The 56285-nt window shown below is 64.5% G+C and carries 54 protein-coding genes and 1 pseudogene (2 of these 55 running past the window's edge); 21 read left to right on the top strand and 34 right to left on the bottom strand.

The features are described from left to right. Nucleotides 1-165, bottom strand: the 5' portion of a protein-coding gene (locus tag V9L17_RS02025; protein ID WP_337350265.1) for a MarR family winged helix-turn-helix transcriptional regulator. 294 nt of this gene lie to the left of the window's left edge; only the first 165 of its 459 coding nucleotides appear in the window; it begins with the start codon at nt 163-165; the stop codon falls past the left edge of the window. A gap of 170 nt (nt 166-335) precedes the next feature. Further along, nucleotides 336-731: a DUF1801 domain-containing protein gene (locus V9L17_RS02020; protein ID WP_337350264.1), complete on the bottom strand. Its 396-nt coding sequence runs from the start codon at nt 729-731 to the stop codon at nt 336-338. A gap of 103 nt (nt 732-834) precedes the next feature. Here V9L17_RS02020 and V9L17_RS02015 point away from each other — a divergent pair, with 103 nt between their 5' ends. Further along, nucleotides 835-1179 carry an iron chaperone gene (locus V9L17_RS02015; RefSeq protein ID WP_337350263.1) on the top strand — a complete coding sequence of 115 codons (345 nt, stop codon included), beginning with the start codon at nt 835-837 and terminating at the stop codon, nt 1177-1179. 13 nt (nt 1180-1192) lie between these two features. Here V9L17_RS02015 and V9L17_RS02010 read toward each other — a convergent pair whose 3' ends face one another. Then, nucleotides 1193-1771 (bottom strand): dihydrofolate reductase family protein, encoded by a 579-nt coding sequence (locus V9L17_RS02010; protein WP_337350262.1) that lies wholly within the window; start codon nt 1769-1771, stop codon nt 1193-1195. A 127-nt stretch (nt 1772-1898) separates the two neighbouring features. Here V9L17_RS02010 and V9L17_RS02005 point away from each other — a divergent pair, with 127 nt between their 5' ends. The 4 genes from V9L17_RS02005 (at nt 1899) to V9L17_RS01990 (ending at nt 5289) form a co-directional block, all read left to right on the top strand. Then, nucleotides 1899-2411 carry a mycothiol transferase gene (locus V9L17_RS02005; protein WP_337350426.1) on the top strand — a complete coding sequence of 171 codons (513 nt, stop codon included), beginning with the start codon at nt 1899-1901 and terminating at the stop codon, nt 2409-2411. Between the two features lie 223 nt (nt 2412-2634). Next, nucleotides 2635-3015, top strand: a complete 381-nt coding sequence (locus tag V9L17_RS02000; RefSeq protein WP_337350261.1) for a VOC family protein — start codon at nt 2635-2637, stop codon at nt 3013-3015. Nucleotides 3016-3377: 362 nt separating this feature from the next. Then, the gene (locus V9L17_RS01995; protein WP_337350260.1) at nt 3378-4547 is read left to right on the top strand and encodes a GmrSD restriction endonuclease domain-containing protein; all 1170 of its coding nucleotides are present in this window, start codon (nt 3378-3380) and stop codon (nt 4545-4547) included. 46 nt (nt 4548-4593) lie between these two features. Then, nucleotides 4594-5289 (top strand): excalibur calcium-binding domain-containing protein, encoded by a 696-nt coding sequence (locus V9L17_RS01990; RefSeq protein WP_337350259.1) that lies wholly within the window; start codon nt 4594-4596, stop codon nt 5287-5289. Between the two features lie 82 nt (nt 5290-5371). Here V9L17_RS01990 and V9L17_RS01985 read toward each other — a convergent pair whose 3' ends face one another. Further along, nucleotides 5372-5770, bottom strand: a complete 399-nt coding sequence (locus V9L17_RS01985) for a DUF1304 domain-containing protein (protein ID WP_337350258.1) — start codon at nt 5768-5770, stop codon at nt 5372-5374. A 120-nt stretch (nt 5771-5890) separates the two neighbouring features. Here V9L17_RS01985 and V9L17_RS01980 point away from each other — a divergent pair, with 120 nt between their 5' ends. Then, a complete protein-coding gene (locus tag V9L17_RS01980) occupies nt 5891-6928 on the top strand; it encodes a helix-turn-helix transcriptional regulator (protein ID WP_337350257.1) in 1038 nt (345 codons plus the stop codon). Between the two features lie 10 nt (nt 6929-6938). On the opposite strand, the gene V9L17_RS01975 is transcribed toward V9L17_RS01980, so the two are convergent. Beyond that, entirely contained in the window at nt 6939-7634 is a 696-nt protein-coding gene (locus V9L17_RS01975) for a hypothetical protein (protein ID WP_337350256.1), read from the bottom strand. A 116-nt stretch (nt 7635-7750) separates the two neighbouring features. On the opposite strand from V9L17_RS01975, the gene V9L17_RS01970 reads away from it, so the two are divergent. Next, complete coding sequence (locus tag V9L17_RS01970) at nt 7751-8509, top strand: DinB family protein (RefSeq protein ID WP_337350255.1); 759 nt, start codon at nt 7751-7753, stop codon at nt 8507-8509. 139 nt (nt 8510-8648) lie between these two features. On the opposite strand, the gene V9L17_RS01965 is transcribed toward V9L17_RS01970, so the two are convergent. The 10 genes from V9L17_RS01965 to V9L17_RS01920 form a co-directional block, all read right to left on the bottom strand. Next, nucleotides 8649-9053, bottom strand: coding sequence for a hypothetical protein (locus V9L17_RS01965; RefSeq protein WP_337350254.1), 405 nt, complete (start codon nt 9051-9053; stop codon nt 8649-8651). A gap of 252 nt (nt 9054-9305) precedes the next feature. Further along, nucleotides 9306-9608, bottom strand: coding sequence for a putative quinol monooxygenase (locus V9L17_RS01960; protein ID WP_337350253.1), 303 nt, complete (start codon nt 9606-9608; stop codon nt 9306-9308). 85 nt (nt 9609-9693) lie between these two features. Continuing rightward, nucleotides 9694-9984 carry a hypothetical protein gene (locus V9L17_RS01955; RefSeq protein WP_337350252.1) on the bottom strand — a complete coding sequence of 97 codons (291 nt, stop codon included), beginning with the start codon at nt 9982-9984 and terminating at the stop codon, nt 9694-9696. Nucleotides 9985-10245: 261 nt separating this feature from the next. Further along, entirely contained in the window at nt 10246-10809 is a 564-nt protein-coding gene (locus V9L17_RS01950; RefSeq protein ID WP_337350251.1) for a dihydrofolate reductase family protein, read from the bottom strand. 247 nt (nt 10810-11056) lie between these two features. Further along, nucleotides 11057-11497 carry an ATP-binding protein gene (locus V9L17_RS01945; protein ID WP_337350250.1) on the bottom strand — a complete coding sequence of 147 codons (441 nt, stop codon included), beginning with the start codon at nt 11495-11497 and terminating at the stop codon, nt 11057-11059. Further along, complete coding sequence (locus tag V9L17_RS01940) at nt 11494-13365, bottom strand: glycosyltransferase family 2 protein (RefSeq protein WP_337350425.1); 1872 nt, start codon at nt 13363-13365, stop codon at nt 11494-11496. The genes V9L17_RS01945 and V9L17_RS01940 overlap by 4 nt, the downstream gene beginning before the upstream one ends. Nucleotides 13366-13525: 160 nt before the next feature. Beyond that, nucleotides 13526-14758, bottom strand: coding sequence for a glycoside hydrolase family 26 protein (locus V9L17_RS01935; protein WP_337350249.1), 1233 nt, complete (start codon nt 14756-14758; stop codon nt 13526-13528). Nucleotides 14759-16371: 1613 nt separating this feature from the next. Beyond that, a complete protein-coding gene (locus tag V9L17_RS01930; protein WP_337350248.1) occupies nt 16372-17958 on the bottom strand; it encodes a serine hydrolase domain-containing protein in 1587 nt (528 codons plus the stop codon). Between the two features lie 83 nt (nt 17959-18041). Beyond that, complete coding sequence (locus tag V9L17_RS01925) at nt 18042-18548, bottom strand: methyltransferase family protein (RefSeq protein ID WP_337350247.1); 507 nt, start codon at nt 18546-18548, stop codon at nt 18042-18044. After that, nucleotides 18545-19366 (bottom strand): alpha/beta fold hydrolase, encoded by an 822-nt coding sequence (locus tag V9L17_RS01920; protein ID WP_337350246.1) that lies wholly within the window; start codon nt 19364-19366, stop codon nt 18545-18547. The genes V9L17_RS01925 and V9L17_RS01920 overlap by 4 nt, the downstream gene beginning before the upstream one ends. 64 nt (nt 19367-19430) lie before the next feature. On the opposite strand from V9L17_RS01920, the gene V9L17_RS01915 reads away from it, so the two are divergent. Next, complete coding sequence (locus V9L17_RS01915; protein ID WP_337346504.1) at nt 19431-19583, top strand: LPXTG cell wall anchor domain-containing protein; 153 nt, start codon at nt 19431-19433, stop codon at nt 19581-19583. Nucleotides 19584-19632: 49 nt separating this feature from the next. On the opposite strand, the gene V9L17_RS01910 is transcribed toward V9L17_RS01915, so the two are convergent. After that, the gene (locus V9L17_RS01910; protein ID WP_337350245.1) at nt 19633-20175 is read right to left on the bottom strand and encodes a GNAT family N-acetyltransferase; all 543 of its coding nucleotides are present in this window, start codon (nt 20173-20175) and stop codon (nt 19633-19635) included. Nucleotides 20176-20290: 115 nt separating this feature from the next. Here V9L17_RS01910 and V9L17_RS01905 point away from each other — a divergent pair, with 115 nt between their 5' ends. Both V9L17_RS01905 and V9L17_RS01900 read left to right on the top strand, forming a co-directional pair. Then, on the top strand, nt 20291-21505 hold the full coding sequence (locus tag V9L17_RS01905; RefSeq protein WP_337350424.1) for a hypothetical protein: 1215 nt from the start codon (nt 20291-20293) through the stop codon (nt 21503-21505). A gap of 80 nt (nt 21506-21585) precedes the next feature. Next, complete coding sequence (locus V9L17_RS01900) at nt 21586-21921, top strand: cupin domain-containing protein (protein ID WP_337346506.1); 336 nt, start codon at nt 21586-21588, stop codon at nt 21919-21921. 47 nt (nt 21922-21968) lie between these two features. Here the strand turns inward: V9L17_RS01900 and V9L17_RS01895 are convergent, their stop codons facing one another. Next, a complete protein-coding gene (locus V9L17_RS01895; RefSeq protein WP_337350244.1) occupies nt 21969-24308 on the bottom strand; it encodes a helix-turn-helix domain-containing protein in 2340 nt (779 codons plus the stop codon). A gap of 233 nt (nt 24309-24541) precedes the next feature. On the opposite strand from V9L17_RS01895, the gene V9L17_RS01890 reads away from it, so the two are divergent. The 4 genes from V9L17_RS01890 to V9L17_RS01875 all read left to right on the top strand — a co-directional run bounded on the left by V9L17_RS01890 (nt 24542) and on the right by V9L17_RS01875 (nt 27312). Further along, entirely contained in the window at nt 24542-25258 is a 717-nt protein-coding gene (locus V9L17_RS01890; protein WP_337350243.1) for an alpha/beta fold hydrolase, read from the top strand. 37 nt (nt 25259-25295) lie between these two features. Continuing rightward, nucleotides 25296-26279 carry an alpha/beta hydrolase gene (locus tag V9L17_RS01885; protein WP_337350242.1) on the top strand — a complete coding sequence of 328 codons (984 nt, stop codon included), beginning with the start codon at nt 25296-25298 and terminating at the stop codon, nt 26277-26279. Between the two features lie 89 nt (nt 26280-26368). Next, nucleotides 26369-26749: a DUF7793 family protein gene (locus V9L17_RS01880; protein WP_337350241.1), complete on the top strand. Its 381-nt coding sequence runs from the start codon at nt 26369-26371 to the stop codon at nt 26747-26749. 179 nt (nt 26750-26928) lie between these two features. Next, entirely contained in the window at nt 26929-27312 is a 384-nt protein-coding gene (locus tag V9L17_RS01875) for a DUF1304 family protein (protein ID WP_337350240.1), read from the top strand. 99 nt (nt 27313-27411) lie between these two features. On the opposite strand, the gene V9L17_RS01870 is transcribed toward V9L17_RS01875, so the two are convergent. After that, a complete protein-coding gene (locus V9L17_RS01870; RefSeq protein ID WP_337350239.1) occupies nt 27412-28650 on the bottom strand; it encodes an MFS transporter in 1239 nt (412 codons plus the stop codon). A 190-nt stretch (nt 28651-28840) separates the two neighbouring features. Then, the gene (locus V9L17_RS01865) at nt 28841-29293 is read right to left on the bottom strand and encodes an SRPBCC family protein (RefSeq protein WP_337346510.1); all 453 of its coding nucleotides are present in this window, start codon (nt 29291-29293) and stop codon (nt 28841-28843) included. A gap of 229 nt (nt 29294-29522) precedes the next feature. On the opposite strand from V9L17_RS01865, the gene V9L17_RS01860 reads away from it, so the two are divergent. Then, nucleotides 29523-30416, top strand: coding sequence for a potassium channel family protein (locus V9L17_RS01860; RefSeq protein ID WP_337350238.1), 894 nt, complete (start codon nt 29523-29525; stop codon nt 30414-30416). Nucleotides 30417-30463: 47 nt separating this feature from the next. Here V9L17_RS01860 and nhaA read toward each other — a convergent pair whose 3' ends face one another. Genes nhaA through V9L17_RS01845 form a run of 3 tightly spaced genes read right to left on the bottom strand, consistent with a single transcriptional unit; the run spans nt 30464 to nt 34357 of the window. After that, a complete protein-coding gene (nhaA, locus tag V9L17_RS01855) occupies nt 30464-31807 on the bottom strand; it encodes a Na+/H+ antiporter NhaA (protein ID WP_337350237.1) in 1344 nt (447 codons plus the stop codon). A gap of 16 nt (nt 31808-31823) precedes the next feature. Next, entirely contained in the window at nt 31824-33446 is a 1623-nt protein-coding gene (locus V9L17_RS01850; RefSeq protein ID WP_337350236.1) for an ABC transporter permease, read from the bottom strand. Then, nucleotides 33446-34357: an ABC transporter ATP-binding protein gene (locus tag V9L17_RS01845; protein ID WP_337350235.1), complete on the bottom strand. Its 912-nt coding sequence runs from the start codon at nt 34355-34357 to the stop codon at nt 33446-33448. The genes V9L17_RS01850 and V9L17_RS01845 overlap by 1 nt, the downstream gene beginning before the upstream one ends. 617 nt (nt 34358-34974) lie before the next feature. On the opposite strand from V9L17_RS01845, the gene V9L17_RS01840 reads away from it, so the two are divergent. Beyond that, a complete protein-coding gene (locus tag V9L17_RS01840; RefSeq protein WP_337350234.1) occupies nt 34975-36252 on the top strand; it encodes a TrkH family potassium uptake protein in 1278 nt (425 codons plus the stop codon). 23 nt (nt 36253-36275) lie between these two features. Here the strand turns inward: V9L17_RS01840 and V9L17_RS01835 are convergent, their stop codons facing one another. Both V9L17_RS01835 and V9L17_RS01830 read right to left on the bottom strand, forming a co-directional pair. Continuing rightward, nucleotides 36276-37529, bottom strand: a complete 1254-nt coding sequence (locus tag V9L17_RS01835) for a glycosyltransferase (RefSeq protein WP_337350233.1) — start codon at nt 37527-37529, stop codon at nt 36276-36278. A 72-nt stretch (nt 37530-37601) separates the two neighbouring features. Further along, on the bottom strand, nt 37602-37892 hold the full coding sequence (locus V9L17_RS01830; RefSeq protein ID WP_337350232.1) for a DUF3040 domain-containing protein: 291 nt from the start codon (nt 37890-37892) through the stop codon (nt 37602-37604). A gap of 587 nt (nt 37893-38479) precedes the next feature. Here V9L17_RS01830 and V9L17_RS01825 point away from each other — a divergent pair. Further along, entirely contained in the window at nt 38480-38800 is a 321-nt protein-coding gene (locus V9L17_RS01825; protein WP_337350231.1) for a GYD domain-containing protein, read from the top strand. Nucleotides 38801-38875: 75 nt separating this feature from the next. Here V9L17_RS01825 and V9L17_RS01820 read toward each other — a convergent pair whose 3' ends face one another. Next, nucleotides 38876-39832 (bottom strand): lipid kinase, encoded by a 957-nt coding sequence (locus V9L17_RS01820; protein WP_337350230.1) that lies wholly within the window; start codon nt 39830-39832, stop codon nt 38876-38878. Nucleotides 39833-39939: 107 nt separating this feature from the next. Next, nucleotides 39940-40836 (bottom strand): ketopantoate reductase family protein, encoded by an 897-nt coding sequence (locus V9L17_RS01815; RefSeq protein ID WP_337350229.1) that lies wholly within the window; start codon nt 40834-40836, stop codon nt 39940-39942. A gap of 412 nt (nt 40837-41248) precedes the next feature. Here V9L17_RS01815 and V9L17_RS01810 point away from each other — a divergent pair, with 412 nt between their 5' ends. Further along, complete coding sequence (locus V9L17_RS01810; RefSeq protein ID WP_443197998.1) at nt 41249-42325, top strand: methyltransferase; 1077 nt, start codon at nt 41249-41251, stop codon at nt 42323-42325. 39 nt (nt 42326-42364) lie between these two features. Here the strand turns inward: V9L17_RS01810 and V9L17_RS01805 are convergent, their stop codons facing one another. Then, nucleotides 42365-44017, bottom strand: a complete 1653-nt coding sequence (locus V9L17_RS01805) for a response regulator transcription factor (protein WP_337350227.1) — start codon at nt 44015-44017, stop codon at nt 42365-42367. 158 nt (nt 44018-44175) lie between these two features. On the opposite strand from V9L17_RS01805, the gene V9L17_RS01800 reads away from it, so the two are divergent. After that, nucleotides 44176-44562, top strand: a complete 387-nt coding sequence (locus V9L17_RS01800) for a hypothetical protein (RefSeq protein WP_337350226.1) — start codon at nt 44176-44178, stop codon at nt 44560-44562. 52 nt (nt 44563-44614) lie between these two features. Here the strand turns inward: V9L17_RS01800 and V9L17_RS01795 are convergent, their stop codons facing one another. Both V9L17_RS01795 and V9L17_RS01790 read right to left on the bottom strand, forming a co-directional pair. Beyond that, complete coding sequence (locus tag V9L17_RS01795) at nt 44615-46288, bottom strand: thiamine pyrophosphate-binding protein (RefSeq protein WP_337350225.1); 1674 nt, start codon at nt 46286-46288, stop codon at nt 44615-44617. A gap of 119 nt (nt 46289-46407) precedes the next feature. Continuing rightward, the gene (locus tag V9L17_RS01790) at nt 46408-46911 is read right to left on the bottom strand and encodes an Lrp/AsnC family transcriptional regulator (RefSeq protein ID WP_337350224.1); all 504 of its coding nucleotides are present in this window, start codon (nt 46909-46911) and stop codon (nt 46408-46410) included. Between the two features lie 93 nt (nt 46912-47004). Between V9L17_RS01790 and hisC the strand changes: the two genes are divergently transcribed. Both hisC and V9L17_RS01780 read left to right on the top strand, forming a co-directional pair. Further along, nucleotides 47005-48102 carry a histidinol-phosphate transaminase gene (hisC, locus tag V9L17_RS01785; protein WP_337350223.1) on the top strand — a complete coding sequence of 366 codons (1098 nt, stop codon included), beginning with the start codon at nt 47005-47007 and terminating at the stop codon, nt 48100-48102. 55 nt (nt 48103-48157) lie between these two features. Further along, nucleotides 48158-49570: an amino acid permease gene (locus tag V9L17_RS01780; RefSeq protein ID WP_337350222.1), complete on the top strand. Its 1413-nt coding sequence runs from the start codon at nt 48158-48160 to the stop codon at nt 49568-49570. 183 nt (nt 49571-49753) lie between these two features. On the opposite strand, the gene V9L17_RS01775 is transcribed toward V9L17_RS01780, so the two are convergent. The 5 genes and pseudogenes from V9L17_RS01775 to V9L17_RS01755 all read right to left on the bottom strand — a co-directional run. Then, entirely contained in the window at nt 49754-50983 is a 1230-nt protein-coding gene (locus V9L17_RS01775) for a hypothetical protein (RefSeq protein WP_337350221.1), read from the bottom strand. A gap of 554 nt (nt 50984-51537) precedes the next feature. Beyond that, entirely contained in the window at nt 51538-53244 is a 1707-nt protein-coding gene (locus V9L17_RS01770; protein ID WP_337350220.1) for a nuclease-related domain-containing DEAD/DEAH box helicase, read from the bottom strand. Between the two features lie 240 nt (nt 53245-53484). After that, a pseudogene (locus V9L17_RS01765) lies at nt 53485-54450 on the bottom strand (RNA polymerase sigma factor); the annotation flags it as partial. Nucleotides 54451-54722: 272 nt separating this feature from the next. Further along, entirely contained in the window at nt 54723-55574 is an 852-nt protein-coding gene (locus tag V9L17_RS01760; RefSeq protein ID WP_337350218.1) for an HNH endonuclease, read from the bottom strand. A 9-nt stretch (nt 55575-55583) separates the two neighbouring features. Then, nucleotides 55584-56285 carry the 3' end of an ATP-binding protein gene (locus V9L17_RS01755; protein WP_337350217.1) on the bottom strand. Its footprint extends 879 nt past the window's final position, so 702 of the gene's 1581 nt are visible here — the last part of the coding sequence; its start codon lies beyond the right edge, outside the window — the gene reads right to left on this strand; its stop codon occupies nt 55584-55586.

Genomic DNA, 56285 nt, shown 5'->3' with positions numbered 1-56285 from the left:
GAGATGGGCGAGCACCGTGTACTGGCCCGGGGTAATGACATCGCCGGTTGCCTCGATGCGGAGCCGCCGCGACGTTCGCATGACGGCCGTGCGAAGGTCGATTGCCAGCATGTCCGGTTCAATGTTGTCCGCGGACTCGTGGTCCGTCGCTGTGGTGGTGGTCATGGGTCCTCGCAGATAGTTAGCACTGCTAATTAGCTCTGCTAACCATTATGCTCCCGAGGGGTTGTCGGAGACAAGTAATGTCCGGCAACTCACAGTGTCTCGCCCATCAGGCGCCGCCTCCCGCTGAGGTCCACAACGGCAAGGTGTCCGGTCCACGTGGCGAAGCGCCTCTACTGCCCGCCTTTGATCTTCCGCCAGCCGCCAGCGCGGTTGTTCGCGATGATCGCCCGGAACATCTCCACCAGCGCGTCCTCGTTCATCGGCTCGCCCTCGTGGTACGAAATCATGCGGCCGGTCTTGTTGCCGTGGCCGGCGGTGATGATGTTGTGCGGGTCAGGGGTGATGCCGCCGTCGTACAGGAAGACGTTGACGTGATCTTTCGCCGCGAGCAGGGCAATAACGTTGCCCTGCAGGACGAAGTACGGCTGGACGGTCCGTTTGATGGTTTCCTGGACCTCGGGGTCGGCGGCATGGACCAGGTCGCGGACCTTGCGGCAAATGTCCTGCTGCCATGCAGGGAGGGCGTCGATGTACTGGTCAACGCGGGGGTCTTTGACGTAATCCATAGCTTCAATTCACCTTTCGCCTGCCAGTTTCTGTGATTGAGCCTGTTTCGAAACTCTAGGCGCTCCCAGGCGCCAACAGAATGGGCAGGAATAGAATGGGCGCATGGGCACCGTTGACGATTCCCTGGCCGATTTGCCCGAGCTTGAGCGCCTCTCCCTGCAACGCGTGATCGCCGTTGCGCGGACCCTGGTGCCGGAGGCCGAGGACGGAATGAGCTACGGGATGCCTGCCTTGAAGCTGGATGGGAAGCCCCTCCTCGGCGTCGTCGCAGCAGCCAAGCACCTCTCCGTCTTTCCGTTTTCGCCTGCGGTGATTGACGCCGTCGCGGACCGGCTGGAGGGATACTCGCTGTCCAAGGGCACCATCCGCTTCACCACGGACCACCCGCTTCCCGACGACGTGCTCGAGGACATCGTCCGCCTTCGCCGGGCGGAAATCCAAAAGTAGGTCCGGGGTCCGGTCACACGGTCGCGTAAGTTGCAATCACGACGCCGGTGGTGGTCGTCACGCTGTTGGTGAGCCGGAGCCCTGACTCCGGTCCGTCCGGGAACAGTCGGCGGCCCGTCCCCAGAATCAGCGGATGGATGAGCAGCACATATTCGTCGATGAGGTGCCTGCCCCGCAGCGACTGGATCAGTTCCCCGCTGCCCAGGATGGCGAGGTCAGGCCCGGGCTGCTCCTTGAGCCTGGCCAGCGCATCCGCCGCATCACCCTGAAGCAGGGTGGAGTTCTGCCAGGGCAGCGGCTCGGTCAGCGTGGTCGAGGCAACGTACTTTTGGATGTTGTCCAAGAGGTCGGTGAAGGGGTTGTCCGTCTGGCGGGGCCAGTAGCTGGCGAAGTCCTCGTACGTGCGCCGCCCCAGCACAAGCGCGCCGGTTTTCGCCATGCCCTCGCCCATGGCGCGTCCCATGACTTCGTCGTTGTAGGGCAGGGCCCAGCCACCGCGCTCGAACCCTCCCCGGGTATCCTCATCGAAGCGCCCGGGCGCCTGCATGACGCCGTCCAGGGACACGTTGTTGGTGACGCTCACTTTTCTCATGGTCGATTCCTTAGAGCAGCCGCCCCCAGCGCTGATGGGTGAGGCCTCCATTATCCCGCTCTATGCGGCGCCACGCCTCCGTGCAAGCATGGGGTTCAGCCCAGAGAAGCGCACCGAGAGGGACCCGATGAAATCGAACGAACTCCTGCTGGACGCCTTCGGCCGGATCCGGGAAACTGTGGAAGCCACGCTGGAAGGGCTCGACGACGCGTCCTTGGTTCGGCGCCCGGCCGGCACCGGGAACTCCATCGCCTGGCTGATCTGGCACCTCAGCCGGGTGGAGGACGCACAAGTTTCCGAAGCCGCCGACGTCGAACAGGTGTGGACCGCGCAGGGCTTTGTGGCCCGCTTCGACCTGCCGCTTCGCGCCCGTGACACGGGCTACGGCCATTCCTCCGAGCAGGTGGACGCCGTCAGGGCAAGCCCGGAGCTGCTGCTGGAGTACTACGACGCCGTACACCGGCAGACCGCGGACTTCCTGAAGACCCTCGACGACGAGGCCTTGGACCGCGTCGTCGATACCCGCTGGGACCCGCCCGTGGCCTTGGGAGTGCGGCTTGTCAGCACCATCGCCGACTGTCTCCAGCATGTGGGGCAGGCTGCGTACGCCAAGGGTTTGAAGCCCACGCAAGTGCAGTAGGGATCACCTATTTCCGTGGCCGCAATTCGGCTCCATAATGGCCACATGAGCTTCGGGGACCCTCGCGCCGATGATGGCTGGCGTGGCGTTGCAGGGTCCCAGGTGGCCACCCCGGCTTTCGGCGGAACGGGCGGCCACGCGGCACCGGACAAGGATGTTCCGGGGCCGAACCGGGGGAGAGCGGCGCCACCAACGCGAGTTATGCATAAAGGAAATCACCATCATGCTCAAGGATCGAACCATCATGGCTGTCCTTCCGGCGAAGGACATCAACAGGGCGAAGGATTTCTACCGCGACAAGCTGGGCCTGGAACCGTCCGGCTCCATGGAGGACGACAGCCTGACGTACAGCGGCGGTAATGGAACCAGCTTCCTGATCTATCAGACAGAGAATGCCGGAACGGCCAAGAACACCCAGATGGGCTGGGAAACGGACAACCTCGAGGCCGAGATGGAGGAACTGCGGGGCCGCGGCGTCGTCTTTGAAGACTACGATTTCCCCGGCCTGAAGACGGAGAACGGTGTTGCCACCAACGACTGGGGCAAGTCCGCTTGGTTCCTGGACAGCGAGGGCAACATCCTCAACATCTCCCAGCGCGCGTAGCATCGATTAGTACGACGTCGGCGCTGGTGGCCCGCAGCCCGCTCACCCCGTGCGGGCTGCCAGGCGTCGACGTGCCACTCTAGCGGTTGGCCGCGGTCAGCGCGCTGGGGTTCTGGCGGCACTCGGTGTTGCGCCTACCTCACCAGCGGGTATTTGCCCATCATCCAGCAATTGTTAAGTGCCGAATTTCTTCTGCGACAGGCACCATCAAGATCGGCTCAAGACTCCATCAACGTTGCCCGAGGATCGCCGAAGATTCGGTTTTGCCGGGTGTCTGAGAAATAGGCTCCTCACCAGCAGCAATATTGGCTTAAGCAAAGGGCCCGGCTATCCGCCGGGCCCTTCTTTAATTGGGGGAATTTTTGTCGGATCATGGCCCGCCCAGGAAACAACGCGCCTCCAGGTTCGTCGCAGGCACCAAGCGGAAGGTAGGGGTTGCCGCCGTCGCGGCCTCCTTTGCATTCATTGTCGGGTGTTCCGCCGGGGCGCCGGCGACCACAACGCAGGAGCCGCAGGCTGGTTGGAACGAAACTTCGGCGGCCACAGCCAAGTCGACTGAAGCCGCCAAGCCTTCACCGCCGCCGTCGGGCGCCCCGCTGGATCCCGAGACGCCTTACCTCGTGGCGAATGGGGTCAGCGTCACGGCTCCGAAGACGCAGCCCGCCTTCGCCACCAAGGCGGTTGACCTGCTCGCGACCCTGCCGATCAAGGGCAGGGCACCGAAGACGGGATATGACCGTGCCCTGTTCGGCCAGGCCTGGGCGGACGTTGACCGGAACGGCTGCGACACCCGGAACGACACCCTTAAACGCGACCTGACGGGCATCACCTTCACCAACAGCGTCCCGTGCAAGGTGCAGTCCGGAACGCTGGCAGACCCCTACACGGGCACCAGCATCAGCTTCCTCCGGGGCACCTCCACCAGCACTGCGGTCCAGATCGACCATGTTGTTGCCCTCAGCGACGCGTGGCAGAAGGGCGCGCAGCAGTTGAGCACGGAACAACGGACAGCCTTCGCCAACGATCCCCTGAACCTCCAGGCGACGGACGGCCCAACCAACATGAAAAAGGGCGACGGCGACGCGGCCACCTGGCTGCCGCCGAACAAAGGCTTCCGGTGCGAGTACGTTGCCCGGCAGATCTCGGTGAAGGCCACATACAGCCTGTGGGTGACCCAGGCGGAACACGACGCGATGGCCAGGATCCTCGGCGACTGCTCCGGCCAGCTCGCACCGACCAACGAGCAGGCACCAGCCGCAGCGCCGGCTCCAGCACCCGCACCGGCACCAGCACCCCCACCCGCCGTTGCGGCTGCACCGGTGGCTCCCCCTCCCGCAGCGGTGGCACCAGCCCCCGCCCCTGTTGCTCCCGCCCCGGTTGTGCCGGCACCTGCTCCAGCGGCACCGGCCGCCGCCTATTACGCCAACTGCACGGCTGCCAAGGCCGCCGGCGCGGCTCCGATCTTTGCGGGGCAGGCCGGCTACCGGCCCGCGCTTGACCGCGATTCAGACGGTGTGGCCTGCGAAAGCTGACCACGCGCCATTCACTCCACTATTTACAAACTTTCCGAGGGGAAAAATGAAAAGGATTCTGACATTAGTTGTGCTGAGCGGCCTCCTGCTGACTGGATGCAGTGGCAAGGCGGCAGGAAATGCAACAGCTGTAGCAGCGGTTGCAGATGCTGTCACGGTCCCAGGGGTCATGGGAATGACCCTGGACAGAGCTACGGATCAACTGGAAGATCTCGGACTCAAGGTCGAGGCAGTGGACACCGTTGACGGCAAGTCAATCATCGTAGAGAAGAACTGGCAGGTGACGTCCCAAGACCCCGCGGAAGGTGCAAGCGTGGCAAAGGGTTCCACTGTGCATCTAGGCGTCGGGAAGGCTGCCGACAAAGCTGCGGAAGATCAGGCCGCCGCAGACAAGGCAGCTGCTGAGAAGGCGGCGGCAGAGGCGGCTGCTGCAGCAAAGGCTGCGGCTGAGAAGGCTGCAGCGGATCAGGCCGCCGCGCAACTGGTCGCCGAACAGGCTGCTGCCCAGAAAGCGGCGGCCGAGCAGGCAGCGGCCCAGCAAGCGGCAGCACAGACCGCAGCGCAGCAGGCCGCGAAGCCAGCACCGGCTCCCGTCGCACCGGCGCCTGCCGCACCGGCGGCCGCCTACTTCGGCAGCTGTGCTGAAGCCAAGGCAGCCGGGGCTGCGCCGCTCGTTGCCGGGCAGGCCGGCTACCGGCCCGCGCTTGACCGCGATAAGGACGGCGTGGCCTGCGAGAGCTGACCACGCTCTGAGTCAACAGGAATGCCGTGGATACCTTCTCCCTGAGGGTATCCGCGGCATCTTTGCGTCTTTCAAGTGCCACTTAGAACGCCAGCGCGACCAGCGCCACCAGCGCCGGGACCGTTGCACCGAGCGTGCCGGGGATGCTCTCGCCCTTGCGGGGGTAGTGGCCCAGGGCGTCCGCCAGCAGCATGGTGGATCCGCCGAGCACCATGTTCGCGCAGCAGTAGATCACCAGCGTGTAGCCCACCACCAGGTACCCCAGGTTCACGGCCACTACGCCGGCGATGACGCCCAGTCCGATCAGGAGGTTGCGGAAACCCGTGGGGATGGCCCACATCATCACGGCTGGCACGTTCTGCGGGGGTGTGCTGAGGAACTTCTGCGTCCCCGGCCGGTGCATAAAAAAGCTCTCCAGCGGAAATACGGCGATGTGGATCACGGCGGCCAGCACCGCGAAAACCTGGGCTACGGCGTTCATGAAGGAAAAGTACGACGCCGGCACTCGCTGCCGCGATCCCCTCACCGGGGGTTTGGGGAGAGGCCCTTAACCCCCGGTTTGGGGGATTGCGGTCCTCCGGGCCGATCGGATACTGGATGTATGTGGGAGGAACGCGCTGAGCGTGCGCGGCGGGAGATCGCCGCCCTGGCTACCGGCGGCCTGGACGTAGCCGACCTGTATGCTTCCGCGATGGCTGTTGTGCGGCAAACCGTGCCGTTCGAGCAGGCCTGCTGGGCCGGCGTCGACCCCGAATCCCTGGGGATGACGTCCGTGACCAACTGGCGTCCATGGCCGGTCACGGACGAATATGCGGCCCGTTTCGCCCAGTCCGAATACACCGGCCGGGAACCCAACACGTTCGCCGAGTTGCTGCAGCGGCCGCGGCCTGTCGCGAGGATTTCCGATGCACCGCACCGGGAAGTGGTCCGCAGTATCCGGATCAACGACCTGCTGCTGCCGCTGGGCCTGGACCACGAGCTGCGCGCGGCGTTCCGCGTGGACGACGCATGCTGGGGCGTGGGCAGCCTGTTCCGCGAGTCCGGCCATGACTTCACGGACCGCGAGGTGGAATTCCTCGACGCCGTGACGGCGACCCTGGCGGCGGCCACCCGGATCGCGGTGAGGGCCGCCCACCAGGCCCGGCCCGCCGCCGTCGGGCCCGTGATTGTCCTGGCCGGACCGCACGGTGAACTGCAGGCGGCAACGCCCGCTGCGACGTCCTGGCTGGCCGAGGTGGAGGACGCGGCTCCCGGCCGGTTCAGCATGACGCTGTATGCCGCGGTGGCGCGGGCGCGCGCGGCGCCGTCGGGGACTGCATGGGCGCGGATGCGCGACGCAGGCGGCACCTGGGTGGTGCTGCAGGCCAGCCGCCTCATCATGGGCGACGACCCTGAACAGATGGTGGTCACGGTGGAACCGGCCACCACGCACGACCTGGTCAGCTTGCTGCTGGCGGCCTACGGGGCCACCGCCCGGGAGCGGGACGTCTGCGTGGAGGTGCTGTCCGGGAGTACGACGGCGGACATCGCCCGGCACCTGTTTATCTCCCCGCATACGGTCCACGACCACCTGAAGGCGCTGTTCGGAAAGGTGGGCGTGGGCAGTCGCGGCGAGTTGGTGGCGAAGCTGCTGGTGTGAAGAGAGCCCGTCAATTTCCGGGCTCTGGGAACAAAAGGTCGGGGGACTGCTCGTCTGCGGTCCCATGCTCAATGCGCCAATAGGTCGTAAAGCGTGGGGTGTGGGTTCTCTTGCTGGCAGCCGTGAAATCAGAGTCAATCGCGTGGATAGACTCCGGTTGCTTCCAAGCACTGATGGATTCCGGAGTCTCGTCCTTCAACCAAGTCCGCAAACGGTCCTGAACTGGCCGCGTTGCTTGGTCGACGACGTCCTCCATTGCCGAAATCAGACCCGAGAAGTGTTCTGCAAGGACAAGGGGCATCGGATGAGTGATCGACAGCCCTATGACATCCACCGGTCGGCCTGAGGCATCCAGGATTGCGACCGCAAGCGGCGTGGCAAGATCCGACTGCGAGTGCGCCACGGTCCTGTTGCGGTACGTCCGAATGGTGTCGTGAACCGGTTTGAGGGCGGGCGGCACGGGTGGGATGCCAGGCATTTCGTCGAGGCGGGCGCGAACGTTGGAGTGAATGAACGGGCGAATGTAGGCAGTGACCGCGTGCGATGTCAGTGGCCCCCACAGGTCGGAGCCTTCACCCGCTGCGAAGCCCAGGGCCAACGTATGCGAGGCTTCCGAGAGATCGCTGGCGTGGCTGGTCAGTTCCGCCAACAGCCTGGCGTCGGTTGAGTCCGGTAGAACCGCTATGCGCGGTCGGGGGATGGTCACGGAAGTTGTTGCTCCTATTTTCCCTAGGTCCATACATGCCGGTTACCTAAGCTTAGGAGCCGGTGTTATTTCCGTTTGCTTGATAGGCGAAGTTCCTGCATGGAAGAGTTACGCGCATGGCGACCTTCACCGGATCCGAAGACCTGCAGGGTGCTCAATTCTTTGACGTGAACCTGCGTGGGGCCCGTTTCGTCCGAAGTGATCTGTCCGGTTCCGTGATGCGAGGCGTGGACGTGGAGCGTGCGGACATCGACGCGCCGTGGCTCCTGCAAGGCAAGAGCTTCCTGCGGGTCAACGGCGTGGACGTGGCTCCTTTCGTGGAAGCCGAACTCAACCGCCGCTTTCCCGGCCGTGAAACCAGGCACGCCCGGGATCCTGAAGGCCTGCGCGAGGCCTGGGCAATGACCGAGCGGACGTGGGCGGCCACGCTGGAGCGCGTCGCAAGCTTGCCTGCTGGCACTGTCAACGTATCGGTCGACGGCGAGTGGTCCTTCGCCCAGACGCTCCGGCACCTGGTGATGGCCACGGACAAGTGGCTGGGCAAGGGCATTCTGGAGAAGGACCAGCCCTACCACCCAATTGGCCAACCCAATGTCGAGTATGAAACCGATGGCCTGGACATGTCGGTCTTTAGCACGGCCGCACCGTACTATGATGACGTGCTCGACGTCCGGGCAGGCCGCGTCGCCATGGTGCGCGAGTTCCTCGCCGGCGTCACCGCGGTGGACCTGGCCAAGACGCACGAAGCCCCCGATGAGCCGCAATACATGGTGACCACACTCGAGTGCCTGCACACGATCCTCCACGAGGAATGGGAACACCACCGCTTCGCCGTCCGCGACCTTGACGCGATCCAGGCAGAACGTAAGGGATAAGACACGGGGGTGGGATAGGAATCTCAGCTTCAGGAGAGGCAAAGGATGCGATCCCGGACTTCCAGGGCTCAGAGTGGATATTGAATAACCGACGGGTTAGTAGCCGTGCGGTGAACCATCTGCGTCAAGATCCGGCAACTCATGATTTTGAGGAGCCTGCAATGCGTTCCGCCAGGAAACGGGCTATGGCAAAGCTCCTCGACTCCGGCTTTTCCTGGTCACCGCCCTCCAAATCGGCCTCAACTCGGCCCCATCGGAGCAGTTCGTCCAGAACAAACCGCCACGCCGCTATTGGCAGCGTTACGCTGAGCTCATCGTCTGTGGGCGGCCAGCCAACCAGCCCTTCCCCACTTCTCGGATGAAGACGCGCCGCCTCCCAGCCTGCACTACGAACTCGCCGGCCTTGGTCGAGCACGCGATCGTCGCCGTCTTCTGCAGCAATGTCGACACTGTTATCAATGGTCGCGTCAATGATCTGCCAATCACCGACGCTAATAGTTAACTCAACCGGTTTGGCTGATTTCTCTGATTCCGGATTCGACATAGCCTCAGCCTGCCGTAACCCACTTTGGTGGAGAACAGGCGCGCCGTTGGACTGCTCGTTTGGGGAACGCTTGAGCGGACGCACATTTTTTGGCGCGGCAACTCGCAGCGTTCTGCAACACCGAGTGATGCTGGCATTCTCAGCCAGCATCGCAAAGGGTCGGCGCGTGGAATCGACGGTCCCCGCCCTCCGGAGAGCCAACGAACCGTCTCGTCGTCCTCACCAGCGAGCGTGCGCTTTGAGCGCCGCGGTTCAGTCGCGCAGTGGTGATCCGACGACGTTAAAGCGAAACCCGCCGAAAGCGCCGGACAGAAGCGGCCGTGCGGCCGCAATAGCCGCTTGGACCTCCGGCAGCGCGAGTGAAGCTTGATGCGCTTCCGCGCTTTCCCAAAGTTCCACGACGAACACCGTATCGACGTCGTCGTCGCTCACCCCCACCTCATACGCTAGGCAACCGATCTGTTTCAGGGTGTCACTGCGCCGAGTCAGATGAGCCACCAGCTCATCACGCTTACCATGGACGACACCAAGTGTTCCCGCGTTTGCGAAAGTCATGGCCCAACCCTACCCACGCTGCGGAATGTAGGCCGTCGACGGTGACCAGGCCGACGCCTTCCCCAGGTCGACCGCCCGAGACTCTTCATCCAGTGGCGGGAGACCCTCGGGGGTGAACTCTCTCCAAGATCAGATAGGCGCCGTCCTCATGGGCAGCCAGGACAAGACGGGCGAGGAGAGAGACCCTGGACATCCCCAGTGCCGCGGACAGCTGGCCGCCCATCCGTTCGGTGGCCGTGATCGCCTGCCTGACTTCGTCGTCGTCGAGCCGACCAGGATTGATCCGCAACTCCGGGAAGCCGTGCTCGCGGGTCCATTCCCAGGCCGCGTCTTCGAGGCCGGCCCACTCGTACTCGCCGGAGTTCCGCAGTTTCACGATCGGTCAGCCGAGCCCGGAGAGACGGGTCTCGGCCCAGAAACGGATCGCTTTCACGGTCGCCCACGGGAGGCTGTACGCCCGGGTGGTCCTCGCCGGTCTGGTAGTTGTAGCACCTCGCCGCCGAGCAGATCTGCACCAGATGCCTGGGCTCGAGCGTTCCAGTCAGGATCTTGGCAGGAACATCAGATCACGTTTCGGAACACAGCTCCACGAGATCCTTGGGTGGCCCGAAGCCCGCGCTGATCCGGCGTCGGGCGCTCAGCGCCTGGTCTCGTACCTGGTCAGGATCACACCGTCGGGAAACGTCCGGGTCTCCACCAGGTTCAGCTTCACCCAGTGGTCCAGGGCTGTGAAGAACGGCGTGCCGCCCCCCACCAGGACCGGATGGGTGACCATCACGTACTCGTCGATCAGCCCGGACCGCATGGCCGCCGCGGCGAGTGTGGCACCGGCGATGTCCATGGAGCCGTCGTCGTCGGCCTTGAGCCGGGTGATCTCGGTGACCGCGTCGCCGGTGACCAAACGGGTGTTCCAGTCGACGGTGCTGGTCGTCGACGAGAACACCACTTTCGGCATGGCCCGCCAGCGGCGGGCGTACTCAATGTGCGCAGGCGTGGCCCCCGGCTGCTGGTCGGCCGTCGGCCAGTGGGAACTCATCGTCTCCCACAGTTTGCGCCCGTACAGCGCCAGGCCCGTCGCCCTCACCCGTTCGGACCACCATTGGAACAGCTCGTCGCTCGGTAGGCTCCAGCCGAGGTCGTCGCCGGGTGCGGCGATATAGCCGTCCACGCTCACATTCATGGCGAAGGTCAGGTTGCGCATGGCGTCAGTCTCCCGCGAGTCGGCATCCGTTGTACAGACCAGTACGGCGCGGAGAAAGTCACCGCTCAGGCCACGCCGAGGGCCAGTTGAATACGACGCCAAGCAAATGCTCCGGTGGAGGGATCCCTCATGGCGACGCTTGCTGCCGCAGCCACTTGAACGGGGCCCGGGATTTTTCTAGATGGTCACGAAGAAGCGCTCTGAAGCTCAAGCACATCTAGGGGCGGCAAAATAGCCACCATCTGATTCATCGGAGACCCGATTCGGTGGAACAGGACCTTGTGCGGCGGAGTGTCCAGATGTTGTTGTCGTGGTGGCGTTCGTACGTGAGGATGTCGACTGCGGCCTTTGCCAGTGCGAGGCCGCGGCCGCTTTCTGCGAAGGAATCCGGCATCGTCGCCGCGTCGATGTTTACGTGGGCGATGAGACCGTCGTCCCTGAGGTGCGCTTCGAGGCGGTCCGGGTAGACCTCGAGGGTGAGATTGCAGAGGGTGCTGCCCTCATCGTTGCCGTGCCGGATTATGTTGGCAGCAATTTCGATGACGGCGGTTTCGAACATTGCCCGGTCCAGTTCGGACACGTCGGGTGAAGTGTCCCACATCTCGGCCAGGAGGTTGTGGACTTTCCCCAGGCATTCGGGGTCCGCGCAGGCGTGGAGCTCGTGGATCTGGAGTGGTTCGGCGGTCATTTCTCACCGTCTTCTGTCGGGGTGTAGCCCTTATAGAGGGCGGCTCGGATGATCACGCTGAGGAGCACGAGGTCGAAGGCGACCCAGGCGATGTTGACCAGGGTTCCGGCGGGTGCGCCGGCGCCGACGAACATCCGGATGAGCCCGGTGACGGCGGCGATGACAAGGGCGGCGATGGCCACGAGTTGGGGGCGTATCAGGGACCAGGGCGGACCGTCACCCTGGCGGGTCTTCGGGGTGACCGCGAATCCGAGGTCGCGGCCGAAGATGACGTTCGCGGCCGCCGTCGTGCAGGCCTTGATCCAGACGGGGAAGAGCGCAATGCTGTATTGCTGTCCGCGCCAGGTTTTCCTGCCGCGGGCGGCGACGAAGAACAGGATCTGGTTCACCACCAGGAAGGGGATCAGCCTGGCGAAGAAGTCGACGCTGAATGCAGCCACCGGCAGTACTCCAAAGCACAGGAAGATGATGGGGGCTGCGATGTAGACGACGGCGGCGAAGCCGGAGAGGTAGCTCCACATCGTGGAGAAGTACATGAGCCGCTGCCCTGCACTGAGGCCATTCTGCAGGAGCGGGTTTTCTCGAAAGAACACCTGCATCGTGCCCTGCGCCCACCGCAGCCGCTGGGTCAGCATGGTGCGGAGGTCCTCCGGTGCCAGACCCTTGGCCTGGATCTCGTGGTGGTAGACGCTCTCCCAGCCCTGGGTGTGGAGGCGCATGCAGGTGGCCATGTCCTCGGTCACTGAGTTTGTGGCCATCGGCATGACGGGTATGGCTTCGTCGGAGCGGTCGACGTCCAGTGCCTGGACCATTTTGCGCACCGATTTGATGGCCCCGATGGGTGACCAGTCCCGCTGCGCCAGTCTGTCGATCGTGGCGTCGTCGATGAAGACAGTCCTGTTGTCTCCGGAGAGGCGGCCGATCTCGTCCAGGTCCGCCTGCAGCGATGCGACATCGGCCGTCACGATGCTCCTGGCTGCGGCATCGACCTTTCGCTGGAAGTCATACGTGATGCTGGCGACCGGCCTGTTGTCATGCAGGTCCTTCCGGGCGTTGCGGACGGCCATTTCCACTTCCTCGAGTGCCTGGAACACGTGGGGTCCGGTGGCTGCGTGTTCGGTGCGTGCTCTGGCGATGACCTTGTCGGCGGCTCTCAGGGTTTGCCGGACGGTGGTCCGGACGCCCTGGACATAGCCGGTGATTCCGATCTGCATGAGGGCTTCGCGCCGGATCATGGCGTTGGAACCGCAGAAGAACGCGGCGTTCCAGCCGTCCTTGCCCTGCTGGATCGGGCCGTAGAAAAGTGGTGCCTGGCTGCCGAGGATGTCCTCGTCGGTGACATTGTGGAACCACTGCGGGGTCTGCACCAGGGCAACCTTTTCGTTGGCGAAGTGACCCAGCATGCTGTGCACGATTCCCGGTTCCGGGACCTGGTCCGCGTCCAGGATGAGGAGGAACTCGCCCTGCGTGGCGGCCAGCGCGTTGTTGAGGTTACCCGCCTTGGCGTGCCGGCGGTGGTTCTCCCAGTCGGGGGAGCGGGTGATGTAGCCGATGCCGGCTGATTCGGCAGCGCTTTTCATGGCGTGCCGGCCGCCGTCGTCCAGGATCCAGGTCTTGTGCGGGTAGCTGATACGGCTTGCGGCGCGGGCCGTGGTCATGACGAGGTCGATGGGCTCGTTGTAGGTGGTAATGAACACGTCCACCGTGAGGTCTTCGGGTGGGGCAGGCGGGGTGTCGCGTACGCGCAGCTTCCACATGGTTAGCCCGAAGAGGAAGGCATCGACGAGGCTGTAGGTTTCGACCATAACCAGCGGCACGCTGATCCAGGCTGCGGACCAGTTCACCGAGAACAGCCACCGCCACACCATGTAGTTCACGCCCAGGATCAGGGTCAGGGTTGTGAGGATCCTGACGACGAGTTGGTGGTTCACGGAGCGACCCTTCCAAACATTGGGTTCCGACCGGTCACCCCGCACCCGTCGCAGCAGAGCGGGTGCGGGGCGGCTCAGTAGTATCGCGGACTAGCGTTCAGCGGGCTGCCAGGGCCGTGCGGAGGGCGTTCGTCGAGGCTGTGGAGCTGTTGATGCGCCAGTCGACTTCTTTGTTGTGGTGGAACCAGACAAAGCCGGTGACGTCGGACTGCGCTGCCAGGTAGGAGACCAGGGCGGTGTTCCAGTTGGCTTTGGACCCGCCGGCTTCGGCGGAGGCCGTCTCGGAGATGATGATCGGCTTGCCGGGAGCGAGGCTGCGGAGCGCGGTGAGGCCATCGCCGAACAGGGATGACGGTGATGTCCAGGAGCTCCAGGACACAGCAGTTCCCCAGTTGTAGCCATCCAGGGCGACGACGTTGACGTAGGCGGCGCCGGGGTAGAGCCCGGTCAGGGGCGTGGAACCCCAGTACGGGACGTTCGGGCTCCAGACCCACTGGACGTTGGTGGCGCCGGTGGCGGCGACGACGGCATGGACGTGGCGCCACGCGGCGACGTAGTCGCCGGCGCCGTTGCCGTTGGCTGCTTCAGCCCAGGGGTACCAGTTGCCGTTCATTTCGTGGGCGAAGCGGAGCATGACGGGCTTGCCCCAGGTCTTCAGGGCATTGCCCCAGCCCTGGATGTAGGAGTCGAAGTCACCGGCGGTGATGCGGTCCAGGGCGTACGCGGGCTGGTTGGCGCCGTTTCCGCTCCAAAGCCAGGGTTCCCAGGTGATCAGGCTGGTGGCGCCGCGGGCGTCGACGGCGTTCAGGTCTGCGATCGGGGCGGCCTGGCTGAAGTCCTTGTAGGACATGATGATCGACGGGTTTTCATTGACCAGGGAGGCGACGGCGTCCAGCTCGCTGGCAGCCAGCGGCCCGCCGGGGGTGGACACGCCGAACCGGAGCGGGTCGGAGCTGATCGGCGGGGTGAGAGTTGTCGCCGACGTGTTCGTCCGGGCGGCCATCGTTATCGGTGCAGACCCTGCGCCTGCGCTGTCACGGCCGGCATTGAGGGAGGCTGGGCTGTACGTGACGGTATACGCCGCGGATGCCGATGACTTGCGTGCCGTGGCCGTCACGACAACGGTTGTATCGGTTGTGGCCGGGATGACCACATCGGCTGTGAAGGAGCCGTCAGCTCCGGCAGTGAACGGGACAGAGGATGAGCCGGCCGTCAGGGTCCCGGAGGACTGGCGGGCAAAGCTGGCGCCGGTCACGGTCACGGACGCTCCGGCGGGCCCCGCTGAGGTACTCAGGGTGATCTCTGCCCGTCCTGCAGCCTGCGAGGGCACTGCGATGCCTAACAAAGCAGCCAGTGACAACACCAGCCCGGACACTAGTAGCTGTATCAATCGATTCTTATGCACAAACACTCCCCAGCGTCGGTAAATAATGAGGCCCCTGTGGCGGGGCGAAGGTTCTGCCTCAGTGGCCTGGTCGGACACGCATCATGAGATGCGTTGAATCAATGGGCACCGGCCCGGATAGTTCCCCTTTCAAGGCCTCAACAGCTCGCTTTGGAAGGAATCCCGGGACAATGGTCGCAAACGGCAGAGGCCTCCGGCCGGAATTGGGAGGAATCCTTCGTAAACCCTGTGCTGGCCTTAGCGAATCTTGAGCAAACCTAGGCAAACCTGCGCCCGGTCTAGGCGCGGAAGCGAGCTCAGATCACGGCGGCTCGTGCGGCCACGCCCCGCTGTCCCGAAGCCGACGTCGGTCTTGGCAGGAACTGAGAAGTCCACCTACTCCTTGGCTAATGTAGTCACGTCGTCCAATTGGGGTGTGGGGTGGCCGCGTTCTCGGCCAAATTGGCACGACCATGACAGTCTTGGACGCGGTATCGGGCAACAGCCAAAGAGAGAGCGTGGGTCGCGATGCAGGTAGAGAAAGCAGACCCGTCGGAGCCGATTAGGGTTGTCCCACCAGACCAGTGGCCGGCCATGCCGATCCAGCCCCCAGCCGGCTATTGGTGGCGCATCACCCGGCGCCTCATCATTGGTGTGTTCGTCGCCATGGGAATTCTCATTATTGTGGCATTTGCATCTTTGGGTGACAGGTCTATCGCCCAGCTGGTTCCACCGGTACTTACAGCGTTATTGGTGCAAGGGGTTGCAGGTATCCTCCTCTGTATTATCGCGGCGCGGCCGTACAGAAAGGAACGCCGTCTGGGGTACACGACGTGGCCCTCGGGCAAGGACCTCAACCAACGCTGATGGACCCCATGGGTCCCACCCAGCCATAGGCGGAGCAAAGTCCGAATCAAACCTTCCGTCCCCGTTAGGGGAACCATTTCTAGGACGAAGTGAGTTAGGGCGTAACCTCTTCCTCGACCCGGGTTGCCGATGCCCGTCCGCAGGCCGCGTTCGAGCCACCAGACGAGGTTCTGGCCACGGCAAGAAGCCGCCACGAATGTATGTGATGTTCGGACTGTCCCCGTTGGTTTCAGTTTGGAACGCTTCGCTCGCGACGTTTTAGTTCCAACCAAGCAAGCGTCGCTTGGTAGAAGCAGACGAGGGCGCAGGCAAAAGCTACAACGGATATCAACGTTTTCAGCGAGGTGTCCCATTCGAAGAGCACAAGGCAGGAGAGTACGAGGCTTGTACCAATGAGAAAGCGGCTCAATCTTAAAGAACTCAATTGAGCAATTGATGATTGTCGAATCTTTTCTCGATTCATATCTTAAAGTAACAGCACTCATCGGAACTTCGAGAGCTTCCGGCGGCTCCGGGTTAGGTGCCAGCAAGCCAGTAGCGCCTGCCGACCCGCTCCTTCGTTCCTGCACGGAAGCCGGTCCCCAGCGGGGCAAAGGCCCCCCAAACTATTCGGATCATGATTCGCCGGTTTACCGCGGCCCCCCGATTCCCATAAGACCCGTCCGAGAAAATGCCCGGTGATGGGGGATACGTCAGCCGGGCCTTGAGCGGGCATTATCAGGGGAACCCAGACGCAACCGGGCGAGCAGCCACACCGTCCGCGGAACCGGCCAGAGGAGCGCCAGCGCGAGGACCGGCACGAGTGAGACGCCGACGTCGGGAAACTGGCGGATGATGACGAACAGGTGGGTGTCGAACCGGGCGGGGGCATAGGCCAGGCACAGCCAGAGCGCAAACGCGTCGAGGGCGAGGGCGACGACGGCCCACGCCAGGGGAGCCCAGCGTTTCCGGGCCGCCGCACGCCTCGGAAGGAGGAACCGGAGCGCAGCCCACAGACTCACCAACTCCGCCAGCAGAAGCACAAAAGCGACCGCCCAGCTGTAGCGCTGCAGCCAGTCCTCGAACACCACCGCCGGCACGGGGGACTGCCCATAAAGGATCCGGAGCACGTTGGTGTCGATGGCCTTCAGCCGCGATGGGGCAGCGGTGTCATTGCCGTTGATGACCAGGGCGACGCCGAGGCCCGACTCCGGAACCATGGCCAGGTACGTGTGGCTGTTGCCCCATTCGCCCTGGTGTTCCACGAGCCGCGGCAGGGCCGAATCCGGGACGGGAGGTGCGGCGGGGTCGGCGGATTCGAACAAGGGCCGGGTGAACCAGCCCATCGCGTAGCCCTTGGACCCGTCCACTTGCACGCGTGGCTCGAACATCGCCGCCACGCTCCCGGGCTGGAGAATCCGGGCATCGCCGTACCGTCCGCCGTCGAGCAATGCCGTTAGCTGATGCCCCAGATCCTCGGCCGAGGCATACAAAGTGGAGGAGGGCATGCCGGCGGCCGGTACTGGCACATCTGTCCTGAGCCAGAACGAACCGAACCACCGGGAATAGCCGGCGGCCGCGTTGTCAGCGCGGGCGGCGGCGCGCGTCGGATGGCTGTTGGACATCTCCAACGGCCCGAAGACGTGCTGTTCCAGATAGTCTCCGAAGGGCTGGCCGGTCACGGTCTGAACCAGGACACCCAGGATGTTGAAGTTGGCATTGGCGTAGTGGAACGCCTCGCCGGGCGCGCGGTCCAGGGGAGCACCTGCCAGGGCGCGGACCCCTTCCTCGAGGGCCTCCGGACCTTGCGCGTCGGAGGCCTCGAAGGCCGTGTCCTTCGAGGACATGCCGCTGGCTTGGTGGAGCAGGTGCCGGACGGTGATCGTCGACGCTCGGCTGTCGTTCATCGTGAACCAGGGCAGGTAGCTCTGCACCGGCTCATCCAGCCGCAGCCGGCCGGCTTCTACCTGCTGCATCACGGCGATGGCCGTAAGGGACTTGCTGGTGGAGGCCAGCAGCACCGGTGTCTGGGTGGTCATCGGCCGCCCGGAGTCATCGGCCCGGCCAAATGCGGCCGAGTGCACTTGTACGCCGTGCTGGACGACGGCGACGGCGGCACCCGGGATCCCGACGTCGTCGAGCTGTTCCTGCAGGTAAGAGTCCAACGCCCTGTAGGCCTGCTCGGAACTAGTGGGCGCTGCGGGCGTCGGAGGTGCCGGTGCCGGCGTCGTGACGCCGAGGATCCCCACGGCCAGCAAGCACAAGAGGGAGCAGCGCGCTGACCTGGAAACAGTTCGCATGCCCACACCCGCGTTCGGCCGACCGTCCTTTCACGGTATGGCCGAGCCGAGCGGAAAACAATGCACGACGCCGGGATCGCCGCTCACGCCCGCGGGAACCCGAGGTAGCGCGGCACCCTCTTGGCGTATTCCGGGTAGGACTGCGGGAAAAGTTCGGCCAGTATGGCCTCTTCGCCGAGGACAAAGCGGTGTTCCAGGAGCACTTCGGCCGGCAGCGTCGCGAGGACCCAGGACGAACCGGCCAAGGTTCCCGAACCGAGTTGGAGGAGCCACCAGCCCACATACATGGGGTGGCGGGTGATGGCATACGGACCGGTGGTGACCAGTTCCTCCGGCCGCTCCAGTGCGAAGGGGCCTGGTGCGCGGCGCCGCCGTTCAGCCAGAGCCCAAAGATTCAGGCCGACGCCGGCAAGCACCAGTCCAGCCCCTGCCGTCCGGTGCAGGGCACGGGAGCCGGGAAGCGGTCTTGGCCGGATCCGGTCAAGGAGGAAGTCCAGAGTTATCGCGGCCACGGTGGGAAGCGGCAGCGGGAGGTTTTCGTAGGCTTCCCTCAGCCGTTTGGCCACGGCGCTCGCAGAACGGTCCGTCACAGTGTTTCCGACGGATGGAGGGCATCGGCGAGGGATCGGAAGAACGCCGCCGCATCATCGGCGATCCGGTCCGGGACCTCCCAAAGGACCACATGCGCCACATCGGGGTAGACCTTCAATACCGAGCCGGGGATTCGGGCAGACAGGGTTTCCTGGTCGGTGCGTGGCAGCAGGTTGTCCTGGGCGCCCCACAGGATCAGCGTGGGCGCCTGGATGGTGCCCGATTCCGTGGGTGGAGTGGCTTCGCAGAGCCCGTACAGGATGGCCTTCCACGCATGGGCAGGCATCCTGAGACCATCGCGCACCAGGTTGTCGATGTACCAGGCCGGAACCTCGTGTACCAGCGGAAACCAGGTCAGCGAATCCCGGACCCAGTCCTCGTCGAGGGGGTCGGTGAGTTTGTCCACTTCGTCGGCGAAGGCCGGCCGCCCCTGAAGGCTCACGGGACAGCCCGCCAGCACCAGCGCCGCCACCTTTTCAGGATGGACGACGGCGAGCTGCTGGGCCACGTAACCGCCGCTCGAAGAGCCGACGACGTATGCCCGCGGAACGTTGAGCGCGTCCAGGATCGCGGCAGCATCCTCAGCCTGTTCCCCGAGGGAATAGCCAGCCTGCGGTTTGTCCGCTTCGCCCTGCCCGCGAAGGTCCGGGGCGTAAGTCCGGAAACCGGTGAGGAGGGGTATCAGGCGGTCAAAGCTCCGGCGGGATTCACCCCACGCATGCAGAAGTAGCAACGGTGGGTCGCCGGCGTCGCCCTGGACGCGGCACGGCACGGTGATGCCGGTGCGGAGCCGGAGATCCCGGACTTCGGGTTCCATAGTTTTAGGGTACGCCGGCCGTTAATACACCGGTTCGGTACCTTGGTGCCGTACGCTTTCCGGCATGGGACTAATCATCACACTACTTATCATTTGGCTCGTTCTGTCGATCCTGGGCTTCGTGCTTGAAGGCCTGCTGTGGTTGGCCATCATCGGCCTAGTGCTGTTTGCGGCCACAGCAGTCTGGGGCTGGGTGAAACGAAAAGCCAGGGCCTGACGCCTAAGCTCATCCAGCCGAGGGCCGACCGTGTGCCGGCAGGACAGAATCAGTAGAGGATGCGCTGGTACAGGATGTGGTCCTGCCAGGATCCCGCGATCCTGAGGTAACTGGGGGCTGGCCCTATTTCCTCAAACCCGGCGCGTTTCAGGATTTTCTGCGAGGCGGCATTGTGCGGGAGCGTTGCGGCCTGGAGACGGTGCAGCGCCAGCTCCCGGCGCGAGAAATCGGCGGCGAACGCGATCGCTGAGGAGCCGATGCCCCGGCCGTTATATTCCTTGTCCACCCAGTAGCCGAGGTGGGCACTGAGGAACGGCCCGCGGACAATCCCTGTGAGGGTCAGCGCGCCGACAACGCGCTCCCCCTCCAACAGAACAAACGGGACTTCGGAACCAGCCGCGTGCTGGGCGAGTTTCGAGGCGATGATCTGGCGTTGCCTCGCGGCGGTGAAGAACTCGTCCTCCCGTTCCGGTTCCCATGGCGCAAGGTGGTCCCTGTTGTGCTGATAGGCGGCCGCCATCGGTTCGGCATCGGAGGCGCGCAGCACCCGCATTTCTACGTTGCCGGTCAGGGAGTAGGTCTTTGCAGTCACCCGGTGACTATAGCTGGCGGCCTACAAGAGGCGGACGTCCGCGAGCCCAACGGCCGGTAGGATCGGAGGATTGCCGCAGGTCGGCCGCACTTTTTGGGGGAACACCGTGAAATTCATGCCACTGCGCCGCGCCATCGGCACGGCCCTGCTTGCCGCCGTCGTCAGCGTTCTCGCGCCCGCCGTCGTCAGCGTTCCGGCCGCTGCCGACGACGGGACGGACGCAGGCCCGATGATCGGCATCGGCATCCAGCCGCTCGGGATAGCGGAAGGGCCGGACGGCACCCTCTACGTCAGCGATTACGATTGGTCGGGCGGAATCAGCGTCTACCCGCCGGGGGAGACGCAGCCGTCCCGCACCATCAGGGCGGGGCGCTCCCCGTCGTCGCTGGCGGTCACCCCGGACGGCACGCTCTACGTGACGCAGGCCGACGAGTCCGGGCAGGCACAAATCGGCGTGGTGGCGCCCGGCGCCGATGAAGCGGCCCTGGCCATCAAGGTGACCCCCGGCCACCACTGGCTAACGGTGGGGCCGGACGGATCGCTCTACGTTGCCAACCCGTCCGAGGGGTCCCTGTCCGTGGTCCTGCAGGGCGAGGCCTGGATCAAGCGCACCATCCAGGCGGGGCCGAATCCGGTGGAGGTGGCCGTGGCCAAGGACGGTACCGCCTACGCCACCAACGAGCTTGAGGGCACGGTTACCGTGGTGCCCGCCGGCGCACCGGCCCCCTCGCACACTATCGACATCGGCGCGAAGGCCCATCCGCACGGGATTGCCGCCGCTTCGGACGGGACCGTCTACGTGGCGAACATCCTCACCAACGAGGTCGCGGTCATCGAGGCGGGCGGCACGGCGGCGGCACGTCGCATCCCCGTGGGCACGGCACCGCAGGAAGTGGTGGCCGCTCCGGACGGGACGGTCTATGTGACCAACAGTTTGGATGACACGGTCTCGGTCATCCAAGCGGGCGCGTCCGCTGTTTCAACGACGGTTCCCACCGGTGACGACCCCGGCAGGATGGTGGCCAGGGCGGACGGCACTGTGGTGGTGGTTAACCGGCGCGGGAGGTCCCTCACGGTGATTCCCGCAGCATCGGGGACGGCCGCACCCGCGCCCGCCGGGGACTCTTCCGCGGAAGCGGCGGCTGAGGCGGCGCCCCAAGGGGTTGCCGGGACGTCCGACGGCGGCACTCCGGGTCCCAGCCTCCCTGCGGTGGCCGCGGGCACGGCAGCTGTGCTGTTGGCCGGCACCGCCACGCTCGTTGCCGTGCTTCGCCGGCGGCGAGTGAAGAACAGTGCCGGCCGGCCGTCGTCGGCCTGGACGTTCGAGTAGTAGGGCCGCCAGGCGGCCGTCGTCGAGCGGCCTGATGATTGGCCCTCGGCAAAGCAGGCGTGCGTGGGTACGGTTGGCTCATGCAGAAGATATCGATCGATGCCCTGGCCCGCCAGCAGATCACGGCCGCCGTGGCTGCCCCCAGCGGGAGGGCGGCGGACACAGCCTACGGCGGGCACGAGAAGATGCTGCGCCAGACTGTCATGGCCTTTCGCGCCGGCACACAGCTCAGCGAACACCAGAACCCCGGCGAGGCCACAGTCTTTGTGCTGAAGGGATCGGTGTGGCTCAAGTCAGGCGGTGAGTCCTGGCAGGGCAAAACGGGCGACCTCCTGATCGTGCCCCAAGGCCTGCACAGCCTCGAAGCCGAAGAGGATTCCGCAGTACTGTTCACGGTGGTCAAGACCGACCGGTAGGCCTCGCCGGCAGCAGCGCCCGCACTGCAGACCGGAGAACCGCTTGCTCAGGAATCGCCGCGGACGGCTGCCAACTTATCCTTCATCTCGCCGGCCATCTGCCGGATGGCAGTTTCCAGCCGTTTATCTCCGGCCGTAACGGCCTGCCCGAGCGCTCGGGAGAGATCTTGGGCAGCGAGTGAGTGCCTGTTCAGGGCATCGTACGTTTTGCCCCTGTGGTACAGGGCTGACGCCCGGCCGAGGTGCCATTCCATCTGTTCAGCCACTGCAAGGGCTTCGCCTGCGACCTCGATACATTCCTCATAACGCTGCAGGTCATGCAGGACCCCGCATAACAACTGCAGCGTGTAGAACTCGATGAAGTCAGCAACGTTGGCTGGCATCCTGCTGCTCCTGATAAGGGCCAGGAGTCCCGTAGCGACTTCAACAGCAGTCTCGAGCTGGCCCCAGGCTTGATGGATGCTTCCCTTGAGCATCAACGCCGGTGCCTGGCCCTCGATCTCGCCCACTGCCTCGAAGAGGGAGATGGCCTGCTCGGCGCTGGTCATCGCTTCGGGGATCTTCCCGAGACCGCGCTGGCTCAGGGCAATATACAGATGTGCCCATCCTTGCTGGGCGGTGCTGTTGATATCAACGGCGGCATCGAGGGCAAGATGTGCGGTGCGAAGGGCGCGTTCAGGGTCCATGCGCTCGTTGTTGTAGGCAAAGGAGAGGTACCCAAGGTGGGCCGAAATAAGGGTTTTGTCCCGCAGCGCGGCCGCAGACGCCGCGGAATCGGCGAAAAGCCGATGCCAGTTTCCCCATGTTTCCCAGATGCCGGCAAACCAGTGAAGGGATTGGGCAACCTTTACCACGTCCTGATGTTCGTGCCTCGTGACCGCCTCTTGATAGGCGCCAAACCAATCCGTGGTCTCGGACTGGAGCCAGTGCCGTGCCTGCGCTGAGCTGCTGAATTGTGCCCCCTGGGTGCCGCTAATAAGCACGGACACGGGATGAGGTTCGAACCAGTTGCCGGCATTTACCGTGCTCGTCAAGAGCCACGCGCGAAGGTGTGCCCGGTGGGCTGCGACCTTTTCGGCGCTTGTTTCTGCGCGCAACCGGCTGGCGGCGTACAGCCTCAGCAAGTCGTGAAGACGGTACCGGTTACCGGTGAGCGCCTGAACAAGTCCCAGGTCCACCAGCTCGTCCAAACCTTCCTCGACGTCCGCGCCGCCGTCGGGGTCAACGGAGTTTGTGCCGGACATCGCGGCACCGGCAAGCGGGGCACTGAAAGTGGCCCCCTTGAGGAGGGAGAGATTGCGGAACAGGCGTTGGCGCTCCTCGTTCAGGTGCCCGTAAGACAGGCTGAACGCGGCCTCCACTGCGAGGTCGCCGGCCACCAGGGCACGCAGCCGGCGTTCCTCGGACCTGAGGCGATCAAGGAAGTCGCCCACCGTCCAAGCGGGCTGACTGGCCAGTCGGTTCCCTGCGATCCGCAATGCCAGCGGAATGTGGTCGCACAGGACGGCCAAGTGCCGAAGCGAGTTCTCCCGCTGGCCCGGAGTGACTATTTCAGCCAGCAAAGCTTCGCTGTCCTGCGGCGGGAGGGGTCCCAACGGAAATCTGCGTACTCCTTCAAGCCCGGCAAGGCTGCGTCGGGATGTCACGACCACAACGCCCTTGTGCCCGGTTGTCAGGACCGGACGAACCTGGGCTTCACTGGCGGCATTGTCCAGTAGGACCGCCACCGGTGAGTCTGCCGAAATTTCGCGCCACAGTGATGCGGCCGAATCCAGGGTCTTTGGAACCTGCTGGCCAGCTGGAAGAGCTTGCTTGAGCAGCGTTTGAAGGACTTGCAAAGGTGTCAGTGGAAAGGCATCCAACCCATTGAGGTCCACGAAAAAGGCCATCGCGTGCTTCGCCTGCCGACGGTGCAGGGCTTCGACTGCCATCGCGGTCTTGCCCATTCCGGGGGCGCCATGGAGGATGGCGACCGGCGCTACGGTATGCGCTGCTGTGGGCTCCACCTCGATGAACGTCAGGAGTTTTGCCATCTCGGAAGTGCGGCCCGTAAAATCCGGGAGACGGCGGGGTTCCAGGGTCGCCGACCTGCCGACGGCTACCACCGTGCTCCTTCCGACCCGGGCAGCCCGCAGGAACTCATTCTGTTCAGCATCGGTGAGCTTCAGCGCTGCGACGAGCGCCACGAGGGTGCGACGCTGCGGGGCCGTGCTGACACCTCGTTCGATGTCGCTGATGGTTCGGTCACTGACACCTGAGAGCTCTGCGAGATGCTCCAAGGACAAAATCGATCTCTCGCGGTACTCACGCAGCAAAGAGCCCAAGGACTGCACGGAGGACCCGGCAGACGACCCGGCCGGCGTTGCCAATGACTTATCGACAGACACACTGCCACCCTTCGGAACGGAATCCATCCAGCGGAAGTGTCTGCCAATGCAGGCGAAGTGTGCGCCGCATGACATACATCCACGTGGCCACCAGTACCTAAGGTTAGCCGCGGTTGGTAAAAGTCCAGTTCTGCGTCCTTTCTTCATGGTGCCCTCCACGCCAATGCGGTGGACTGTCAAGGGGCCAAGACAGCCCTCCACTCCGCGTCATCACGAAACACTAGGAGAATCCCATGTCCACAACCCCCACCATCGTCCTGGTGCACGGCGCCTTTGCCGATGCGGCGAGCTGGGCGCCCGTTACCCGCGCGCTGCTCGACGAGGGATACGAGGTAGCTGTTCCGCCAGTCTTCAACCGCAGCCTCACCGGAGATTCCGCCTACATAAGGTCCTTCGTTGAACAGATTGACGGTCCGGTCATCCTCGCCGGCCACTCCTATGGCGGTGCAGTTATCACGGTTGCAGGCGTAGCCGAGAACGTGGTTGGCCTCGTCTATGTCGCCGGCTACGCCCTGGACGAGGGTGAAAGCCTTGGCGCCCTTCAAGGAGGATTCCCGGATTCGGATCTGGCAGCGAACCTCGTGTATTCGCCGTATCCCATCGACGGCTCGGACCCAGGCACTGACGTCGCCGTGAAGCCCGAAGCCTTCCCCGACATTTTCGCGGCGGGGGTGCCCAAGGAGGTAAGCCGCGTACTGGCTGTTTCACAACGGCCGCTCTCGGCTGTGGCCTTCAGCGAGGCTGCGCCCGTAGCCGCTTGGAAGACCAAGCCCGCCTGGGGCATCGTCTCCAGTGCCGACCACACCATCAACCCGGACGTCGAACGCTTTGGCTACAAGCGCGCCAAGGCGCGCCGGATCCTCGAGCTCGACGCTCCCCACCTGGTCATGATGACGCACCCGGAAGAGGTGGCGAAGTTCATCACGGACGCCATCGACGAGCTGGCCTGATTTGCCCCCTTCTTCGAACAAACAGACAGGACACATCATGAGCGGAAACCCGCATAACATCTCTCTCGAACCGCAGGCCCAGGCATTCGTGGACGCCACCAGCGAGCCGCCCTTCCTGTACCAGCTCAAACCTGAGGAAGGCAGGAAAGCCGTCGACGGCGTCCAAGACAGCGAGATCTGGAAACCCGAGATCGACGAGGAATGGATTACCGTACCGGGTGGACCTACCGGGTCTGTGAGGACGCGCATCGTCAGGCCAAAGGGGAGTACCGGGACCCTTCCGGTGGTCCTCTACACCCACGGTGCAGGGTGGGTCTTCGGCAGTGCCCACACTCACGACCGGCTGGTGCGTGACCTGGCGGTCGGGGCCGAAGCCGCTGTGGTGTTCCCCGAGTACGATCGGTCTCCGGACGTAAAATACCCGGTGGCAAACGAGCAGAGTTATGCGGTAGCGCAGTGGGTGGCTGCCAATGGGGCTGACAAGGGGCTGGACGGCTCGAGGATGGCCGTGGCCGGGGATTCCGTAGGTGGAAACATGGCCATCGCCTTGACCCTCATGGCGAAGGAACGGGGTGATGTCTCGTTCAACCAGCAGGTGCTGTTCTATCCCGTCACCGACGCAAACTTCGACACCGCGTCCTACCAAGAGTTCGCCGACGGCTATTTCCTCTCCCTCGACGGCATGAAATGGTTCTGGGACCAATACACCACCAGCGAGGCTGAACGCGCAGAAATCACAGTTTCCCCGCTTCGCGCAACCACCGAACAGCTCGCCGGGCTCCCACCGGCATTGGTCATCACCGCGGAAGCCGACGTGCTGCGGGACGAAGGCGAGGCTTTCGCCGCCAAGTTGCGGGCAGCCTCGGTCCCGGTGACCCAGGTCCGCTACGGCGGAATCGTCCACGACTTCGTCATGGTCAATTCGATGCATGAAACACACGCAGCTACGGCCGCTATAGGACAGGCCGTCGCGGTCCTCAAGGCGGCGTTTGTGCCTGCGGAAATACCGGAGTTCGCCTAACAAACAACGTGGGCCTGCCCGACCCTTCAAGGGGAGGGCAGGCCTTCGCCCGTTAAGCTTGGCTGGTAGTAGATGCTGGGGGAGCAGAAATGGAACCAATCACAGTTGATGGCGGCAAGGGCACCATAGAACTCGGTGCCGACGGAATCATCCACCTTGTCTGGAAACCCGGGATCGTCCTGGACGGCGTTGACGTGCACGCGGCCATGGCAAGGTTGACTGAAATTACCGACGGCTCCGAATACCCGATGTTGGTGGACATGGGGAGGACTAAAGCCGTCACCCGGCAGGCCAGGGACGTGTTCAAGATTCCCAGTGCCGCTTCGCGAATTGCCTTGCTTGGCTCCAGTCCTGTGGACCGGGTCATTGCCAACTTCACCATCGAACGGCAGGCCCTGCCGTGTCCCACGCGCTTTTTCACCTCCCGCGATGAGGCCCTAGGCTGGCTTCTCCAGATTCCGCCTTCATAACCCTGGGCTGCGGGCACGATGGCCATGGCACCAGAGCGCAGTCCGGCAGAACCGCCGCCCTGAGCGTCGCAAGACCGGGATCCCGAGCTGGCCGGTGGATCCCTTGAAGGACTTTGCCTCAACGGCGTATTCTGCACGGAAAGTCAGCGGGATGTCCGGCCTTGGCATGGGAGGCGACGATGAATCTAGTCAGTCAGATTATTGCCGGGGCCACGGCCCTTGCCCTGATCGGCGTCGGCCTGCTGGAGATTTTCTTCCACGGCGATCGCCGCTTTTACCGGCTCTTTTTGATCAAACCCGAGGACGTTGCCGCCGTGCGCATGTGGGCGATGAACATCGGCGCCTACAACATCGCCTTTGGGCTGGGAATCGCCTCAGGGCTGTGGATGGTGAACTTTTCCGGCAATGCCGCCGGTGGATCGGCAATCGTTATCTTCTGTTGCGCGAGTCAGTTCATCCTCGGCATCTGGCTGTGGATCACGGAGAAGCGTCTACTCCTCAGTGCCATCGGACAGGCCCTCATCCCCGGCCTTGCAGTGGTCTTCTACCTCTTCTTCCGGTAAAGCCGTTCCCTCTGTAGATGCCGGCGGGGGATTGGCTACCCACACGAGTTAATGATCTGGCAGGCCGTGCCGAAGGCCCGTCCGCGCGTGGTGGTCCACTTACTGCGTGCCGGCCCGCTCCTCAACCGGCCGCGGGCTCTTCCATATAGACTCGCGCGGGCCCGGCGGGTACGCAGCCGTCTTTCCGGCCCAGGCGATCACCAGTGCCGCGATGACCGGCAGGGCCGCGGCGGCGGGCACTAGCAAAGGACCCGCCACCACCAAGGCAGCTGAACCGTAGAGCGCACCGATGGTGATGCCCAGCTGGATGGTCAGGACAGTCAGCCCGTTCGCGGCGTCCTTGTTCTCGCGGCCGGCCCGGAGGATGGCCGATTGATTGTAGATGCCGATAGCACCGAGCCCGGCGCCCCAAACGCTCATCAGCACCAGGGCGAAGGCAAGGCTGCCGCCCACAAACGGCAAGAGCAGCATCGAAACGGCGATTGCCGCCGTCGTAATTAACAGCGAGCGGCGCGGGTGGGAATCGACAGTGAGCCCGGCGATCCAGATGCCCACCAGGCCGGAGACGCCCAGGACTGTGAGGGAGAGGGTGATGGCGTAATCGGGCAGGCCGGCGTCGCGGATGTACGGGGCGATGTAGGTGAAGAGCGCGAAGTGCGCCAGGACCAGCAGCGGCCAGGCGATGGCCACCGGCTTCACGCCGGGCTGGGCGATGGCCGCGCGCATCGACGGGCGGGCCTCGCCGGCTACGCGCCGGACGGACGGCAGCAGGAAGAACCCGAGGACGGCGAGGGCCAGGCCGAAGCCGGCGAGGGCAAGGAATGCCGCGCGCCAGCCGAGGAACGTGCCCAGCGCGGTCCCGATCGGCGCGCCGATGGCCAGGCCCAGGCTGTTGCCGCTGAAGACGATGGCCAGCGCCTTGCCCACTTTGTCGGCAGGGACCACACGGGCAACATACGGGGCCATGCTGGTCCAGAGCAGTCCGTGGGCGAGGCCACCCACCAGCCGGGCGAACATCGCGGCGGTGAAGTCGGGGGCCAGGCCCACCAAGGCGTTGCTGATGGTAAATGTCAGGACGAGCGCCACGAGCAGCGGCCGCCGCGGCACCTTGCCCAGCAACCGGGCGGCTGGCACCACGGTGATGACGATGACGGCGGCGTAGGCGGCAGCGAGGTATCCGGCCACCGGTTCGGAGACATTCAGGCCGGTACTGATCTGGGGGAGCAGGCCGGAGGGGAGGAGTTCGGTAGTGATGGCGGTGAAGGCGATGGCGGCAAGGACCATCATGGCGGCCAGCGGGAAACGCTGGGCAGCCGGCGCGGAAGTCGCGGAGGACATGGGAAAGGGTTCCATTCAAGGAGGAGGGGGATGGAACCGGGCTCTGCGGGCCGAACAATTCCTCCATAAGTTTACCCGCTGAACGAACGTGCTACGTGCACGGGCGAGGTGCCGGAATCAGCTTCGCGGACCGGCCGTGGCGGCAGGCAAACAGGGAGGTACGACGGCGGCGCGCAGCTTCTGGAAGCCGCTACCCGTTCGCGCGGGCGGCCTTCTCGGTGGCGGCCAGCATGTCGGTGAAGGTCGCCGTCAGCATCTTGTCGATCAGCGGTCCGGTGAGCCGGCCGAGGGGGCCGCCCCGGGGCACATAGCGGTAGTCGAAGGTGGCCAGGGTCCCGTCGCCGTCGGGCTTGAGGATGAGCGTGGACTCGGCCCGCTTGAACGGCACGGACACGCTCGGCTGGTTGTGGGTGTCCATCCTGCGGCCCTCCTCCCAGATGGTGACGGTTTCCTCCATGCTGCCCATCGGTTTCAGGTCCACGCGGCGCCGGGCGCCCAAGCCCATGGTTTGGTCGCTGATGGCTCTCGTGGCTTTGAGGCCGTCCCAGTGCTTCGCGAGATTCGGGAAGTCGGCGTACAGGGCCCAGACGGAACCCGTGGGCGCAGACATACGACGTTGGACCCTGATGTGACGTTCAGGCATGGGAACCACTCCAAATGTTGAGTCAGCCGTAGGGCAGTGCGCTGTCCCAATCCCATGATCCCGCCGGCACTCGCGCGAACGCAATCAACGTGGAACGGCCGGGCCTTGGTCAGTGGATGCCAACAGCGGGTGGTGCTGAGTCCGGGCGTCTGCCCCGGGACGGTCGGCTGCTCGCCCTGTTCGCCAGAAGACGTGGCAGGCGCAGGCGGTGACGCCTCTAAGATGAGGCATGAACTTGGGAGACGTGGTCTGGACAGTCGTGGGGGCCGGGCTGATTTTGCTGATGCTCGCCGACGTCTTTCACACGCTCCTTTATCCGCACGGTTCCGGTCCTGTAGGCCGTACGATCATGCGCGGCTTCTGGCTGCTGTCGAAAAGACTGCGCGGCCGGGCCTCCACCATCGCCGCACCCTTGGCGATGGCTGCTGTCATCGGTGCTTGGGCGGGCTTGGCAGCCATCGGCTGGGCCCTGCTGTACTTGCCCCACCTACCGGAGGGTTTTGTGTATGGAGTCGGCGTTCCGCAGCGGGCTGACTTTGCCGAAGCGCTCTATATATCCCTGGTGACCCTCTCCACTGTGGGCTTTGGTGAAATCGTGGCAGCGCATCCGCTGCTGCGGCTGGTTGCCGCCTCCCAGGCAGTGACCGGATTCGGTTTGCTGACCGCAACGGTCTCCTGGATCTTGCAGACGTACCCGGCCCTCAGCCGTCGCCGGGCCCTGGCCCACCAGCTGAACTTGTTCAGGGAGGCTGCAGGTCCAGCGGGCGTGGCCTCGCTGGATCCGAGGCATGCGGCCGGGCTCCTGGAATCAATTGCCAGAGCCGTGGCTTCCGTGAGCATTGACCTGCTGTCCTTCCACGAGACCTACTACTTCCACGAGGTGGAGAAGCGGGGTTCCCTACCGGCCACGGTTGCCTACGCCCACCACCTGGCGTCGGAGGCCCAGGGCAGCAAAAGCCCTGAACTGCAGTTCGCCGGTCGGATGCTGCACGCGGCGCTCGACGATCTTGCGGAGGTCCTGCGCGGTAAATTCGGCCATTCAGGATCAACGTCGTCCGCGGTGTTCGACAGCTACGCGCTGCACCATAGGCACCGTCACCCGGGCGAACCGGACACGAAGTAGCCCCCAGGACCGTACGTCGGGGGCCGGGTCGGTTCGCTGCCCCCGAGTCAGGGCCTGTGGTCCTGGCGGTAGACATCCGGTACGCCGTCGTGGTCGGAGTCGATTTCCTCGTCGGCTTCTGCCAGCCGGTATTGGCGGTTCCTGGCGCCAAGAACCGCGGCGGCCAGCAGGGCGGCGATCAGGGATGCGGTCAGGATGCCTATTGTGGCGTGGCCGTAGTGGGTGCTTCCGAGTCCGAAGCTCAGTTCAGCTACCAGCAGCGAGACAGTGAATCCTATGCCTGCCAGGACGGAAACCCCGAAGACGTCGATCCATCTGAGGGAATCGTCCAGCCGGGCCCGGGTGGCCTTGGTGAGAATCCAGGTGGTTCCGAGGATACCTATGGGTTTGCCCAGGACAAGGGCAAGGATAATGCCGACGGCGGCCGGGCCGCTCAGTGCCGTTGCCAGGCCGTCCAAGCCTCCGACGGCTACACCGGCAGAGAAAAACGCGAAGACCGGCACGGCGATGACGGTGGAGATGGGGCGGAAGCGGCGCTCGAACGTTTCCGCCAGTCCGGGGCCGGCGCCTGCACCGTCGCCGGCCCGGGTACGGATGACGGGGACAGCAAAACCCAACAGCACCCCAGCGACAGTGGCGTGGATGCCTGATGCGTGCACCAGGGCCCACGTGGCGGTACCCAGCGGCAGCAGGATCAACCAGGCTGCTGCCTGCCGGTGCCCAAAAAACCATCGGTATTTTTGGGCAAGGAACGCGTAGACACCGAGCGGGATCAAGGCCACCAACAGTGGGACGGGCTGAAGGTCACCGGAGTAGAACATTGCGATTATAGTGATCGCGATCAGGTCATCAACCACCGCCAGGGTCAGAAGGAAGATCCGGAGGGCGCTCGGCAGGTGGGAGCCGATGACGGCCAGGACGGCCAGGGCGAAGGCGATGTCGGTTGCCGTGGGAATCGCCCAGCCGCGCAGGACCTCCGGGCTCGAGAGGTTGATGAGTGTATAGATCCCTGCGGGGACAGCGACTCCGCCGATGGCGGCGGCAACTGGCACCACGGATGTCCGGATTTGTCGCAGGTCCCCGGCTACGAACTCCCGTTTGAGTTCGAGCCCGACGAGGAAGAAAAAGATTGCCAGCAGCCCATCGGCGGCCCAGGCTCCGAGGCTGAGCTCCAGGTGCCAGGGTCCATAGCCGATCCTATGGTTCCGGAGCGAAAAGTAGCTCTCGGCCCAGGGCGAGTTCGCCCAGAACACTGCGGTAGCGGCCGCGCCGAGCATCAATGCGCCACCGACAGTTTCCTTGCGCAGAATCGCCCTGATGCGAAGCGCCTCGGCGTAGCTTCCCCGTCCAAGGACCGTAGACCCGCGGGGCGGATTTGGGTGATCGTTCATGGACGGGCCAGCCATTTCATGTGGTGACGTCGCGGCGCCGGATGAAGTAGGCAGCCAGGGCAGCCAAGGCCGCGGCAGTGACCGTCAAGCCCAGGGCGCCGGTCAGGTTGAAGGACTCCACGGGCATCGCGGACGAGTGACGGAACGGACTAACGTCCTGCAGCCACACCGGAAGCCCGAAGAGTTCCCCAAATTCGCCCAGGACGAGTCCGGCCGCAAGCATCCCCCAGCCGAGCAGGATACTGAGCCTCGGTGCGAACGCGAACACCAGCGAGGCGGCCGCCAGGAACACGAGGGCAGCGGGAACGTGCGCCAGCGCCGCTGAAACCAGGGACCCCGCGGGTCCGTCGGCCGCCGTCCCTGACAGTGCCAGGCCGACGGCGGCAGCGACTCCTGCCACTCCAGCGACAACGGTGGCCGAGGCCGCGGCAGTGAACAGGTTCGCACCGAGCCAACGGGCCCGGGCCACCGGGGCGGAGAGCAGCACCTCGGACCTGCCTTCGGCCTCCTCTGCGCGCATCCGCAGCACCGCCTGAATGCCGGCGGCCGCAGCGAACACCCCTGCAATGCCCAGCAAGGCCGTAACGAACACGTCAATCAGCCCTGCCTGGCCACCGGGTACGAGCCGGGAAATGAGTTCCTTCAGGGGTGCCACGCTGGAGACCGTCTCGGAAACCAAGGGCCCCAGAGCGCCCGCCACGGCGCCCAGTGTCGCGGCCCCGACACACCATCCAGCTAGGGTTGAGCGCTGCAGGCGCCAGGCCAGGCCCACGAATGAGGTGCCCCCGGCTCCGGCCCGCTCCCTGCCGTCGCGCTGGGGCAGAAGGCTGGCGCCCACATCCCGCCGCCGACGGATCAGCACGGCCAGTGCACCCAGTGCCAGCGCGCCGACGATAAGTACCAGCAGCGCCGACAGGTCCGGGCTGGTGAACGGCCGCGACCGCTGTCCCCAGCCAATGGGCGAGAGCAGCGACGGCCATGCACTCGTGACGTGCAACAGGTCCGCCGCCGGAGTCCCCAGCGCGTCCCCGGCACCCCGGAGCAGATATGCCGCCCCCACCAGGCCTGCGGCCGCACCGTTCGCGCTCCGGCCCGAGGGCAGGACCTGGGCGGTGACCGCGGCCAGGCCCACAAAGCAGGCACCGACGGCGCCGACGGCGGCCCCCGCCCATGCGGCGCCCGGAAGTTCCAATCCGGCCGCGACGAATCCGGCGGCAAGGAATACTGCCAGCAGCAGGTTCGCCACCGTTCCCAACACAAGCGTCGCGGTCAGGGAAGCTGCCCGCGGAAGAGGAACGGCGCCCAGGAGTTCGGCCCGTCCGAGCTCTTCATCGGTGCGGGTGTGCCGCACAACCAGAAATGTGCTCATCAGTCCTGCCAACACGGCCGTGAACGCGAAACCCTGGAAGAACACCACCGCCCCCACGCCCGTCCCGTCAGGCACGCCGCGGAGGAAGAGGAATGCCGGGTTCGAGGCCGCCAAAGTGAGGATCGCTGCCTGCGAGGCCTCATCACCGAACTGGATGACGACAGCGCTCGACGTCGCAAACCCCAGCAGTGTGATGCCCATGATCCAGACGGGCAGTGTCACCCGGTCCCTGCGCGCCTGGAACAAGGCCAGCCGAAGCACGCCGGGCATCACCGCACCTCGCTTTCGTTGCGGTCACTGTAGTGGCGCAGGAACAAGGACTCGAGGGACGGCGGAGCCACTGATAGTCCGCTGATCCCCGGCTCGGCGATGCCGGCCAGGACAGCACCCAGATCGGCGGCGTCCGCGTCGAACTCGGCGGAACCGCCGTCGATGCTCACGCCGTGCGTACCGGCCAACGCCGCCAGCCGCGCGGGCTCAGCCAGGCCGGTGACCCGAAAATGCGTACGCTTCAGGTGACGGAGTTCACCCAGTGTCCCGCTCTCCACCGCTTTTCCCGACCGGATGATGGTGATCCTGTCGCTCAGCTGTTCGACTTCACTGAGGATGTGGCTTGAGAGCAGAACGGTGGCCCCGTCCCTGCTGACCCTTTCGATCTCGCGCCGGAACACGGCATCCATCACCGGATCCAGTCCGGCGCTCGGCTCATCAAGCAGGTACAGGCGCGCCGGGCGGGCGAACGCCGCTATCAGGGCAACCTTCTGCCGGTTGCCTTTCGAGTAGGTCCGCGCCTTCTTCCGCGGGTCGAACTCAAACTCCTCGATGAGCTCACGGCGGAGGGCTTCGTCGGCACCGCCGCGCAGGCCGGTGAGCAGGTCGATGACTTCCCCGCCGGAAAGGTTGGGCCACAGACTTACATCGCCCGGGACATAAGCGATGTCCCGATGGGTTCGGACGGGGTCGGTCCAGGGGTCCATGCCGAATACCCGGGCCGTTCCGGCGGTCGGGCGGATCAGGCCCAGGAGAATCCTCAGGGTCGTGGATTTGCCCGCACCGTTCGGGCCCAAAAACCCGTGGATTTCACCGGCGGCGACGCTCAGGTCCAGGCCGTCCAGTGCCCGTGTCCTGCCGAAATCCTTGGCGAGTCCGAGAGTTTCGATGACAGGTGTTACTGCATTCATGAGCCGTCCGCTCCTCAGGTCATCACGCGAACACCCGAGGCGGCCGCCAAGGGCGTTCCGCGGGCACTGCCCACGGGCCGACCAGGCTTCCCGGCTCTCCGATCCACAGCATACAAGCCCCCGAAGGCGCTAGGAAGACCAGCAAAACCTGATCCAGGCCAGACGTGAACGCAACCACCCGGACCAGACCTGTCCGTGTTCAGTGCCCCGAAACTGTCGGCGTTAAGGATTCGTCAAGACTTCCAGGGATCCGGCAGCGTCCCGGATTTCCGGTGCTACGCTCCGTGATGGTCTCGGCAGTCCGGCCGGGTCACTGACCGGTACAGGCAAGGACGGGCCACCAAGAGCAAAGGACCAACCTATGCCGGCATCAGAGCGCGTAGCCCCGGTGCGCGGCGTGGCCAGAGCACTCCGTTCCCGGGTATCCGCAACGTTGCAGCAGAAGCCGAGGAGGTGCCCGGGTGAGGGCCAGCGGAAGAGAAAAGGGGCTGAAGATCCGTAATGACGCCCCCTTGAATGGCGGCCAGCGCGTTCAGTCTCGGATCAGGGCCCAAGGCGACAGTATCGGGCGCGGGCTGCTGCATCCTGTCCGTTCAGTACCTCTGGCTTTCCTCGCCGTGATTCTTCTGGGCTCCGTACTCCTGATGCTGCCTGCCGCCCGCTCGGCGGCAGAGGCGGACCCGGTACTTCCTGCCCTGTTCACCGCCGTTTCGGCTGTCTGCGTCACAGGACTGATCACCGTCGACACCCCAACGTTCTGGTCGCCCTTCGGACACGCCGTGATTCTCGGGCTGATACAAGCCGGCGGATTCGGCATCATGACGTTGGCAACCTTGTTGGCGCTGCTGGTGCGCAAAAGCATCGGGCTGCGGGGCCAGCTCGTCGCACAGTCCGAAACGCACACCCTGAACTTTGGCGACGTCCGCTCCGTCCTCTTCCGGGTCGCCAGAATCATGGTGGTTTTCGAAGCCGCAACCGCCGCCGTTCTTACGATCCGCTTCTGGTTTGCTTATGACGACAATCCGGGCACAGCCCTATGGCACGGGACTTTTCACGCTGTTTCGGCGTTTAACAATGCCGGCTTCGCCCTCTACAGTGACAGCCTGATCAGCTTCGCCGACGACCCCTGGATCATTGTCCCGATCTGCCTGGCGGTGATCGCTGGAGGCCTCGGATTCCCCGTGCTCATCGCCCTCCTCACAGGGGGTGTCAGGATGAAAGCTTGGACCGTCCACCTCCGCCTGACCGTCTTCGGTACCCTGCTGCTCCTGGCCGCCGGCTGTGCCCTCTTCGCCGCCTTTGAATGGAATCGGGACGAAACCCTCGGCCCCATGTCGTTCGGCGGGAAACTCCTCGCGACCCTGGCCGGGAGTGTCTTCCCGCGTACAGCGGGCTTTAACAGCATCGACTACGGCTCCGCCGCCCCTGAGACCCTCATGATCACCAATGTCCTGATGTTCATCGGCGGCGGCAGCGCCGGCACCGCCGGCGGCATCAAGATCACCACGTTCCTGGTCCTGGGGTTCGCCATCTGGAACGAGATCCGGGGCCGAGACGAAGTTACAATCGCCCACCGCTCCATCAGCGCCTCCGCCCAGCGCCAGGCCCTCTCCGTCGCACTCCTAGGAGTCGCCGCGGTCGTCACCGGCACGCTGCTGCTCCTCATGTTCACCGACCACAGCCTAGAGAGAGTCCTCTTCGAATCAATTTCTGCGTTTGCCACCGTGGGCCTCAGCACCGGAATCACCTACGACCTGCCAGTCAACGCCCAGTGGGTACTCATGGCTCTCATGTTCACAGGCCGTATCGGCACCATCACAGTCGCCTCCGCTCTGGCCCTGTCATCCCGCCCACGCCTCTACCAACTCCCGGAAGAACGACCCATCATCGGCTAGCCTCGCACCACTGCGCCCCGACCCTATGGCGCCGCAATGCGCTCCAGTGCGGCCACTGCAGCGGAGATTCCATCCTCGGCGCGTACACGCTGGCCCAACTCTTCGGCGGCGCGTGCCATATCGGGATCTGTGGTGGCGGTGGTTATGGCGGAGGCGAGGCCTCCGGCCGTGAGATGGCTTTGCGGCTGTGGTGCGGGAGCGACACCGCGGTGGTGCGCCAGCCGGGCCCAGAATGGCTGGTCGGCGACGAACGGGCACACTACTTGCGGCCGCCCGGAGGCGAATGCGGTACCGACTGTGCCTGCGCCCCCGTGGTGTACTACCGCAGCCATGCGCGGGAACAGTCTCATGTAGTCCACATCGCCCACACCAAGAACGTCGTCAGCTTGTATGCTGCTGTCCAGTCCGCCCCAACCCGCGCCGATCACCAGGCGTTTCCCTGCCCGACGTGCGGCTTCCAGGACCAAGGCGGTGCCGCGCGCGGGGTCCCTGCCGGACATTGAACCGAATCCGACGAACACCGGCGGGTCGCCCGATCCGAGGAAGTCCTCGATGTGCGGAGGCAGGGCCTCGTCCGAGAGCGGTAGGAACCAGTAGCCGGTGGTGTGCACCGATCCCGGCCAGTCCTCCGGCGGAGGCAGCACCGAGGGACTGAAAGCGTGCAGCACCGGAGCCTGGCCGTTGTCCGGCCGGCGCAGCGGGTCGTGCCGTCCACGGCGGCGCGGGAGACCGAGGGTGTCTTCGCGCCACCGGTCAACGACCCTGCCGAACATTGCCTCCACGGCCTTCATCCCCGCGAACGTGGCCCGATTTGCCGAGGCAGGCAGCCAGGATGGCAGGCCCACGGCCGGCCACGGAAACTCTTTGGTCGGAACGTACACCGGCATGGGGAGAGCAAGCACCGCCGGGATACCGAGCTTCTCGGCCACGTGCTGCCCGGCGATGATCTGGCCGTTGTGCACCACAACATCCGCGCCGGCTCCCGCGCCGTGCGAAGCGACGGTCCAGCAGTCGGCGAGCAGTTGGGTGAACATCGCCGGCATGGTCCGGACCTGTCGCAGCCGGGCACGCATCCGGCCCTCGATCACACCCGCAATTGCCGGGTCGTCCATCAACCGCATCGGGCCGTCATCCACTCCGGCGAAGGGCACCCCGTGACCGGCGACGAATCCGGCGAACCGTTGCGGCGCGGCGAGCGTCACCTGATGCCCGGCAGTGAGCAATCCCTGGGCCAAGGCTATGAACGGCTGGACGTCACCGCGCGTCCCCAATGTCATGATCAGTACTTTCATTGGTAGGTCACCGATTTAAGGCCCACGGCGACGTATTCGTCCTCCGCATGTACGGTTTCATGTCTGGTGCCCGGTCGTGTCTCCCATGTGCAGACTGTGGAGGAACCAGTTGACTCCCGCGACCATCAGCAGGAAACCAGCGACGCCGATGACCGCGAGCTGTGTAATGATTCCGGCAATGACCAAGGCGAAGCCAACGAGAGTGGTCAGTAAACCGTAGATAGTCCGGGCGGATGCCCGGTACCTGGATAAACCGCCCTGTAACTCCCGGTCCAGGTCCGGATCGCTTGCGGCCAGTTCCTCTTCCAGCTTTTCAAGGCGCCTGCGCTCCTCATCAGACAGAGCCATGACGGCTGCCTGTCCTGCCGAAATCCTTGGCGAGTCCGAGAGTTTCAATGACAGGTGTTACTGCATTCATGAGCCGTCCGCTCCTCAGGTCATCAAGCGAACACCCGAGGCGGCCGCCAAGGGCGTTCCGCGGGCACTGCCCACGGGCCGACCAGGCTTCCCGGCTCTCCGATCCACAGCATACAAGCCCCCGCACGCGCTAGGAAGACCAGCACATCCTTCCCGCTATAAGGGTTATGCATCGGTTGAATTCCCGCAGGGGGACTGGGTGGGACCCATACGTTATCCCCGAGTATTGACTGCCCGTAGCCCGAGGAATAACGTCTGCTTTAGCGGGGTCATCCACCCCGTTTCCACGGGATAAGGGGCCGGATCTGGGCCGCTCCTGCACGGCGATGGAGCCAGGTGAGGAGGATTCTGTGTGGATGTCATCCTGCACCACAGGCACCCGGGATACGAGTGTGCCCGCTGGTGGTCGCGGTAGTCCGTACCTCCTCCATGGCGTGTTGCTGCGTAAAAATGACGGCGTTGATTGCACTCGGCGCGATGAACAGCCGACGGGATAGAAATCCAGGAAAGGAATGACCATGCCGAAGTATCTGTTTGAAGCGACGTATGTGGGCAACGGGATCAAGGGGCTCATGCAGGAAGGCGGTACCAAGCGGCGTGATGCCCTGACGGAGGCTCTCAAATCTGTGGGCGGATCGCTGGAGAGCTTCTATTACGCCTTTGGTTACTACGACGTCCTTGGAGTTTTTGAGGCGCCGGACGATGCAAGTGCTGCAGCACTGTCGCTGCTGATCAATTCGACCGGGACCGTCAACGTCCGCCTGAAGCCGCTCCTGACGGTGGAGGACATCGACGAGGCCGCCAAGAAGACGCCGAACTACCGGCCCCCGGGACAGTAAAGCCGGGACAGTAGGGGGAGGCTGGCACCTGGCCAGCGGCCGCCGTCGTGAGTGTACGACGGCGGCCGCTGGCTTTCACACGGGCGGCCAGTCCGCTGCGCCCGGTCCGTCGAACAAGGCGCTGGTGCTGTTTTGGGGCACCACGACGTGGACGGCGTTTCGCTGGATGGTGAAGTCGGCCGGCGTGGTGGTGGCGATTTCGCCGTCGAGGTTCACCGAAAGCGGCGGCTCGGTGACTAGCCGGACGTGTCGGCTGGTCAGATGGTGCACCCGGTCGTGTTTGATGAAGCTTCCATCCTTGAGCAGCCGTGCGATACTCACGTGCTCCCGGAGCGGGCCGGCCAGGATGGCGTAGATGTCAAGGATGTGGTCATCGATCCCGGCGGTGGGGGAGACCGTGTTGCCGCCGCCGTAGTGCCGGCCGTTGCCGACGGCCACCTGAAGCAGGTCCTCGAACTCCATCGGCTCGTGGTCCCCTTCCGGAAACTCGAGGCGGGCCCGGAACGGCTGGTGCCTGGCATAGGCCCGAAGCGTCGCGATGCTGTAGGCCAATGGCCCGATCATCCGTTTCAGGCGGGGGCTGAGGGCTTCGGTGACCGCCACCGACAGGCCCACGGACGCGACGTTGAGGAACGGCTCGCCGTTGGCCCGGCCGAGGTCGATGTCCACCACCTTCCCCTCGGCGACGGTGGCGCACGCCTCGGCGAGATTGTTCGGGATCTCCAACGTACGGGCGAAGTCGTTGGCGGTGCCCAGCGGAAGAACGCCGAGCATCACGTTGGTGCCGGCAACCCGGCCCGCGGCGTAGGACACAGTCCCGTCGCCGCCGCCGACAACCACAAGGTCGTGCCCGTCTGCAAGCACCCGGTCCAGCGTCCCGGCCAGGTCTGCCCCGGACAGCACGTGGTGCACGGCGGAGATCGGCACGCCTGCCTTTCGCATCGTGTCCACCGCAAGTTCGGGTGCCGCCCCTCGGCGTGACCCGGCGTTAATCACAACGGCGGCTGAGCGGACGTCCCTGGCAGCTTTCATGAAGGCCATGGTAGGCCGCGGACCTGTGAATTCCTTAGGCCGAGCGGGTGGGATCCTGGGCAGGCCCGGCTTCGCTCCTTGCATTCCGTGCAGTTGCGCCGAAGGGTTCAGCGCTGCAGGCCGGCCCTGATCTGGATGAGGGTGAGGTCCAGCAGCGGCGTGGGAACGTTGAGCTCCCGGGCCCTGCGTGCGAGGTCGCCGAGGATGTGCTCCGCCTCCGAAGGGAGCCCTGCACTGAGGTCCCGATACAGGGAGGAAGTGAAGGCCGATCCCGGCTCGGTAAGTATGCCCACCGCCTGTCCATGAGCGGCGTCGGAAACGGGATGCCCTGCCGCGTCGGCCACCGCTTCGGTTTCGCTGATCGCCTCCAAAATCCTGAACTGCCCGCCGGCCTCGATGATCCGTCCCACCGGCGCCCGGAACAGGCAATTGACGATCCCCGCGGCGGCGATAAATGCCCATTTATCCCACAGTGCGCCCACTATGTCGTCAACTACCGAGAAATCGACGCCGGGCACGTCCAGAGCCTCAGAAACATCCGCGGGGACAGGGTTTCCGTTCAGCCCACCTACCGTGAGCGAAGTGAGGGGCACCTGCTGGCGGACCACATCGCCGTCGAGAGTGGCGACGATCCGGGCCAGGCCGCCCAGCACCTGTCCCGGGTACTGCTGCTCGAGCCGGTCCACATGGGCCATGCCGTTAAGGATGGGAACGATGCTGGTTCCAGGCCCCACGAAAGCGCCCAGTTCGCCGAGTACGCCGTCGAACGCGGTGGCTTTGACCGTGACGAGGATCAGATCGAAGCCGTCCGACCCGTCCGGGGCGGTAATGGTCTGCACCGGGTGCGTCCGGTCAGCGGTGGGGGAGATAAAGCGCAACCCGTCGCGGCGAAGGACCTCCTGCTTGCGCGGCCGCACAAGATATGTGACATCCCGTCCCGCTTCCTGCAGGAGCGTGCCGAACGCCCCGCCGGTGGCTCCGGCTCCGACAACGAGTATCCGCATGGGTGCATACCTTTCGAGGGGTGGTGCTCAAGGATGTTGACCGGGCCCTGGAGCCCAGGAACAGCTGATGAGCCTTTGGATCCGATGTTCCAAGGCTAGGGGGTTTCAGCTGGACCTCCCACCCGCGGCGCACCTGTATCCTGAGAAGGCAGGTTGAATGGCTCCAGCGGCCATCAACCACGCTCGGTTCGCGGCCGGATGACGGTCCGGAAACCTGGGCCGTCGCCTTCCCCGTCGTGGATCACCGCCGCAATCGTCAGTCGCCGATCGGCTCCCCTGACGCTTGGAATGGATCTCTATCAGTACCGATACACCAGCTCCCGTGGGAATCCCGACGCCGGTCCTCAAGCCCGAGCGAACAGCTGCGGTGGATGATCCCGCCGTCGTGACCTGGGCCGAGGCTGGTGTCAGCATGACCGCGCGATGGCGGTCGGCGAACGGCAGACCGGCGCCGACCCGCGTAGAAGTAGTCGACGACTCCCTCACGGCCGATGATGCGAACCGGATGGCGTCCCAGGGGATCGCGATGCTCTGGCACGGTGACTTCCACAACGCACGGCAGATCCTCAATGCCCTGGACCGGCGGATAGGCGCCGGAAAGAAAGAGACCGCAGCAACTCCGGCCGAAAAGTTCTATCGGCACCGCCAGTCCGCCTCGCACCGTGCGCGCATTCTCGGCATGCTGCTGATTCCCCTTGATCCAGGGCCGGTGGTGCCGCTGCGCCGCGCACCGGATATCCGGGAGGCCGCCGCCGAAGCGTACGGGGACCTCAGCGAATCTTCTGTGGTGTCCCTGCAGGAGCTCGTGGGGGCCATCGGCGCCCACGAGTGGCGGCGGACGGGCGTCTACGTCGATGCCCTGCAGGACCGCATCCACCCGCACTACGGCACGTTCTTCCCCACCCGGAGTGAGTATGTGGATCTCGTGGCCGCCGCACCGCTGCCCTCTGACACGCTGGCGTTCGACGTCGGAACCGGCACCGGGGTGCTCGCTGCCGTCCTCGCCCGCCGCGGCGTCCACCGCGTGGTGGCGACGGACAATGAACCGCGTGCCATCGCCTGCGCCGCCGAGAATTTCCGGAACCTCGGTGTTGACGATCGTGCCGAGGCCGTCCTGACCGACATGTTCCCGCCCGGGTTGGCACCCCTCATCGTGTGTAACCCGCCCTGGATTCCGGCCACGCCGCATTCCAGCCTGGACAACGCCGTCTACGACCCCGGGAGCAGGATGCTGTTCCGCTTCCTGAATGGGGTCACCGACCATCTGGAGCCCGGCGGGGAGGCCTGGCTTGTCCTCTCAGACCTGGCCGAACACCTTGGGCTGCGGACGCGTGACGATCTGCTGGCCGCCATCACCGCGGCCGGGCTTAAGGTGGTGGACCGGCTCGACACCAAGCCAACGCACCCGAAGGCATCGGACCGCGACGATCCTCTGTTCGAAGCGCGCACGGCCGAGGTCACGTCGCTGTGGCGGCTTGTTCGCCGGTAGTTGCCCGCGGGGTCTAACGAGTACATCGTGGTAACGAGCTCACTGGGCGCCGCTGATGATCCCTTCCTCGATGGCATGTGTTGCAGCCTGTGTCCGGGAGGTCACGCCGAGCTTGTCGAAAATGTTGCTCACGTGGCGCTGGATGGTCCGCTCGCTGAGGAACAGCTCCGCACCAATTGCCCGGTTGGTCAGGCCCTGCACGATTAACCGGAGCACTTCCACCTCGCGGGGTGAGAGTCCGTGCTGGCCCGGTGTGTCGGGATGCCGGAGCATTCCTTCGGCCATCAGCAGGTCGTGACGGGCGCCGAGGCGCGTGAAGGCCTGGCGTGCCGATTCGAGTTCAAGGTCCGCCGCTTCGTCGTCTCCCACCCCCCGGTACGCGGTGGCCAGGAGTACGGAGCACTGTGCCGTTTCATAGGGGACGTCGAGGTCTCGCCACAGACCGGCGGCCTGTCGGAGCCAGGGAAGTGCCTGATGCAGGTCATCCTTGGCAAGAGCCAGTTCGCCAAGTGCCCGTGCGTGGGTGGCGCGCACGCTGTCGGACGCGAAATGCTCGGCGAGGCTGCCCAGCTCGGCTGCAGCGGCCTCGGCTTCACCTGCAGCCTGTGCCGCCAACAGCACGGTCACTGCCGGAGGCAGCAGTTCCACGCGGGCAGCCGGCCCCACAGACTCGCCTAGCGCGCGCCGGATCCCCGATGCCGCCGCTGGCATGTCTCCCAGGGAGAGCCTGAGCAGGGCGAGCCCCGGCTGCGTGGGGCCTCCGGTGAACGCTGCCGTCCGGTAGGCTGCCACGGCCTCGGCGAAGTCGCCTAAGAGGCGATGCGATTCACCGAGCTCGTAGCGCGCATGCCCCATGAAGCGAGTTCCTGCGCCCTCGGCCAAGCTACGGCATGCCTCTTCCAGTTGGGCAAGGGCAGCCGCCCACTCGCCTGCGAGCCGGAGGTGGACCGCATAGTAAGTCAGGCAGTGGCCGTAGAAGGGCCCACCGAAAGGAGGTACTTTCTTGAGCCACGATCCGAGGGCGGCGCTCCATTCCCGGATCCGCGCGACGTCGTGCACCTCCATTTCGCAGGTGCCGATCGCCGCGCAGTAGAGCAGGCTTGTGACCCGTGGCGTTGTCTGGCCCGCCACTACGCGGAGCATCGAATTGTCGAGCCAGTCCAGCCCGTCCGCGAGGCGGCCGGACAGGACGAGGGCGCGGCCGGTGAGGAGCGTCGAGAAGGCGAGCTGATCGTCGTCGTGCGTTCTTGCGGCCCCGTCACGGGCGCGGGCGAGGAGCGTGACGGCGTCGTCATAGGCGCCAGCGCCCATCCGGTAGTACGCCGTGGTGATGAGCAGCCAGCCGGGCTCTTCGCCGGCGTCGTCCGGGCCGAGTTCCCGGGCCCGTGCCAGCCAGCCGTTGGCCTGCGCGTCTTCGCCGTTGAGGCGGTAAGCCTGCCACAGCCAGAAAGCGGAGGCGACGGCGGGACCCACCTGGCCGTTCGCGGCCCGCTCCTCGAAGGCACGCACCAGCGCGGCAATCGCATCGTCGCGGAACCCCACGATTTGTGCGCACTCGGCGAAGCACTCGACATCCTCCACCCCGAGGCCGGCGGGCCCGCCGGCGGCGCGGAACTCGTCGCAGGCCTGCCGCCACGCGTACGCCGCGTGGAATGCCCGTGCCTGCGCGAGGTGATTTCCGTCGTCGGCCACTTCAACCTCCTGAGCACTACTATGCATCGTTGGACTGGGCATAACTACCCAATGCCGGATGTCGAAGGTGGCGCGGTTTGCCGATGCCTGCCTGGCACCGCCGGAGGGATCCTGAGAGTGATCCGCAGGGTGCGGATCAGCTAGTTCAGGAGGCCATCATGTACGAGCCGTTTGTCTACTTGGGCACCTACACCGTCCGCGAGGGGCATCTCGATGAAGCACTCGCATCCTGCCGCGAGGTGGCCAGCCTCGTGGAGAGCCGTGAGCCAAAGATGCTCGTGTTCCAGTTCTTCGCCGATGACCAGGGCCGGCAGATCACAGTCCTTCAGGTCCACGCCGACGCCGAATCCATGGCCAACCACATGGGTGTGGTCAGCGAACACCTGGCACGGTCCGGATCGTGGATCGAATCGTTCAGCAACACGACGGTCCTGGGCCAGCCTCCGGCGGTCCTTTCGCAGTGGTATCAGGAGGCGGGCGAAGAGCTGACAGAGTTCCCGCGGCACATTGCGGGGGTAATCCGGGTCGGGTCGCCTGTTGGGTGAGCGGTCCAGCGGGGCTTGCGACGGCGGCGGGCTGGGTAGGTCTTGAAGGTTGCTACCCCAACACCGCCGCCTTCGCCTCCTGCTTGGCCTGCATCCATTCGCTCATCCACGGGGCCCGGACGCTTGAGGTGATGCGGCAGTCGGCCACGAAGGTTCCCTTGGCGCCGGCGTCGATCCAATCTGTGAGCGCGGAAAGGTCTGCCAGCGAGCGGATGATGGCCGACTCGGCACCGAGCGCGCGGGCGATGCCGCTGAAGTCCACTTCGGGGATCAGCATGGGCTTTTCGGTCAGGCCCTGGGAGCCGTACTGGTGGATCTCGGCTCCGTAGGCGGCATCGTTGTAGATCACCACGACGGCGCTGCTCGCCGCACCAATCAGCGATTCGAGGTCGGACAGGCCCATCAGGAAGCCGCCGTCGCCGGAGGCCAGCACCAGCGTGCGGCCGTCCTCCACGGCGCGGGCAGCCCCGACGGCGCTCGCAAGTCCAAGCCCGATGGACTGGAAGGCCGTCCCCACCATCACCAGGTCCTGCGGCCGGGGGATGTTCCAGTACATGGGTGCCCAGCCGATGAAGTGCCCGCCGTCCTGGACCACCGTACGGCGCTCCGGCAGCGCGGCATCCAGCGCGGTGGCGAGGGCGCGCGGGTCCAGCCTGCCGTCCACCGTCTCCGCTGAACCGGCCTCGTGGCCCGGCCCCTCGGCCAGCCGACGGCGGGCTTCCGCGCGCCAGGCTTCTGCACGGCCGGAGTCCGGCAAGACAGGGCTGTCCAGCATCCCCAAGAGGTGTCCCGCAGCAGCCTTCACGTCCGCGCTGACGAACGTATCCACCCGGGGATGCGTGGGCTGCAGGGCGGTGTCGATCTGGATGACGGTGCTGTCCGGGCCGAGCAGGTGCCCGAACCGCATGGTGAATTGGCTCAGGCTTGCCCCGGCCACCAGGACCACGTCGGCCTCGCCCATGAGCCCGGCCGCGGTGTCCGTGCCGAAGCCGCCTGCGACGCCGACGTATCCCTCGCCCTGGAGGAGGTTGAGCGCCAGAGCGGTTCCGGCAGTCAGCGCGCCCAGGCGGTCGGCGAGCTCCCGGAGCTCCGGGCCCGCTCCGGCGAGGTGCGCACCCCGGCCAGCCATGATCAGCGGCCGCTTCGCCCCGGCGAGCAGGCGGGCTACCTGCACAAGGCCGCCGTCGACGTCGTCCGTCACCTGAGGTGCCAACGGCGCCGGAAGTTCCTCGTCTGCAGCCTCGAGTGCCGCGAGGTCGTAGGGAATGGCAATGACGACGGCGGTGCGCTTGGTGAGTGCGTACTCCACCGCCTGCTGGGTGATGGAGCCCGCGGCCTCGCGGGTGACGGTGAAGGTTGCCGCGCCCAGGCCTGCGGCGATGGCCGCCTGGTCCACATCCTGGGGCCGGGCGCCGCTGATGGGGGCGTCCCCGGTGACCAGCACCACGGGGATCTGCGCCTGGACCGCCTCGGCGAGGGCGGTAAGCGCATTGGTGTACCCGGGGCCGTAGGTGGTGGTGCCTGCTGCGAGACGTCCCGAGGCCCGGTAGTAGGCGTCGGCCGCAGCGATGGCGGCGCCTTCATGGCGGACGGGGGAGAAGCGGAGGCCCAGCTTTTCCGCGGCGTCGAGGAAATACACGTTGCCGTTGCCCATGACGCCGAAGACGTCGCTGAGGTAGCTGCTGAGAACCTGTGCCACGCGGCCGGAGACGGTAAGTGAAGTCATGCAGGAATCTTGTGGGCTGGTTCACAGATAGGCAAGAGGTGTGAATTTGATTGGGATAATTGGCAAGATGATGTGGGCATAAGTGAAAATATGCGCACTTGTGGCGGGCATCACCCTTATTAGGTGGAAGGGCGGGATTCCTGCTCTGACAGCCGGCTCAGGAGGCCGTCGTAGCGGGGCGGCATGAGTTCCAGTACGGATATGGCCGTGCTGGTCCGTTGGATGCCCTCGATTTCCAGGATCTGGTTGGTGATGCGGTAGAGATCGGCGGTGCCGCGGGCCACCACCTTGGCCATGAGGTCCGCGTCGCCGGTGGTGGCGTGCACCTCGATGACTTCCGGAATTGCGGCGAGCCCGTCCTCTACCGCGCCTGTCCGCGTCTGGCTGATGGACAGGGAGAGGAAGGCCATCAGGTCATAGCCAAGCGCGGCGGGATCGAGCCTCCGGCTGAAGGAGCGGAGGGCGCCGCTGCGCTCGAGCCGGGCCAGCCGGGCATGGACAGTGTTCCGGGCGACGCCGAGCGTCCGCGAGAGTGCTAGGGCGCTGGCCTCGGGATCCTTGTCGAGGGCCAGGATGATCCTGCCGTCGAGGGAATCCAGGGTGCGAGAGTTCTGGATGGTCATATTTTCACCACAGTCAGTAGAAGTTGAGCAGAAGTCCCAATGGGTTGAGGGTATCTTGCATTGTGTGCCGGGTCACATCCATGATCGGTCCTCATGACCCGTGATCAACTCCTTGCCGCTGCGGACACCGCGCTTCCCAGCCTTCGCGGTGCGGTGGCCGGCCTCCCGCCTTACGTCCCGGGCCGGCGCAGCGCCGGCGCGGACATTGCAGCCCTCGCCAGCAATGAAAGCCACTACGACCCACTGCCAGCTGCCGCCGCTGCGGTGGCCGCGGCGGCCGGTACGATGAACCGCTACCCGGACAGTGCCGCCGTCGAACTCCGTGAACGGCTTGCCCACCACCTTGGCGTCACGGCCGGAGAGATAGCGGTGGGGCCCGGCAGCGTGGGCGTCCTCCAGCAGATCATCACCGGCCTGTGCGACGCCGGGGATGAGGTGATCTTCGCGTGGCGCTCCTTCGAGGCCTACCCAATCTTGGTCGAACTGGCAGGCGCCCGGCCGGTCCGCGTTCCGCTGGACAGTGCTGAGGGCCACGACCTCGATGCGATGGCCGCGGCCGTCACTGACCGCACCAAGGTCATCCTGCTCTGCACGCCCAACAATCCGACGGGCGTGCCGATCAGCCACGAACGCATCTTGGCCTTCCTGGAATCCGTCCGCTCGGACATCCTCGTGGTGATTGACGAGGCCTACGTGGAGTACGCCGAAGTGGGCAGTGGCCCCGATTCCCTTGCGCTCTACCGCCAGTACCCGAACGTCTGCATCCTGCGCACCTTCTCGAAGGCTTACGGGCTCGCCGGCCTGCGCGTGGGATACGCCGTGGCGGCGCCGGATATTGCTGAGGGACTGCGCCGGACCGCCCTTCCCTTCTCGGTGAGCGCGCTGGCCCAGAAGGCGGCCATCGCTTCGCTGGACGCGGGGGAGGAGATGGAAGCGCGGGTATCCGCCGTCAGGCAGGAGCGCACTCGGATGGCCGCGCAGCTGGAAGCCCAGGGCTGGAAACTGCAGCCGAGCCAGGGCAACTTCTTGTGGATCCGTGCCGGTGACGAGCTCCGCGCTCGGTTGGTTGACGCGTTCGACCACGCGGGCATCCTGGTCCGGGCGTACCAGGGAGACGGCGTGCGGATCACCGTTGCCGATCCTGCCTCCAACGACCGCGTACTCCGGATCCTGGAAGCCCACGCAGCCTGACAACCGACTTTCCTGTTACCCCAAACCCGTTCCACCTACAACCAGAGGAATCCCCATGGAACAACAGACAATGAAGTCTGGCCGCGCACTGGGCGCGGCACTCAAACCCCGCCAGCTCACCATGATGGGGCTCGGTAGCGCCATCGGCGCGGGCCTGTTCATCGGCTCAGGCGCCGGCATCCAGGCGGCCGGCCCGGCGGTGCTGATCTCCTACCTCGTGGCCGGCACCCTCATCATCCTGGTGATGTGGGCCCTCGGCGAGATGGCCGCCGCCAATCCGGACAGCGGCGCCTTCTCCGTCTACACCGCCAAGGCCTACGGGCCGGTGGCCGGCGCCACCGTGGGCTGGCTCTGGTGGCTGCAGCTCGTGGTGGTCATCGCGGCCGAAGCGCTCGGCGCGGCAGGCCTGCTGGCCACCATCTTCCCGGCCCTGCCGGTGTGGCTGACGGCCTTCGTGTTCATCGTGGTGCTCACCGCTGTGAACCTCACCAGCGTGAAGAACTTCGGCGAGTTCGAGTTCTGGTTCGCCCTGCTCAAGGTGGCAGCGATCGTCGGGTTCCTCCTGGTGGGCGCGGCCCTGCTCTTCGGCTGGCTGCCGGGCGTGCAGTCGCCGGGCCTGGCACACTTCACGGGAGCTGGATTCGCCCCCAGCGGTTTCGCTGGGATCGCCACGGCACTGTTCGTGGTGGCGTTCGCGTTCGGCGGCACCGAGATCGTTTCCGTGGCGGCAGCTGAGACCGCCGAGCCGGCCCGCAGCGTGAAGAAAGCTGTCCGGACCGTGCTGTGGCGGATCCTGGTGTTCTACATCGGTGCGATCTTCGTGATCGCGGCCGTGGTTCCCGTGGGTTCCGCGGGGCTGAAGAGCCCGTTCGCCGCGGTGCTGGACGCCGCCGGTATGCCAGGGGCGGCCACCGCCATCACGCTTGTTGCCGTCGCGGCTCTGCTCTCGGCCCTCAATGCCAACCTCTATGGTGCTTCCCGGATGGCGTTCTCCCTCGCGGAGCGGGGCGAGGCGCCGCGTTGGCTTGCGTCGGTGTCCAAGGCCCGGGTTCCGGTTGTCGCGGTCCTTGCCAGCGTCGCCTTCGGCGTTGTGACGGTTGTTCTGGAGCTGGCTTTCCCTGAGATGGTCCTCGGTGTCCTGCTGAACATCGTGGGCTCGACCTGCCTGCTGGTGTGGACGTCCGCGCTTCTCGCCCAGCTCGCGCTGCGCCTCCGCGCCGACCGCGAGGGGACGGAGCTTCCGCTGCGGATGCCCGGCTTCCCCTGGCTCACCTGCTTTGGCCTGCTCATCCTCGCTGCGATCTTCACGGTGGGCTTCATCGGCGAGGATTCCCGGCCCCAGCTGCTGAGCACTTTCGGGCTTGTGGCGGTTCTTGCGGTGGGGTGCTGGCTTCACCACCGGAACCGAAAGGTTCCGGCCGCTGCTGAAACGTCGAAGGGTGACAAGCAGCCGGTGCTCGTCGACTAAATCAGGCGCTCCTCGGGTTCAGTGCACGCGGAGGGCGCGTCCGGCTTTGGCCGGGCGCGCCCTTCGGAATTGCCGTCGGCTGGCCTTCGACCGAGCCTGGTGAGCGTGTCGCCACGCCGCTCGCGGCTCCGCGACCATCATCTCTCCGCCGGTCGGCTCCCTGTAGTCGCCGACGGCAGGCCTTTACTCACCCTTCTCCTTCGCGTTCTTGGTCACCTCGGCCGAGACCGCGGCTGTTGCCACTGTCGCCACCACTGTCGCCGCAGCTATCGCTACTCCCTTGAGTGCTTTGCGTCCCGCCTCCTCAGCCGCATTCTTCAATTGTTCGCGATTGCGGGCTGCGTCCCTCCAACGAGTGGCTTCCAATGAATCTCGTTCCGACTCGATTCCAAGCGGGGCATGGAAGTTGTCAACGATGACAGCGGAAGAGTTGATCGACTCCACTACAGTCCGCGCAGCCCAGACGTGTAGCAACACATTCGAGTCTGCGACGCCGGCGGCCTCATCCATTCTGCCCATGAGGTGCTTGGTCTTCCCTACGACGAGCTCCCGTCGTTTCTGCTTGGCCATACTCAGTGCGAGGCGATGCCCGTCTAGGTCAGCCGGAGATGTGTAGAACACTTGATCAAGTTCTAAGACCGCAATCTCGTCCTGGAGTTGAAAGCAGCGCGCTAGAACGGCGATCCAGAGTCCGACTTCCTGCTCAATTCCCTTGACTGCCTTAGCAATATCACCAACTTTGCGCTTGCTATCCGCCTTGTTGGCGAGCGCTTCGAGTGCACGCAACGCCGACGCTTGGACTTCTGCGATCGTCGCAGAAGTAAACTGAACCTTTCCCCATCCGACCACGCGGTTGCCCTCATACTCGTGAATGGTCATGGCCTCTTCTATGGCGAGAGCAACCGCGTCCATCTTCGCCAGCACAGAGTCTCTTTGTGCGCGGCGAACGTCGTCGAGCTTTTCGTCGAGCTTGGCCAGAAGGTCTTTGAGTTCGTTCGCCTCATGTTGTGTCGCGACCTGAGCCATGATCCCTGCGGCAGCGGAAAGAAGATCCGGGTTGGTCAGGAGGGATCCCCGTCCGTTCTCGATCTGAAGCCACTTGCTGATCGAACCAGGGTTCCCCAACATCGCATGGCTGACACCAGGCGTCTTGGTTTCCATCAGCCCGAACTCTTTGACCAGCTGGGCTGACTCCTTTGTCAGCTTCACGTACCGACCTGAATTGGCGCCGACTTCGGAGGCTGCCCGTGCCATTCCGGCCCCGGCTCCGAGGACAGATCCGAGGCCATCGAAGCGGAGGTCCTTCGACAACGACAGTAGTCCCACCGAGGCGAGGAAGCTCTCGACAGCCGTCGGGTCCCCGATGACCGCCACGCCCTCGCCGTCACTAATCAGCTGCATCTCGTTATCCAAAGGGGCTCCTGGGTGTCGGTACTAAGTCCTGCGGGGTGTGGAAACATTGTCGCCCATGGGGCGTCAGCTACAGCGAATGAGACGGTTTCAACTGCTGCCGAGGCTGCTCGCTTTCTTCGTAGAGCTCCACGACATTGCACCACCACAGGCTCGACCGCAGTTGGCCTGCCGCCCTCTGACTCACTGCCGTACCCGGGGGTGGGCAGTAGCGGGTCCTGGCTCCGGTGCTGAAGTATCTTCGCGTTCTGGCTGCTGCAGGAGCCTTGCCGGACTGCCTTGAACGCCGCGGCAATGCCCCCGGGCCTGGCCGGAACCAGGGACGGCCGCCACAACTCCGCGACGCCCATTTGCGTGCCATGTCTTCGGTGCTTCTGCTGCCAGCCGTACTGGAGGGCATAGTTGTAGGCGGCTGGCACGGATGCGGCCGCCACCTGGACGGGCACCCGCGGAAGCGTCGGGGCCGGGTGACGCACGGCGTCAACCAGTTCTGGCATTTCATCCCCATTGGACGATGTGAATCTAGGTGACTGAAGACTAAGCAGGGACACTGACAATTAAGGTGCGCTGCGTTGCGATCCGTCTGCCGGCGCAGGCGTCCACGCCTGAGCCCGTGACAATGCCAGCTTGAGTTCCCGCCCGCCTGCCTCCTCCAGCAGCCCGGAATTTCCTACGACCACCAACACGCTCCGTGCCCGGGACAACCCGACGTAGAGCTGTTCCCGGGCACGGCTCATGTCTTTGAACCCGTTGACGCAGAGAACAACAACGGAACGTTCTAGGCCTTTGAACCCCAGCACGTGGCCGTAGAACTCACCCTCATTGGCGTGGAAGTCCTGCCAATACTCGTCTGTGGCACCGCGCTCGTAGTAGTCCAGATGGATGGGGTGACGGTCCTTGGTGGTGAGGAGGGCGATCTGGTTGTTTGCCCAGCCCTCGTCGATTAGCGCGTTCAAACAGTCTTCGGCGACGCCGAGCGCATCCTTGGTAGGGCAGTCCACGAACCGAACGGGCAGGCCGGTGCTGCCGCGGAGTCTGACATGGTCGCCGGCGAAGGGCTTGAAGATTTCAGCGATCTTGCGCGTGTTGCGGAGGTTATCGTCGATATGGATGGACACGAGCGAGGCCATCGGTCCATGAGCGAGGTCCGCCGCCGCGCCTCCCCAGCGTTGGTAGACGTCCTGCCGGTCATCCATAAAGGCGTAGACCTCACACGCTTCCGGATCGGTAGTGCACGCGAGAAGCGCGTCCCACCACAGGGGCGCGAAGTCCTGTGCTTCATCGACGATGACAGCGTCCAGCCGCTGGAGCTGCTCCATTCCGGCCGCCAGTTCCTTCAGTAGGCGGGGCATCTCTACGTCGAAATAGTCCTGCCCTTGCCCGTCTGGGACCCCCAGCCCGCGCGCGTACTCGTGGAACTCTCCAGTGAACACCGGCTTAGCCTGGCGACGCCAGGTTTCGACGCGTTCCTGAAGGTATTGCCCCAAGCCTTTGTTGTAGCAGAAAAGGCCCACCCGCTTGCCCTGTTTGCTGAGCATCCGGGCCTTCTCGACGGCGAGCCAGGTTTTTCCGCTGCCGGCGCCGCCGGTGAACCGAATCCGGGGGAGTGACCGGGTCGCTTGGAGCAGCACGGACTGCCGCTCGGTGAGATGGTCCTGCGCTGCTTCATCTTCCTGCGATGCGGTGGAAGGTTCGACGGCGGTGTCCATGCTTCCGCTCAGCTTGCGGACTATGCGTTCCAAGAAAACAGGGGCCAGAGCGGAGGTCCCGCCGCCTTCATTTTCGATCGCTTGGCGGACGAGCTCGGCAGGAGACCTGCTTCCGGTCTCGTCAAGGATGAGTGACCGGGGGCAGCCGGCCATCGTCCAGTTGCCCGGAACGTCGGTATACGGAAGGCTGACCATGTAGACGAGGCGGCTGGTCAGGCGAGAACCGAGCTGGTTCTCGAGCCAGTTCCTTAGTGCATGAGCGGAGCTTTGGGATTGCGCCACGGGGCTTTGGATCTTGCGACGCTGATTTCGGTCCGACTGGTACCACTGCCCGTCAGCGATGCTGACCCGACCGCCCTTAACTTCGATCGCGGCCATGCCAACGTTGGGCCAGAGGACCAACAGGTCAATCTCGTACTCGTTCCGGCCGTCGCGGACATGTACGGAGTGGGCCAAAACGACATCGTCGGGGAGGCTGTTCTTTAAAGCCGTCCAGACCGATTTCTCCGCTAACCTTTCCTCGCCAAATTCCGGTTCCTCCGGTATGCACCTCATTGTGGCCCCCAAGACTCGTGAACGGGCTGTCCGGTTTTGCGCTCTTCCAACGTTAGCGGGGCGAAGACTCCTCGGCGTCGCGACACGAACGGAGCTCCTTCAGAATTGCATGTCCAGATCTGTTTTCCCATTGTCACGAATACATGTGGTTGCGCCATAGGTGCATTCCTACTAGTTGCAGATTTGGGAGGCACCAGCCGTAATATGGCCTGAAGCAAGCGGAGATAAGGCTGATTCCAGTTAGGGCGAATAGTCGCGCAGAGACTGGGATCGCATTGGGTCCCGTAATTTTGATAAGGTCTGTGATTCGATTTGGCGAATTCGCTCACGCGTGACACCGAAATATTTTCCAATCTCATCTAGAGTTTTTGGCACTCCGTCGGTAAGCCCGAAACGCATGGCAACGACTGTTGCTTCACGTGCGGAGAGCGTATCAAACACAGACGCGAGCAGCTCTCTTAGAGAGTCGTATTCGGCAACTTCGTCTACACCATAAGATTCGACATCTTGGAGAAGAGAAGAAAGCGGAACAAGTTCGCCCATTGCATTCAACACGTCTTCGTCTAATGAAACTGGATCTGAAAGGTACCCTAAATACTCCTGCACCTGCCGTGGCGTTATGCCGAGCTCAATGGCGAGCTCGACCGCTGTGGGCTCGCGTCCCAAGTCCTGCCACGTCTGGCGTCTCACCTTTGAGAACTTACTCAGTGTTTCCACCATGTGCACCGGGATCCGGATAGTACGAGCCTGGTCGGCTATGGCCCGCGTGATGGCTTGGCGGATCCACCAAGTGGCGTAAGTAGAGAACTTGAAGCCCTTGGTGTAGTCGAACTTTTCGACTGCACGAATGAGGCCTAGGTTGCCTTCCTGGATCAGGTCAAGGAACAGCATCCCGCGGCCGGTGTAGTGCTTGGCGACCGATACGACGAGACGCAGATTGGCCTCCAGCAAACGGTTCTTGGCGCGCTGGCCGTCGTAGATGATGAACTCGAGTTCTCGCTTGGACTTGCGGTCCATCGAGCCGTCGTCGACGGTGATCTTGTATTCGGCGAAAAGCCCGGCCTCCACTCGGAGGGCGAGATCGACTTCTTGCTCGGCGTTGAGAAGCGCAACCTTGCCGATCTGCTTGAGGTAGTCCTTGACCGGGTCTGCGGTGGCGCCGGCGGACATGACCTTCTGGGCGGGGGCGTCGTCATCGTCCGCATCCGAGTAGGTGAAACCTGGAGCGGTGGACGAAGGCGCAGGAGACCCGGCAGTTTGCCGCCTAGCGGCGCTCCGCCCGCCATCCAAGGTTCCACTGAGCGTCACGACCAAATTTGTGAGCCAGCCTGGATTGTCACTAGGCGCTTCAACAGTCTGTGTTATCCCATCAGAATCGACATCTGATGAGTCCTCGGCCCAGTCCACCCTTGCCCCCTGTGATTATGTCTGGTCAGATCCTAGCGTCGGGCGCGGACATTATGCCTAGGCGCTCCGTTCTAGGACTTCCATAGCGGAGCCCGGTGCTCGCGCGCCTCGGCAAGCTCTTGGGGGGTATAAGGGGGCCACCTCCTGTGGGCCATACGATGGCAATTGGCGCAGAGCGGCACTAGCTCGGTTACCGGGTCCACCGGGCGCGGCCCTCCCATGGAGCTCACCGGAGTCAAATGATGCACCTCAACGTACCCGCGAGCCAAGTCTCCGTAGTTCTCGTCAAAGCTGAATTGGCACACAGCGCAGGAGCTTCCGTGCACTGCTATTGCTGCAGCACGGTTGGCTCTGCTCCGTTCATACCTGGTGGACAACACGGAATGGCTCTGTCCCTCGGAAGCAAACGAGAAATCGACGCTGCCAATTTCTGCTGTGCTCTCAAGATCGGGATCGAGATCAAGGGGTAGCAAACAAATAATGAAGCTGAAAAGCGCTTCGGTCACCGCTAAAACGTCAGTATTAGAGTCGTCAACCGATGTCCTTATGAGGCTGCCGGTGCACGTAAACGTCTGAACTCCCTCGTCCAACTCCTGCGAACCTAGGACTTCAACCGTGGTTCCGTTGACGAGAATTTGGAACTTGGCTCCTAGGGACTCGTAGGCCCGTGATATCTGAGCAACTTGGAGCCATTTCTCGTAACCAGCCTCCCCCATTACTCGAAGAAGATCGGCCGCCAGCCTATCCAGCCTCAACTCTGCTTTGACCCGGCTCAATAGAGGCGTCACCATGACACTGAAACCGTGGGGGCGAGACATGCCCTGCAGCCTAAATTCGGTTATCCCTGTCCGTGCATCAGATTTTGACGTTATCGGCAGGCTAAGAACACCGCTTAACGCACGAGCCAGCTTGTCCGCGTCCATGCAGCGGATCTACTCTGAGTCCGGGGAGGGGAGATCCTCCACGAGTTTCTTTAGCGCTCTGGATACGTCGTATCGGATGTCTTCAAAGATTTCCCTAGTTGAGTCCTGGGCAGACCGGAACTCCGCGGATGCCAGCGCCCAAAGAAGTGAATCGAGTGCTTGAATAGTGTTTCCTGAGGCTTGATTCGGTAGGTATACCTTCTCGTAGTACGGGTGTGACTTGCTGATTCTCACGCCTGGATTGTCACCGATGTAAGCCGGCTGGTAGAGAATCCCATCGCGAAGCTCATCGACGGCCTCGACGAAAACCCCCGACGTGGACTGCACGAAGTCAACTTTAACAATGCCATGGTCGTTCCGGATTTCAGCGGTTCCGGAACTTTCGTCCGTCGACTGTAAAGTCGCGTTTGGAATGGACTTAGATTTGTCCTTTATGGCTGCATTGGAAGGAGCATGAAGTTCGGGGTCAGTCATATCTTTGACGCGAGATCGCTGGCCGTCGCGGTACCGGGTCTCAGCTTCGCGTCGAGGCGGTGTCAGCGCCTTGAAGACAACATCTGCAAGGGCAGTGTCCAATATAATCGTTGACTTTTTGATATCTACTTGGAACGCAAGATCAAGCTCGTGGTCGAATGAGAGCTCTGCCCGGCAGAGGGTGAAGTGCGGCTCCTGCGCCCACATATTGAGCCAGTCGGGTCCGTGAATAAGGCG

Origin of the sequence: Pseudarthrobacter sp. CCNWLW207, assembly GCF_037203945.1 — a bacterium.
In the GTDB taxonomy this organism is placed as follows: Bacteria; Actinomycetota; Actinomycetes; order Actinomycetales; family Micrococcaceae; genus Arthrobacter.
This window is presented reverse-complemented; position numbering and strand designations above follow the sequence as displayed.

Coding starts and splice junctions, on each gene's coding strand:
- V9L17_RS02020 (WP_337350264.1), bottom strand. CDS start 731: ATGGATTACGTCAAAGACCCCCGCGTTGACCAGTACATCGACGCCCTC.
- V9L17_RS02015 (WP_337350263.1), top strand. CDS start 835: ATGGGCACCGTTGACGATTCCCTGGCCGATTTGCCCGAGCTTGAGCGC.
- V9L17_RS02010 (WP_337350262.1), bottom strand. CDS start 1,771: ATGAGAAAAGTGAGCGTCACCAACAACGTGTCCCTGGACGGCGTCATG.
- V9L17_RS02005 (WP_337350426.1), top strand. CDS start 1,899: ATGAAATCGAACGAACTCCTGCTGGACGCCTTCGGCCGGATCCGGGAA.
- V9L17_RS02000 (WP_337350261.1), top strand. CDS start 2,635: ATGCTCAAGGATCGAACCATCATGGCTGTCCTTCCGGCGAAGGACATC.
- V9L17_RS01990 (WP_337350259.1), top strand. CDS start 4,594: ATGAAAAGGATTCTGACATTAGTTGTGCTGAGCGGCCTCCTGCTGACT.
- V9L17_RS01985 (WP_337350258.1), bottom strand. CDS start 5,770: ATGAACGCCGTAGCCCAGGTTTTCGCGGTGCTGGCCGCCGTGATCCAC.
- V9L17_RS01980 (WP_337350257.1), top strand. CDS start 5,891: ATGTGGGAGGAACGCGCTGAGCGTGCGCGGCGGGAGATCGCCGCCCTG.
- V9L17_RS01970 (WP_337350255.1), top strand. CDS start 7,751: ATGGCGACCTTCACCGGATCCGAAGACCTGCAGGGTGCTCAATTCTTT.
- V9L17_RS01965 (WP_337350254.1), bottom strand. CDS start 9,053: ATGTCGAATCCGGAATCAGAGAAATCAGCCAAACCGGTTGAGTTAACT.
- V9L17_RS01960 (WP_337350253.1), bottom strand. CDS start 9,608: ATGACTTTCGCAAACGCGGGAACACTTGGTGTCGTCCATGGTAAGCGT.
- V9L17_RS01950 (WP_337350251.1), bottom strand. CDS start 10,809: ATGCGCAACCTGACCTTCGCCATGAATGTGAGCGTGGACGGCTATATC.
- V9L17_RS01945 (WP_337350250.1), bottom strand. CDS start 11,497: ATGACCGCCGAACCACTCCAGATCCACGAGCTCCACGCCTGCGCGGAC.
- V9L17_RS01940 (WP_337350425.1), bottom strand. CDS start 13,365: ATGGTGTGGCGGTGGCTGTTCTCGGTGAACTGGTCCGCAGCCTGGATC.
- V9L17_RS01930 (WP_337350248.1), bottom strand. CDS start 17,958: ATGCGAACTGTTTCCAGGTCAGCGCGCTGCTCCCTCTTGTGCTTGCTG.
- V9L17_RS01920 (WP_337350246.1), bottom strand. CDS start 19,366: ATGGAACCCGAAGTCCGGGATCTCCGGCTCCGCACCGGCATCACCGTG.
- V9L17_RS01915 (WP_337346504.1), top strand. CDS start 19,431: ATGGGACTAATCATCACACTACTTATCATTTGGCTCGTTCTGTCGATC.
- V9L17_RS01905 (WP_337350424.1), top strand. CDS start 20,291: ATGCCACTGCGCCGCGCCATCGGCACGGCCCTGCTTGCCGCCGTCGTC.
- V9L17_RS01900 (WP_337346506.1), top strand. CDS start 21,586: ATGCAGAAGATATCGATCGATGCCCTGGCCCGCCAGCAGATCACGGCC.
- V9L17_RS01890 (WP_337350243.1), top strand. CDS start 24,542: ATGTCCACAACCCCCACCATCGTCCTGGTGCACGGCGCCTTTGCCGAT.
- V9L17_RS01885 (WP_337350242.1), top strand. CDS start 25,296: ATGAGCGGAAACCCGCATAACATCTCTCTCGAACCGCAGGCCCAGGCA.
- V9L17_RS01880 (WP_337350241.1), top strand. CDS start 26,369: ATGGAACCAATCACAGTTGATGGCGGCAAGGGCACCATAGAACTCGGT.
- V9L17_RS01875 (WP_337350240.1), top strand. CDS start 26,929: ATGAATCTAGTCAGTCAGATTATTGCCGGGGCCACGGCCCTTGCCCTG.
- V9L17_RS01870 (WP_337350239.1), bottom strand. CDS start 28,650: ATGTCCTCCGCGACTTCCGCGCCGGCTGCCCAGCGTTTCCCGCTGGCC.
- V9L17_RS01865 (WP_337346510.1), bottom strand. CDS start 29,293: ATGCCTGAACGTCACATCAGGGTCCAACGTCGTATGTCTGCGCCCACG.
- V9L17_RS01860 (WP_337350238.1), top strand. CDS start 29,523: ATGAACTTGGGAGACGTGGTCTGGACAGTCGTGGGGGCCGGGCTGATT.
- nhaA (WP_337350237.1), bottom strand. CDS start 31,807: ATGAACGATCACCCAAATCCGCCCCGCGGGTCTACGGTCCTTGGACGG.
- V9L17_RS01850 (WP_337350236.1), bottom strand. CDS start 33,446: ATGCCCGGCGTGCTTCGGCTGGCCTTGTTCCAGGCGCGCAGGGACCGG.
- V9L17_RS01845 (WP_337350235.1), bottom strand. CDS start 34,357: ATGAATGCAGTAACACCTGTCATCGAAACTCTCGGACTCGCCAAGGAT.
- V9L17_RS01835 (WP_337350233.1), bottom strand. CDS start 37,529: ATGACATTGGGGACGCGCGGTGACGTCCAGCCGTTCATAGCCTTGGCC.
- V9L17_RS01830 (WP_337350232.1), bottom strand. CDS start 37,892: ATGGCTCTGTCTGATGAGGAGCGCAGGCGCCTTGAAAAGCTGGAAGAG.
- V9L17_RS01825 (WP_337350231.1), top strand. CDS start 38,480: ATGCCGAAGTATCTGTTTGAAGCGACGTATGTGGGCAACGGGATCAAG.
- V9L17_RS01820 (WP_337350230.1), bottom strand. CDS start 39,832: ATGAAAGCTGCCAGGGACGTCCGCTCAGCCGCCGTTGTGATTAACGCC.
- V9L17_RS01815 (WP_337350229.1), bottom strand. CDS start 40,836: ATGCGGATACTCGTTGTCGGAGCCGGAGCCACCGGCGGGGCGTTCGGC.
- V9L17_RS01810 (WP_443197998.1), top strand. CDS start 41,249: ATGACCGCGCGATGGCGGTCGGCGAACGGCAGACCGGCGCCGACCCGC.
- V9L17_RS01800 (WP_337350226.1), top strand. CDS start 44,176: ATGTACGAGCCGTTTGTCTACTTGGGCACCTACACCGTCCGCGAGGGG.
- V9L17_RS01795 (WP_337350225.1), bottom strand. CDS start 46,288: ATGACTTCACTTACCGTCTCCGGCCGCGTGGCACAGGTTCTCAGCAGC.
- V9L17_RS01790 (WP_337350224.1), bottom strand. CDS start 46,911: ATGACCATCCAGAACTCTCGCACCCTGGATTCCCTCGACGGCAGGATC.
- hisC (WP_337350223.1), top strand. CDS start 47,005: ATGACCCGTGATCAACTCCTTGCCGCTGCGGACACCGCGCTTCCCAGC.
- V9L17_RS01780 (WP_337350222.1), top strand. CDS start 48,158: ATGGAACAACAGACAATGAAGTCTGGCCGCGCACTGGGCGCGGCACTC.
- V9L17_RS01770 (WP_337350220.1), bottom strand. CDS start 53,244: ATGAGGTGCATACCGGAGGAACCGGAATTTGGCGAGGAAAGGTTAGCG.
- V9L17_RS01760 (WP_337350218.1), bottom strand. CDS start 55,574: ATGGACGCGGACAAGCTGGCTCGTGCGTTAAGCGGTGTTCTTAGCCTG.